Genomic DNA, 57,671 nt, shown 5'->3' on the forward strand with positions numbered 1-57,671 from the left:
ATACCTGTAAATTAGCTCGCAAACAGTAAATCTTTCTTCATCTCTCTTAAGCTGAAGTACGTGGAGGCGGACATCGGAAGTCGCTAGTCAATAGTCCGGAGGAAACATTAATCATTCACCATTTACCATTCACCATTTACCATTCTCTTTACTCTCTTCTCCATAATCTTACGAAGTGTGATCCCTCACCACCAGCCACTTCCCGTTTATTTTTTTCATCAACAACGTAAAATAGCCACCCACATCACCCACGGTCGGTCTTGTCAAATGCCAGCGGCCTAATACCCAGGCAGTCTTTCCTTCTGTCACATCTACTTCTTGAATGTCAAAATCCAAAGTTCCCATTGTCTCGCGATTAGGATACGATTTTAAATAGCGTTGAAGAGTCGCATCCCAACCTGAAACCACGCCAGCCTTTCCAACGAATTTTAGATTAGGGGATTTCTCGTAGTATTCCATAAAACCCTCAATATCGCCCTTGTTCCACAGTTTAATCTGAGTTTGCAGGACAGACTTGATATCGTTTTCGTCTTTATTTGTTTGAGCGAAAAGGAGGGAGGGGAAGAATAGGAGTAGGTAGAGGAGTGTTTTCATATTAGAGTAGAGATTATAGAGTAAAGATAATAGAGAATGGTAAATGGTGAATGGTAAATGCTTCCTCCGGACTCATTCCCTCCGGACTTTCGACTAGCGACTGTCTACTGGCCACTGTCCACTGACTACTGATTTTGGCATTTCGTCTCATTTTCCACTCAACAATTTTAAAAATCCAATTATTGTATCATTTTTGTAGAATACTAATTTAAACCTATGATTAAGAAAATTACGCTAGCCATTTTACTGGCTTTTCCTGTGCTTTCTTCGCTTGCACAGGCCCCCGATGAAAATCGTTTTGTGAAGTCTGTTTTGGTGGACAAATTGGATGAACCTATGGAGTTTACCTTTTTGCCAGATGGACGAATCCTATTTGTAGAACGTAAAGGGGATGTGAAGTCTTATGATACGAAGACTAAAGAGACGAAGACGATCGCTCACTTAAATGTCAACACGAAATACAAAAACCGTTTGGGTCAAGAGCGTGTGGCAGAAGAGGGATTAATGGGTATTGTTTTGGACCCTAACTTCAGTAAAAATCACTGGTTATACCTTTATTATGCGCATCCAACGGAGACGAAGCACATTCTAGCTCGTATGGAATTGCGTGGCGATGAGTTATTGGTAGAGCAACAAAAAGTGCTTTTGGAGGTTCCTACACAGCGGGAGGAATGCTGCCATACGGGTGGTGGAATGGTTTTTGACAAATCAGGAAACTTATTCTTAACCGTGGGAAACAATACAAGTAACAGTAATTCAGATGGTTATGCGCCTATCGATGAGCGTCCGGGTCAAGCGTATTGGGATGATCAACGTGGTGCGTCTAATACGAATGATTTACGCGGAAAGATTTTACGCATTCACCCAGAGGCGAATGGCACGTATACGATTCCAAAAGGCAATTTATTTGCACCAGGTACGCCTAAGACGAAGCCAGAAATTTATACGATGGGTCACCGCAATCCTTGGAGACCTAGTATTGACTCAAAAACGGGTTTCTTATATTGGGGTGAAGTAGGTCCGGATGCGTCAGTAGATTCAGAAAAAGGTCCACGCGGTTATGATGAATTTAATCAGGCCAAAGGTCCAGGCTATTATGGCTGGCCTTATTTCATCGGAAACAACCAAGCTTATGCGGATGTGAACTTTGAGACGATGGCGATTGGACCTAAATTCAATCCAGCTGCTCCAGTGAACGAATCTCCCAATAACACCGGTTTACGTGAATTGCCACCAGCAACGAAAGCGATGATTTGGTATCCATACGGTACTTCAGATGAGTTCCCATTAGTGGGTTCATCAGGTCGTTCAGCGACGGGTGGTCCGGTCTTTAGAAAGGCGAATTTTGCAGGTGCAAAGCGTGCTTTCCCATCGTATTATGAAGGAAAATGGTTGATCGTGGAGTTTATGCGTGGTTGGATTATGGCTGTTACCATGGATGAAAATGGGAATTATAAATCTATGGAGCGCTTTATGCCTTCTACGACTTTTGGTTCGGCGATTGATATGGACTTCAGCCCTGAGGGAGATTTATATGTATTAGAATATGGTTCGGCTTGGTTCCGCGGAAATGAAAACGCACGCTTAGTGAAGATTGAATACCAAGGTGGTAACCGCAAACCATATGTGGAAGCCTCTTCAGCTAAAAAAGCGGGAGCAGCACCATTCACAACGACTTTATCTGCAGAAGGAACGAAAGATTTCGACGGAGATAAGTTGACCTATACATGGACAGTGAAAAAGGCAGGCAAATTTGTGAAGAATTTAGCTGGCGCTAATCCAACCTTGCAACTGAGAGACGCAGGTAAATACGAGGTGATCCTAAAGGCATCCGATCCGAAAGGATTGTCGAATACGGCTTCTTTGGAAATCTTAGTAGGTAACGAAGCGCCAGTAGTGGACATCGCGGTGGAAGGAAATAAATCGTTCTATTTCGAAGGTCAACCTGTGAAATACGAAGTAAAAGTAGAAGATAAAGAAGACGGAACGCTCGGTAAAGGTATCGCCAAAGAGGCAGTTGCTACAACTGTTGATTACGTAGCATCAGGTTACGACCCGATCGAGATGGCCCAGTCACACCGCAAGGCAGATAGCGATTTATTCGCTTCGGCAGGTCTTCGTTTGATCAATGCGAGTGATTGTAAATCTTGTCACCAAATGTCTGTACGCTCTGTAGGGCCATCTTACAAAGAAGTGGCTGAGAAGTACAAAGGTCAAGATATGGTGGAGAAACTTTCTGACAAGGTAATTGCTGGTGGAATGGGCGTTTGGGGAGAACACGCGATGTCTGCTCATCCGAATATCTCGAAAGCAGATGCGAAAGCGATGGTGAACTATATCTTGAGTTTAGGAGATTCCAAAGCAAGTAATGCTATTGCTACTTCAGGAACCTTAGGTTTGAAAAAGCCAGCGGATCAATCGTCTTCGAAAGGGGTGTTCGTGGTTCGTGCGACATATTTAGATAAAGGAAACAAGAAAATGGCTCCAGTTCAATCGGAGAAATGGTTGTTCTTGCGTCACCCAGCCTTGAACGTGGAGAAAGCAGATATGACGAAAGGCATTTTGCAGTTAATCACGCCAGGTCGTTCGACGAACATGGTGGGTCAAAATCCTCACTTAGGCTACAAAGATTTAGATTTAACTGGAATCTCAACAATTGAAATTTCGGCTTCAGCACAAGCGCGTTCTAACGCAGCGGGTGGTGTGATTGAAATTCGTTTGGATTCACCTACCGGAACGGTCATTGGTCAAACAGCGCCGATCGAAGTGTCACAAGGTGGATTTGGTGGACCTCCTCCAGCAGCGGCAACGCCAGGAAAGGGTGCTCCACTAGGAACGGGAGTTGCGGCTCCAGCTTCAGCGCCTGCAGCTACAACAGCCCCTGCACCGTCAGCAGCTCCAGCGGCACCTGCGGGTCAAAGAAGAATGTCTGGTCCAACTGCTCAAAAAGTAGCCATCCAAGCCACTTCAGGTTCTCATGATCTGTATTTTGTGGCGGTAAACCCGAAAGCAACCGAGCAACAAATCGTCGTGCAGATCTCGGGTATTGAAATGAAAAAATAGTCTTTTGATTATAGTAATTCTGGGGTCCTCTCTGCTTTAATAGAGAGGACCCCTTTTTTATGCGCTATACCTTAATTTTGTTGTTAATTTCTGGCTCCTTATTTGGCCAAAAAAATATCACCACCGCTTCGGACGCTACGGCGCCTCTGCATGCATTACAACCAGATTATCCTACACCTTACGGTGCGCCTACAGTTGAAAATATCCAAAAAACCATCGACCGTGTCTTCGCTTATTTAGAAACGGCGACGCCTGATCGTTTTGTGGATAAGACGAGCGGCGCAGAAGTGAAAACCTATAACGCAAATACCCTATTTAGCAAGGGGGATTTTCGTCCGATTTCCTACGAATGGGGCGTGACTTATTCCGGAATGCTCGCTTTAACAGAAGTCACCGGGGATGTGAAATACAAGAACTATGTGTTTATTCGCCTCAATCTGATAAATTCGGCTGTTCCAGAGGCCATAAAGATTCCCGCAGATCAATCTCATGTGTTGAAAGGCTTAGTGCATCCTCGCGCATTAGACGACATCGGAGCGATGGGAATGGCCGTGGTCAAGGCGAAGAAAGCAGGCTTCACGACCGATATGTCTTACATTACGAAACGTGCCTCTGACTTTATTTTAAAGGAAGAGCATCGCTTACCGGATCGCACTTTGGTGCGGATTCGACCATTACACCACACGATGTGGCTGGACGATGTCTATATGGCTATTCCGGCTTTATTGCAGTTAGGGGAATATGAGGAGGCGGTTTTTCAGTTCAATGCCTACCGCAAACGGATGTTCAATCCGAACCAAAATATTTATATGCACGGTTATTTAGTGGACGCCACGGAGCACCCGGAATTTCATTGGGGGCGTGCGAATGGCTGGGCCTTGTTGACCAACTGCGAATTATTGGAGTATTTGCCGGCGAATCACCCGGCGCGTCCGGAGATTTTGGCCCAATTGAATAATCACTTGAAAGGGCTGATGGCTTTGCAGGATGGGACGGGATTTTGGCATCAATTACTGGATAAAAATGATTCCTATTTAGAGACATCTTGCACGGCGATTTATACCTATGTTCTTGCCAAAGGCATAAACAAAGGCTGGCTCGACCCTAAAACCTATGGTCCTGCAGCGATATTAGGCTGGAATGCAGTGAATACGAAAGTGAATGAAAAAGGCCAGGTGGAAGGGACATGCGTAGGAACAGGTTTAGCCTGGGATCCTGCTTTCTACTATCACCGCCCAATTTCACCATTTGCGGCACACGGCTATGGTCCCGTTTTATTAGCTGGAGCAGCCATGATGGATTTAGTGAAACATCACACTTACCAAATCAATGATTCTGCCGTACATTTGAAATAATTATGAAAAACACGTTTGATTTAACAGGAAAAATAGCGCTAGTCACGGGTTGTAAGCGTGGAATCGGAATGGCGATGGCGCTCGGTTTAGCGGAGGCAGGTGCGGATATCATTGGAGTTTCGGCTAATTTAGAATTGGCCGGTTCTCAGGTTTCTGCCACTGTGGAGGCTTTAGGTCGCAAATTCAAAGCTTACCAAGCTGACTTCTCAAATCGAGATTCGCTCTATGCGTTCATCAAACAGTTGAAAGCTGACTATCCCCGCATCGATATATTAGTAAACAACGCAGGAACGATTTTGCGTAATCCGGCAGCGGAACATTCAGATGAGTTTTGGGACGAAGTATTGGAAGTCAATCTGTCATCTCAGTTTATTTTGAGCCGCGAAATCGGTTCTCGGATGATTACTGAAGGTAGTGGAAAAATTATTTTTACTGCTTCTCTATTAAGCTTTCAAGGTGGCATTAATGTGCCGGGTTATGCTGCCAGTAAAGGCGGTATCGCCCGTTTAACAATGGCTTTAGCGAACGAGTGGGCTGGGAAAGGAGTAAATGTGAACGCGATTGCTCCGGGTTATATTTCCACTGATAATACGACGGCATTGCGCGAAGATAAAGAGCGCAGCGCTTCTATTTTAGGTCGAATTCCGGCGGGAAGATGGGGGGAACCAGAAGACTTTAAGGGTCCGGTGGTATTCTTAGCTTCTGAAGCCTCTAATTATGTACACGGAACCATTTTGACCGTTGATGGCGGCTGGATGGGAAGGTAAAAGTGTAGAGATAATAGAGTAGAGATAAGAGATATGAATCTCGACTCTATTATCACTTATCTCTACTCTATACTCTATTATCTCTTATCTAATAATTATGAAAAAACTAACTCTAATCCTCACCCTACTCTCTACCTCCCTTTTCGCGCAGAAAATTGATGTGGATAAACAAATCGCTTTAGCTGGACAGCAATACCAATTGATGCTAGCGGCACAGCCAGATACTAGCACGACGGTGCACTCAGCTAAACAAGATGGAACCTACCGAAATATGCCATCTAAGTGGTGGTGTTCAGGTTTCTTCCCAGGTGGACTTTGGTTCTTGTATGAGAAAACTAAGGACCCGAAATGGGAAGCAGCAGCTCGTTTATGGACGGCGGCTGTAAAGAAGGAGCAGTTTAATACGGGGACGCATGATTTGGGATTCATGATGTTTGACTCTTTTGGGAATGGTTTGCGTCTGACGAAGGATCCGGAATATAAGAAAGTGTTGATTCAATCGGCGAAGTCTTTAGCGACGCGTTTCGATCCTAAGATTGGCTTGATTAAGTCATGGAATGGTTTCAAAGGAGGGTATCAATATCCGGTGATCATCGATAACATGATGAACCTAGAATTGTTGTTTTGGGCTTCGCGCGAGACGGGGGATCCGCGTTTTAAGGAGATTGCGATTATTCACGCGGATAACACGATGAAGAACCATTTTAGACCGGATTATTCGAGTTATCACGTGATTTGCTATGATGTAGATGGCAAGGTTTTGGCCAAAAAACAACACCAAGGCTACCAAGACGAGTCTACCTGGACGCGCGGACATGCTTGGGCAATGTACGGCTACGTGGAAATGTATCGTAATACGAAGGACAAAAAATACCTTGACTTCGCCCAAAAAATCTCTGATTTCTATTTAAATCACCCGAATATGCCGGCTGACAAGATTCCGTATTGGGATTTCTATGCGCCTAACATTCCTACAGAGGAGCGCGATGCATCTGCAGGAGCGATTGCGGCTTCTGCCTTGCTCGAATTGAGTACGTATTCAGGAGAAAAAGGCAAACGTTACTATGCAGATGCGGTGAAGATGTTGGAATCGCTTTCGTCTCCAGCGTACCGTGCGGCCTTGGGAGAAAATAATCACTTCTTGATCAAGCATTGCGTGGGAGCGAAATCGCTGAATTCGGAGATTGATGTGCCCCTAATCTATGCGGATTACTATTATTTAGAAGGCTTGTTGCGCTACCAAAAAATGGCTAAAAAATAGACGGCTTTTTGGGCTGAATTTCGTACCTTTGAGGCTTCATTTTTATCAAGCCCTATGTCAGTTAAGAAAATTCAATCAGCCTTAATTTCGGTTTATTACAAGGACGGTTTAGCGCCTATCATTCAAGAACTTCATAAAAACGGAGTGACACTTTATTCTACGGGAGGGACGCAGTCTTTCATCGAAGAATTAGGTATTCCCGTGATTGCAGTAGAAGATTTAACGGGTTATCCGTCGATCTTTGGTGGTCGTGTGAAGACGTTGCACCCGAAGGTTTTTGGAGGAATCTTACACCGTCGTGACTTAGCGTCTGATGTGGAGGTGGCCAAACAATACGATATTCCTGCATTAGATTTAGTAATGGTGGATTTGTATCCATTCGAGGAAACTGTAGCATCTGGAGCTTCTGATGAAGATATTATTGAGAAAATTGACATTGGTGGTATTTCTTTAATCCGCGGTGGAGCGAAGAACTTTAACGATGTATTAATCGTTTCGTCTCGTGATCAATACGCGGAGGTTGCGGCAATTTTTGCAGCACATGGCTCTACTTCGACGACATTAGAAGAACGTAGACGTTTTGCTGGAAAGGCTTTCCAGGTTTCATCTCATTATGATGGAGCGATTCAACGTTATTTCGCGGGCCAATCTGCAGATTTGGCAAATTACACGACCTTGCCAGCACACGGCTTACGTTATGGAGAGAATCCACACCAACAAGGTAAATTCTACGGAGATTTAGCGGCGCTATTTGATAAATTACACGGTAAGGAATTGTCTTACAATAACTTAGTAGACGTAGATGCTTGTTTGTCTTTATTAGACGAATTTGCTGAAACGGCTTTCGTGATTATTAAGCACATGAATGCGTGCGGTGTGGCGACGGGAACAACGGTGAAAGAGGCCTACGATAAGGCACTTTCTTGCGATCCTATTTCGGCTTTTGGTGGTGTTTTAGCCACCAATAATACGGTGGACAAAGCAGCGGCTGAATCGATCAATCCTTTGTTCTGTGAGATTTTAATTGCGCCAGACTTTACGGAGGAGGCTTTGGAGATCTTAAAGACAAAGAAAAACCGTATTCTATTGAAGCGTAACCAAGTTGCTTTCCCTAAAGTAATGTTCAAGACCTTGTTAAATGGTGTTTTAGAACAAGATAAGGACTTAGTGATGGAAGGCGTAGAAGATTTCAAGACAGTGACGAAACGTGTTCCTACAGACGAGCAAAAGCGTGCTTTAGCGTTTGCGTTAAAGATCTGTAAGCACACAAAGTCGAATACGATCATTTTAGCGAATGATGGACAGCTATTGGCTTCAGGAGTGGGTCAAACTTCTCGCGTAGATGCCTTAAAGCAAGCAATCGATAAAGCAAAGGAATTTGGATTTGACTTAAACGGTGCTGTGATGGCTTCGGATGCGTTCTTCCCATTCCCTGACTGCGTAGAAATTGCTGGAAATGCGGGTATTGTGGCTGTTACGCAACCTGGTGGATCGATTAAGGATCAAGATTCAATCGATTATTGCGATGCGAACGATTTAGCCATGGTCATGACGGGAATTCGTCACTTCAAACATTAGGATTATTCAGTTAAAATTTATATTTTTAAGGTTACTAATCAACAGTATTTCCGGGCGATTAAAAAGCTCGTTTTAACACACATTAAATTACATTATGTCAGAAGCACAAGATACATCAGCTCAGGATCGGGCAAATTATGGTGCAGATAATATTCAAGTATTAGAGGGTTTAGAGGCGGTTCGTAAGCGTCCATCCATGTACATTGGTGATACCGGTTTTAAAGGTCTTCACCACTTGATTTGGGAGGTCGTTGATAACTCAATTGATGAGGCGTTAGCTGGTCATTGCGATATGATCAAAGTGACGATCAACACGGACAATTCCATTTTAGTAGAAGATAATGGTCGTGGTATTCCTACAGGAATGCACACGAAAGAAAAGCGTTCTGCCCTAGAGGTAGTAATGACGGTGCTTCACGCCGGTGGTAAATTCGATAAAGATACCTACAAGGTTTCTGGTGGTTTACACGGAGTGGGTGTTTCTTGTGTGAATGCCTTATCGACAGATTTAAAAGTAACAGTATATAGCCGTGATGGTAAAATTTACCAACAAGAATATAAAATCGGGGTTCCGCAATACCCAGTAAAAGAGGTAGGGACAACAGATCGTACAGGTACATCGGTTTTATTTAAGCCAGATGAGACGATTTTCACTGTAACCGAATACAAATACGAAACGGTGGCGGGTCGTTTACGTGAATTATCTTTCTTGAATGCGGGTATTCGTATTCAATTAACGGATATGCGTGAATTAGATGAGAATGGCGTGGCGAAAACGGAAGAATTCTTCTCTGAAGGAGGTCTTCGCGAATTCGTTATGTTTTTGGATTCTACGCGCGAGCCATTACTTTCTGAGCCTATCTATATGGAAGGCGATAAGAATGGGGTTCCAGTTCAAGTGGCGATGGTGTATAATACCTCTTACACGGAGAATGTGGTTTCGTATGTCAATAATATCAATACGATTGAAGGTGGTACGCACGTAGCGGGTTTCCGTGGTGCTTTGACTCGTACGTTGAAAAACTACGCAGATAAGTCAGGTGCCTTAGATAAATTAAAGATTGATATCGCTGGGGATGACTTCCGTGAAGGTTTGACAGCGGTAATTTCAGTGAAAGTGGCGGAACCTCAATTTGAGGGCCAAACAAAAACCAAATTAGGTAACGGTGAGGTATCTGGTGCAGTTTCTGCAGCGATGTCTGATATGTTAGAGTCTTGGTTAGAAGAGCATCCGAAAGAGGCTCGTCAAATTGTAGCTAAAGTTATCTTAGCCGCTCAAGCGCGTCACGCTGCTCGTAAGGCGCGTGAAATGGTACAACGTAAGACTGTTTTAGGTTCGAACTCGTTGCCAGGTAAATTAGCCGATTGCTCGGATTCAGATCCAGAAACATGTGAAATCTACCTTGTCGAAGGGGATTCAGCGGGTGGTACGGCGAAACAAGGCCGTAACCGTGCATTCCAAGCGATCTTGCCTTTACGTGGTAAGATTTTGAACGTAGAGAAAGCACAAGAATACCGTATCTACGAAAACGAAGAGATTAAGAATATGATTACGGCGCTAGGCGTTTCTTTTGGAAAAGATGGAGATGAGCGTGCGTTGAATATGGATAAATTGCGTTATCACAAGGTGATCATCATGACCGATGCGGACGTTGACGGTAGTCACATTCGTACCTTGATTTTAACGTTCTTCTTCCGTTATATGCGTGAACTAGTGGATCGTGGTTGTATTTACATCGCACAACCTCCGTTGTACCAAGTGAAAAAGGGACAGCAGGTGCGTTACGTTTGGACAGAAGATCAACGTGCCCAAGCGATTCAAGAATTAGCGGGTGGCGGAAAAGAAGACAATGTAGGCGTACAACGTTATAAGGGTCTAGGAGAGATGAACGCGGAGCAATTGTGGGAAACGACGATGAACCCAGAGTCTCGTACCTTGAAACAAGTGACGGTTGAATCTGCGATCGAAGCTGATTTATTGTTCTCCATGTTAATGGGAGATGAAGTGGCGCCACGCCGTGACTTTATTGAAAAGAATGCTAAATACGCTAAAGTAGACGTTTAGAATGAATTTTGATTTTAAGTCGTATCATTTGCGTGGCATTCACGCGGAGACGCTGGAGGAAAAGCAAAAGATCAATCAGGAATTGAAAGACTTTTACAATTCCTTAATAGAGGAGGACAAACGCTTGTTTAATTTAGAACTTCAGAAATTCTTGGCAACAGAAATGGGGCGTTTGGGTTCTGATTATCAAGCCATCAAAAATCAAGTTCCTACGGAATAATATGAGTGAATTAGATAAAATACTGAAACACGATGAGTCAAAAGATTCCCTTGCCGGGAATCTTTTGTCATTACTTACGCCTACGAACTGGAAGATTAATCTGATGGCTCCGCGTGAGCAAAATCGGAAGGTAGATAAGTCGACCCAAAAGTCGAACGATACCATCGCGAAATCAAAATTCATCTCGCGTGATTTGTCGTGGTTAAAGTTTGACGAGCGGGTTTTGGATCAGGCGCGTGATACGTCTAAGTCACTTTTTGATCGCTTAAAATTCTTAGCGATTACGGCCTCTAATTTGGATGAGTTCTTTACCATCCGAATGGGCTCCTTGTATAATTACATCGATTTAGGGAAAGAAAGGACGGATTATTGTGGTTTGCGTGAGGTGCCTTTTAAGCAGGCAATTATTAACGATGCACAGGAATTTACACAAGAAAAGCACCGCCTTTTCATGGAGGAAATCTTGCCCTTATTTCCGGAAAACGGGCTTTTATTAGCTTGTTTAGATGATTTAGACGAAGACGAAAAGGAAGAGGTAGCGACCTATTTCCAGCGGACCATCTATCCGATGTTAACACCGATGGTGTTCGATCATACGCACACGTTCCCTAGTTTGTTAGCTAAAACCTTGATTTTTGGAGTGGTTACGGTGGGACTTTCAGATAAGAAAAAGACGCGAAACGAGCGGGAGCAAAAGATCTCTTTTGTTCAGATTCCGTTGAATTTAAAACGTTTTTACGTGATTGAAAGAGAGGATAAAGTATTGTTTATCCCGATTGAAGAAATTATACGCCATCATTTGCAGGTCTTATACCGCAATGTGGAAATTGAATCGACGACTTTATTCCGCATCACACGTAACGGGGATTTCGATTTAGTGGAGCACGAGGATTCGGATACGGATTTCGTGGATGAGGTGAAGAAGAAGATTAAGGACCGTCGTTTGGGTCGTGTGACGCGTGTGGAGGTGGAGAAATTCCATTCGGATTTCTTGTTGACAGAGATGTTAAAGCGTTGGAATTTAGAGCGTTCAGATATCTTTGTCAAGAATTCAATTTTGGATTTTACGTGTTTTTGGCAAATCTTAAAACACACTGAATTTAAGACCCAAATGGCTGTAAATCCTGCTGTGGTTCCGGCCTTAGGTCTGAAATCAGTGGTGATTGATGACATTTTCGATACGATCAAACGTGGTGATATTTTACTGCATCATCCCTACAATAATTTTGAGCCCGTTATTCAATTATTGGAACAAGCGGCAGACGATCCGAAAGTCTTAGCGATTAAGATTACTTTATATCGTATTTCTAAAAACTCTCGTATTTCAAGTGCTTTATTGCGCGCAGCGGAGCAGGGGAAACACGTTTCGGTCTTGTTTGAGGTGAAGGCTCGCTTCGATGAGGAGAACAATATCAAGGAGGCGACGAAACTGCAGAAAGCGGGTTGCTTCGTGATCTACGGTATTCCGGGGTTGAAAACGCATACAAAATTATTGCAAGTAATTCGTAATGAAGGGAATCATGTGGTCAGTTATGCCCACCTTTCCTCTGGAAATTACAACGAGGATACGGCTAAATTATATACGGATATTGGTCTATTAACAACGGATACACGTATTACCCAAGATATATCAGAGTTCTTCAATGTAATTACAGGGCATTCCATGCCCACGCATTACGAGCATTTGATAACGGCGCCACGCGATATGCGGAACCGTTTAATCGAGATGATTGAGAATGAAGTGAAAAATCACAAAGAAGGTTTGCCAGCGGGTATTTGCTGGAAAATTAATTCCTTGCAGGATTTGAAGACTATGGAAGCACTTTATAAGGCTTCGCAAGCGGGTTTGCCCGTGCTTTTAATCGTGAGAGGTATCTGCTGTATTCGTCCTCAACGCAATGGTTTGTCTGAGAATATCTTTATTAAATCGATTGTAGGGGAGTATTTAGAGCATACGCGTTTGTATTATTTCCATAATGCCGGCGATCCTAAAATCTATGGGGGAAGCGCGGATGTGATGGTGCGCAGCTTTGACCGACGTATTGAATCCTTATTTGAATTAGTGAATACACGCGCGAAGAATCTGGCTATTACTATCTTAGACTGGAATCTTCAGGATACGAAAAATTCGTATGAGATGCAGGAGGATGGGACCTATTGGAAAATCGAAAGCGATGTACCTTTTGATATCCATACGAAATTTTACGAAATCAAAGACGAGGATTTGGTTGCCGAACTAGCTTTTGATAAATTTACAGTTAGCCTAGATACGAAACTAGAATCAAAATAGGCGAATTACACCAATAAACAACACATGGAAAGATTTACAGGATTGCTCGGTATCGTATTGATTTTGGGCGTATCATTTTTGATGTCGAATAACCGAAAAGCGATCAATTACCGGACGGTAGGCGTAGGTCTTTTAATGCAAGTGTTGTTAGCGGTGTTTATTTTAAAGACAGAGACAGGCCAAAACCTCTTCCAATGGTTAGGTGATTCCATCAATACCTTATTAGGTCAAGCGGATAAAGGAGCACAATTCGTGTTCGGTTCTTTAGTGAATCGTGACTTGATGATTAAGGCATTTGGTCCCGGAAATGATTATATCTTCTTCTTTAAAGTAGTTCCTACGATCATCTTTGTGTCTGTTTTAGTGAATATGTTCTACCATTTAGGCGTTCTTCAGCGGGTGGTTTCCTTTATCGGGAAAGGCGTTCACTGGTTAATGGGTGTGAGTGGGGCAGAGGCGCTTTCAAATGTGGCATCCACGTTTGTAGGCCAGGTAGAGGCTCAAATTATGATCAAGCCTTATTTAAAAAACATGACGAATTCGGAGCTGATGGCTTCGATGACGGGTTCATTTGCCTGCATCGCGGGTGGTGTAATGGCCGTTTATATCTCCTTGGGAGTTCCAGCAGCGTATTTATTAGCGGCAAGTTTGATGGCTGCGCCGGGTGCGCTTGTGATTTCTAAAATCATGTTCCCAGAAACGGAGAAGTCGGAGACGGAAGGGGAAGTTAAATTAGAATTGTCTAAGACTCACGCGAATTTAGTCGATGCCATCGCGGCAGGTGCGAGTGAGGGTTTGAAAGTGGGGATGAATGTGATCGCGATGTTGATCGGTTTTATTGCTTTGATCGCTTTAGTGGATTTAGGGTTAGGACATATTGGTGCTTGGATTAACTATCCAGAATTATCGATGAACACGATTTTAGGAAAAGTATTCTCTGTATTTGCTTTTGCGATGGGCGTTCCCGCGCAGGATATTGAAGTGGCAGGAGCCTTGATGGGTAAGAAAATGGTGGTGAACGAATTCGTCGCTTATTTAGATATGGTGCATTTGAAAGCAACGTTAGATCCGAAAACAATTGCGATTACGAGTTTTGCCTTGTGTGGTTTTGCGAACTTTTCATCGGTAGCTATCCAAATCGGGGGTATCGGAGAATTAGCTCCATCACGTCGTTCCGATTTAGCGAAATTAGGCTTTAAAGCCTTGATCGCAGGTACTTTGGCCTCTTATTTATCAGCAACGCTAGCCGGCTTATTATTGTAATATGCGCATTGATCCCGAAACCGTCGAGCGAATAAAGCAAACGGCTGCGGTGGCAGACGTGATCGGGGATTATGTGACAATTAAGAAGAAAGGCGCGAACTATTGGGCTTGCTGTCCTTTCCACGGAGAAAAGACGCCGTCTTTTTCTATTTCCCCAGCGAAGGGAATTTACAAATGTTTTGGTTGTGGAAAAGCCGGTGATTCTGTGCGTTTCATTATGGATATGGAAGGCCTGGGTTACGGAGAGGCCTTACGTCATTTGGCCAAAAAATACGGTATCGACATCCAAGAAGAGGAAATGACCGACGACCAGCTCGTTCGTCAAAACGAGCGCGAAAGTCTTTTAATCATCCTCGAATACGCGAAAGAATACTTCAAAAAACAATTATACGATACAGACGAAGGAAAATCGATTGCCCTGCCTTATTTCAAGGAACGCGGTTTTTCCGATGCCACGCTTCAATCATTCGATTTAGGCTACAGCCCAGAAGCCTGGGATGCTTTCTTGAAAGCGGCCCTCAAACAGGGTTTTTCTCAGGAAATCATTGAAAAAGCAGGTTTAGTCACTCAAAAGAATGACGACGGAAAGGTCTACGATCGATTCCGTAACCGTGTTATCTTCCCGATTCACAATGTGTCGGGGAAAATCATCGCTTTTGGTGCACGTATCCTACGAAACGACGCTAAGAATCAGGCAAAGTACCTGAACTCTCCGGAAACGGAAGTTTACCATAAGTCAGCCACCTTATATGGTATCTCACAAGCAAAAAATGAGATCCGAACGAAAGACGTTTGTTACTTAGTTGAGGGTTATACCGATGTTATTTCCTTGCACCAAGCGGGAATTAAAAACGTGGTAGCCTCTTCAGGTACGTCTTTGACTATCGAGCAGATTAAATTAATTGGTCGTTTTACCCAGCATGTGACGGTATTATACGATGGTGATTCAGCGGGTATAAAGGCCGCCTTGCGCGGGATGGATTTGATTTTGGAAGAAGGCTTGCAAGTAAATTTAGTGGTGTTCCCGGAAGGAAATGATCCCGATTCCTTTGTGCGCAAAATCGGTTCTGAGGCCTTTATTGACTACATTAAGAAAGAAGCGAAGGATGTGATTTCGTTCCAAGCGAATCTCTTTAAAGAAGAAGCAGGGGACGATCCTTTTAAGAAAGCCGAAATGATTAAGGAAATGGTTCAATCCATTTCAAAGATACCGGATGCCATTCAACGGAGTCTTTTCATTCAAAAGACCGCGACGATGATGCGGATGGATGAAGATGTCCTTTTAGCGGAATTGAATAAGATTCAGCTGAAAAAGATGAAAGGGGCTAGCCAAGATCCTCAGCAAATATCTGCACAGCAATATGCGGAGGTGCGTCAATTGATTGAGCCCACTTTCGCTGATGAGGACGAGCCGGCGCAAGTTCAGAATTTAGCTTATTACCAAGAATTGGAATGTGTGCGTCTATTGATTAATTATGGGCATTTGGAAATCAATCCAGAAAAGGCTCCAGGATTAACGGTAGTACATTATTTAATAGATGAGTTAGAAGGAACCATTTTCCAAACTCCATTATTTGTGCGCATTCTTGATTTATGTAAACAGGAATTTGCTGCTCAGCGTGCTCCTAAACCTGATTTCTTCTTGCACCATACGGACGAAGAGATTCAATCATTCTCGATTAATATCTCTTCTGATAAGCATTCTGTTTCTTCTGAATGGAAGGATAAACATGAGATTCGCGTGAATACAGACGAAGAAATGTTAGAGGATTTAGCCTACAAGAATGTATTGCGCCTTAGAAAGGTTTATAATGATCAGCATTTGCAGGAGATCTTGAGCAAATTAGATTCATTAAAGGCTGATGCGTCAGAAATGGATGAGGTTTTGCTTGAATTCATCCGTTTGAAGGAAATTCAAAAAAATATTTCTCAAGAATTAGGCACTGTGATCGAAAAATAGCCTATTTTTGCTCTTGAATGAAAAAAATACTTGCCATAATGCTATTCTCTGTGCTGCTTTACCAAGCAGGCGGTTTTGCGTTGCAGTATTTATCAGAAGGCAACACCGTTGCGATTGATCCGGAAACGGAAGAGACGGTAATCGTTAAAATTCCAATCAATTTACCTTATCAAACAGACTGGGTTTCTTCAGAAGAAGTAGAGGGGTCTGTTCGTCAAGGCGATGAATTCTACGAAATGAAGGAGCGCAAGGTGGAAAATGACACCTTGGTGACGGTGATGGTGAAAGACCGTAATGCCCGTGAAAACTTCTTTGATTTAGCGGAGCAGGTAAATGAACACCTGACCGATGAGCCTGGTTCTACACCTTCGAAAACGAAATTAATTAATACCCTTGTTAAAGAATATTGTGCTCAGGCTTCTGGCTGGGTTCTCTATATTATGGAATGGCCTGCTTCAATCGAAGCTCCCGTTCATCCTATTTTACCAACAAAAGACTTCTCGTCTGATTTTTTCTCGCCGCCACGGCACGCTTAGTTTTTCTTTGATTCCCTTTTTAGCCTAGGACAAATCTGTCCCAGGAAATCGTGTATTATTTTAAAAATTAAGCAAAATGAAAAAAATCTTTTTAGCACTCCTATGTGTAGGAGTATTTACGTCTAGTTCTTTAGGTCAAGGTTGTGTAGCCGTTCGTCACATGAGCTGCTCAGTGGGAACGGGTACAAACTCGAATTCGATGATGCACCCGGGCCAATGGCAAGTTTCATTAGGATTTAGAAGCCTTCATTCTTATAAACATTATGTAGGGGCTGATTACCAGCCAGCACGTGAAGCGGCAGGTACCAATGTGATTAATGATTCCCAAAGTTTTGATTTAGGGGTTACGTATTCAGTAACAGATCGTCTTTTGTTAGCGGTTAATTTACCGCTGAACTTTAATTACAGAACCTCACTTTATGAGCACTATGGTAATGCATTGAATGTAAATCCCGCTCAAAAGCGTTTTGGTACCATGGCGAACGGTATCGGAGATGCGCGTCTGACTGCTTCTTACTGGTTGTTGGATCCGTTGAAACATATGAAAGGGAACCTTTCTGTGGGTCTTGGTCTGAAGTTGCCTACAGGTGATTCGAAAGCGATGGATAAATTCCATAGAAGAGCCAGTGATGGATCGGACTATACGATTGAAAAGCCAGTGGATCAGTCGATTCAATTAGGCGATGGCGGTGTGGGAATTAACTTGGAGATTCAAGGTTACCAGCAATTGTTCAGTCGTACGTCTCTTTACTATAATGGATTCTATATGTCGAATCCTAGGAATGTGAATGATGCTGCGAATGTGGCACCAGATAAAGTGGTAACAGATGAAATGGTCCGCTATATGTCAGTGGCAGATCAATACGCAGGTCGTGTAGGTTTAAATTATGCTTTGGCCCCCAAAGCAGGTATCGGCGCTACCCTAGGTGCTCGTATCGAAGGTGTTCCAGCTTATGATTTAATCGGAGGTTCTGATGGTTTCCGCCGTCCAGGTTATATCTTCTCGATCGAACCAGGCATCAGTTATTCCACAGCGAAGAATACGTTTTTCGTATCATTGCCTATCGCCACACAGCGTAATCGAATCAAAAGTGCAAGTGATTGGGTAAATAATAAGCATGGGGATGCCGCTTTTGCAGACTATTTTATTTCAGCGACAGTGACACATCGTTTTTAATTTTTATGACATGGTAACTATTAGCAAATCACGTCTCCAAGCCCTCGTAACGGCAGCTTGGTTAAACCGCGCGATGATCGCGGTGGTGTATATTTGGTTTGGATTCTTGAAAGTTTTAGGTACGTCTCCCGCAGAAGGATTAGTGACTAAGCTTTTTAATATCACGTTAGAGCCCTTTATGGGCATACAGACGTTTCTGTTGATTTTAGGAATAGGGGAGTGTGCGATCGGAATGTTATGGTTGTCTCCTCGTTTGACTAAAATTGCGTTTTGGGTGATGCTTGGGCATTTGTTTACGACTTTTTTACCGGTATTGTTTTTGGTAGAAGATACGTGGCAATCCTTTTTCTCATTGACCCTGACAGGGCAATACATTATCAAGAATGTGGTGGTGTTATCCTCGGCATGGTTTATTTATGTCTTTCGAGAAGAAGCATAAATGGATAAAAAAAAGCCCCTGACTCGTCAGGGGCTTTTTACTTATAGACCTAAGATCTTTTTGTTGAACTCTTCATCAGCTCCGGTTCCTGCGAAATCATCGAAGACCTTTTCAGTTGCTTTGATGATGTGGCTCGCGATGAACGGCGCACCCTCCGTAGCTCCCTGAACAGGATCTTTGATACAGCATTCCCATTCTAACACTGCCCATCCGTCGTATCCGTATTGGGTTAATTTAGAGAAGATGCTTTTGAAATCTACCTGTCCGTCACCTAATGAACGGAAACGGCCTGCGCGGTTAATCCAAGATTGGTAGCCACCGTACACCCCTTGCTTGCCTGTTGGGTTGAACTCAGCGTCTTTTACGTGGAACATCTTGATGCGCTCGTGGTAGAAGTCAATGTATTGTTTGTAGTCCAAAGCCTGTAACACAAAGTGCGATGGATCATACAATAAATTTGCGCGTTTGTGACCTTTTACTTCGTCTAAGAACATTTCGAATGTCACGCCATCGTGCAAATCTTCACCTGGGTGAATCTCGTAGCATAAATCAACGCCACATTCATCGAAGGTATTCAAGATAGGTAACCACCGGCGACCTAATTCTTTGAAACCTTGCTCTACTAATCCGGCTGGACGTTGTGGCCAAGGATAAACCGTGTGCCACATCAATGCGCCAGAGAAAGTCGCGTGTGCGTTTAAACCTAAGTTTTGGGACGCTTTCGCCGCATACTTTAATTGTTGGATCGCCCATTCGGTGCGTGCTTTTGGATTTCCTTTCACGGAATCTGGAGCGAATGCATCGAAACCAAGGTCGTAGGCTGGGTTAACTGCCACTAATTGACCTTGAAGGTGGGTAGATAATTCGGTGATTTGTAAGCCTTTGGCAGCTAACATTCCTACGATTTCATCGCAATAAGTCTTCGACTCAGCTGCTTTTTGTAAATCAATGCAACGTGAATCCCAAGACGGAATCTGCACCCCTTTGTAACCTAAAGAGGCTACCCAAGTTGTGATACTATCTAAGGAATTAAATGGGGCTTCGTCGCCCATAAATTGTGCCAAAAATATCGCTGGCCCTTGAATCGTTTTCATATGTTCTAAAGGTTTAGATTTTTACCCATTTTTGAGAACGCGTCGAATCTAAGATGCGCTCGCAAATTAATAATTCGCGGTATCCGTCAGCAAAAGTAGGATATTTTGGGTTTTCTGGTTGTTTTCCAGCTTCTACAGCCGCATATACTTCTTTGAATAATTGCTTCGACGTATCAGAGAAACCTTCGTTATGTCCTCCAGGGAAGGTCATCAAGGCAGTTGCTTCTGGGTAGGCCAAAGAAGGATCACGCATCAACACCTGATTCGCTTGATCACGGTTACCAATCCACATTTCGTTAGGCGACTCTGAGTTAAACGCAAAAGTCTTGTTCGAACCAGAAATCTCTAATTTCAATTGGTTCTTACGACCCGCTGAAACTTGAGATACCGTTACACAACCACGGTTGCCATTGTCAAAACGCAATAAAACGTTCGCATGGTCTTCCGTATTAATGTGTACATCCGCATAGTCTTCTGGTTGCAACATTTTGCCTGAATAAGTCTCTACCGGCTTCAAAGGCTTCTTGCGCACTTTGTGAACCGTGTTGAAATCAGCCATTACTTCAACTGTTTTCAATCCTGTGATGTATTCAATGACGTCTAATAAGTGAGAACCGATATCTGCGATAGCGCGGGAATCACCTGATTTGTCCGGCTCTAAACGCCAGTTATAATCCGTATTGTAGAATAACCAATCTTGCAAATAGCTACCGATGATCGAATAGATTTCGCCTAAATCGCCTTTTTCTCGCATCGTCTTCATTTGACGAACTAAAGGATAGTAGCGAAGGTTAAAGTGAACCGCATTCACTAAGCCCGTTTTAGCCGCTAATTCGACTAATTCCTCTGCTTCGTGTAGGTCTTTTGCCAAAGGCTTCTCGCAAACCACGTGTTTCCCGGCTAATAAGGCCGCTTTCGACTGCGAATAGTGTAAGAAGTTAGGTGTACAAATGTGCACACATTGAATATCCTCTTGCTTCAATAAATCTTCAAACGTATACCAACGGCCAATGCCTAATTGCTTTGCTTTCGCTTCTGCTAATTCGATGGTCACTTCGCAAAGCGCAGCTACATCAATGTTAGGTAAACGGCGTAATGCTTCGATATGTGCGGGTCCGATAAAACCGGTTCCTACGATTCCAACTTTGATTTTCGTCATGGTTATATTATAGTTCAAATTTTGTCCACTTGTTTGTATTGTCTTGGGATGATCTCACCACATTTTCGATGAAAGCCATTCCCATGATTCCCTCGTCGATTCCTGGGAAATCGTACAAAGGATCCTGCGCTTTTCCTTCCCATCTCGCTCTTAGTGCAAAAGCAAAATTACGGTAGATGTTCGCAAAAGTCTCCACATAGCCTTCTGGGTGACCCGCTGGCTGACGTGTATGCGCATTCGCGGCAGGAGATAGCTGGCCTACGGCCGTACGAATAATCCGCGCTCCTTCGTCGCGCGTCCTAAATACCATCGTATTCGGCTCCATTTGGTGCCAAGTAATGCCCGCCTTGCTTCCATAGATACGGAAGTTGAAGTCGTTTTCTTCGCCGTTGCAGATTTGTGAGCAATGTAAAATACCTTTGGCCCCATTATCATAATGGATTAAGATATTGCCATCGTCATCCAGCATTCTGCCCTCCACGAAGATCGTCAGATCCGCGCAAAGCTCTTTAATATGTAATCCAGTGATGTATTCTATCAAATTCTCGCAGTGCGTTCCAATGTCACCAATGGCACCTGCGGCACCGCAACGCGCTGGATCTGTTCTCCACGCCGCTTGCTTTTGGCCTGTCGCCTCTACTAGGTCGATTAACCAACCCTGTGGATATTCTACGATGATCTTACGAATTTCGCCTAGCTGACCTGAGTCCACTAAGTGTTTCGCCTCCTTCACCATCGGATAAGCCGTATAGTTGTGAGTCAAAGCAAAAATCAAGCCTGATTTTTCAATGATTTTCTTCAATTCTTTCGCTTCTGCTAGATTCAAAGTCGCTGGCTTATCGCAAACGACATGGAATCCATTCTCCAACGCCATTTTAGCGGCAGGGAAGTGCACGTGATTAGGCGTTACGATGGAAACGAAGTCCATTCGCTCGCCTTCAGGTAATTCCTTTTCTTTCAAAATCATCTCCTCATACGAACCGTAAACGCGGTTTTCTGGAAGATAAAGGGCTTCGCCAGTGGCTTTTGATTTTTCTGCGCTGGAACTAAATGCGCCGCAAACTAATTCGATTTCTCCGTCTAATTGGGAACCGCGACGGTGAACTGCACCGATGAAAGCCTCTTGACTTCCACCAATCATTCCCATTCTGATTTTCCTACTTTGGCGTGATTTTGCCTGTGTAGCAGAACCTCCTTGAATCATAATTTTTATAGATTTAGATATGTTACAAAAATAGAGCAAAATTTGGTTTTCTAGCCTCTAAATCCCTCTTTTTTTAGAATAATTCTAAAAATATTTGCCTTTAGATGCCATTATCCGAAAAACTTTTTGTTTTTTTGTTACGATTTTTCCAATGAAGAATTTAATTTTTTTAAGAATTACCAATCTAAACTATTTATCTAAACTCAAACAATTATGAATCAAACGGTTAATGCCAATCGATTATTTTTGGCGTCTTGTTTTGCACTCATCACCACTTCTATGGCCTTCGGGATCCGTGCAGGTGTTTTAACTCAGCTTGGTGTTAGTTTCCAATTGGATAACGAACAATTAGGTTATGTAAACCAAATGGCTTTCCTAGGTTTTCCTATCGCGATGATCATCGGTGGCCCTTTGTACAATGTGTTAGGACCTAAAAAAATCATTTGGGTGGCGTTCTTTACGCACGTGATTGGTCTTATTATGACGATTTTCTCAGGTGGTTTTTGGACTCTATTATTATCAACTTTCTTTGTAGGATTCGGTAATGGTACAGTAGAAGCTGCTTGTAACCCGATGATTTCGGATATGTTCGAAGGAAAGGACAAGACTAAAATGTTAAACCGTTTCCACATGTGGTTCCCAGGCGGTATCGTTATTGCGACTTTATTGTCTCAATTTATGACGGACAACAACATGGGCTGGCAATTGCAAATCGCAGCTATCTTAGTTCCAGCGGTTATTTATGCGTATTTATTCTACGGTCAAGCATTCCCAGTAGCGAAAGTAGAAGGTGGAGCTTCGACAGGTGAAAACTTCAAAGCGATGTTATCTCCTATTTACTTGTTTATGTTAGCTTGTATGGCTTTAACAGCGATCTCGGAATTCGGTCCGGAACAATGGATTGGGCCAATTATGGGTCAAGCGGGAGCAAGTCCAATGATCATTTTGGCTATCGTAACAGGTTTAATGGCCGTAGGTCGTTACTTCGCAGGTCCTATTGTTCACAAATTAGATGCTGGCGGCGTGTTATTAGTTTCAGCTATTTTAACCGCAGTAGGCGTTTACTTAATGAGTGGAGCTACAGGTAATATGGTCTACGTTTCAGCGATTATCTTCGCCTTAGGTGTATGCTATTTCTGGCCAACTATGATCGGTTATGTAGCAGAAAACATTCCATTAACAGGTGCTTTTGGCCTTTCGATTATGGGTGGTATGGGTATGTTTGCTACATCAATCTTCCAACCTATCATCGGTTCTTGGTTAGATGCAAATACAGCTGAGGCTGCTAAGACAATGACGGGTGATGCAGTCGCATTAGCTGCAGGTCAAGCAACAATGGCTCAAATGGTATTATTCCCTTCGATCTTAATCGTGGCATTTGCAGGTCTTTATTTCTTCGGAAAGAAAGCATCTCACGCTTAGTCTAGAATTTTAGTTAATTTAGGGGGCTCGAAAGGCCCCCTTTTTTTATGCGTTACCTGATCTTATTCGCTTTCTTGATTTTTGCGTGCAAGCCTAATTGGCGGATTGATCCTGCCAAAGTCAAGGAGGAATTGCAGGCCCAGGCAGCACAAAACACAGAGCGCAAGATAAAGATAGAAACCCGTTTAGGGGACTTTGAACTTGAGTTAGATGACCGAACACCCTTGCATTCTGTGAACTTTATACGCCTCGTCAAAATGGGCTATTTCAGCGATCGCTATTTCTACCGTAATGTGTATGAAATCGGAATTCAGGGTGGAGGAGAGTATTTTGATCGCTTGAACTACCTGGTTCCGGCGGAGTATCTGGACGAGCTGCGACCTGTGCGTGGAACCATTGCGATGGCCCGATATGATGAGGGGAATCCACTTCAATCCTCGTCACCCACCGAGTTTTTCATTGTGACAGATTCAGAACAAGCCCGTCGTTTTTATCGGAAATACGTGGTTTTTGGCAAAGTCACCAAAGGTATGGCCGTGGTTGATTCCATCAAAAAGGAGCGTTCTTATGATGAAAAGCCGGTTATTCCGGTGAGGTTTTCGATGTCTGTTTTGGACCCCAAATAAGACTTAACAGAAGGGCGATTGCCATTACCATTAAGCAGCCTAATACGTTTAGCCAAAGAAAGGCCATCCATTCTACTTTCCAAGCATAAATTACAAAAGCCTCAGCAATCAATGCGGCGATGAAAACCTGCGTCCCCGTCGTTCTTGGAAGGTAAAAGGCACACAAGAAAATGCCTAAAATGGTACCATAAAACCAAGATCCTAGAATATTAACCACTTCTATCAGGCTTCCCATATTTACCGCAAAAGTCGCGACGACTAAACAAAGTGCCCCCCAGCCTAAGGTGATGAGTTTCGATATCCACCAATAATGTTGGTTTCCACGATCAGGCGCGATAAATCGTTCATAAATATCGACCATCGAAGTAGAAGTCAAGGACCCAAAAGCAGAGGCCATCGATCCCATCGATGAGAGTAAAATCATCGCAATGAGGAAACCTACAATCCCGATAGGTAATTGATTGATAATATAATGTAAGAAGATGTAGTTCGTGTCTTGGGTTTCCGTCTCTGGTTTTGCTGTTTTTAAAAGGGCTACCGCTTTTTCTTGAGTGGCCGCGGCTTGCTTGTTTAAGTCATTTAGGCGAGAATAATCTTTCTGTAAAATGGCGGATTTTTTTGCTTCGAAAATTGCCCCTTTCTCCTGATCAATGACCTGATGCCCCGGTACTGATGCCCAAACGGCCTCCGTATTCTTATTAAAGAACGTAGGCGGGGCATTAAATTGGTAATAGGTGAATACTAAAATACCCACTAACAAGATGAAGAACTGCATCGGAATCTTGAGGAAACCGTTCATTAATAAACCTTTTTTGATCTCGCCAGCAGAAACGCCGGATAAGTAGCGGCCTACTTGGCTTTGGTCCGTACCGAAATACGACAACTGTAAAAAGAAGCCACCAATGATCCCAGACCAAATGTTATAGCGGTTATTCAAATCGAATTTCCAATCGATCAAATTCACTTTACCCATCTTGCCCGCAATCTGTAGGGATTCTTTGACGCCGATTTCGTCTGGAAGCTGAGCAATGATATAGACGCCGACGAAAACCATCCCGACGAGAACAACGGCCATTTGCAACATTTGAGTGTAGGAAATGGCTTTAGATCCACCCAGCATACAATAGGTAGTGACGATGGCGGCGGTTACGGCATTTGTCCAAGTTAAATCCCAACCTAATAGGGTAGAAAGAATAATGGATGGAGCAGCGATGGTCACACCAGTGGATAAGGCACGCGGGATTAGGAAGAGGAGGGAAGTCAGCACCCGGGTTTTGGCATCAAATCGATTCTCTAAAAATTCGTAAGCCGTATATACTTTTAAGGAAAAATAATGTGGGATGAAGGTCACCGAAAGGATAATCATCGCAATAGGTAGACCTAAGTAGAACTGCACAAAACGCATTCCATCGTGGTAAGCTTGGCCTGGAACGGATAAGAAGGTAATCGCTGAAGCCTGCGTGGCCATCACGGAAAGTAAAATATGGTACCAGGGAAGTTCTCGATCTGCTAACAGAAAACCCTGTAAGGAATGCTTTGTTTGCTTTCCTTTCCAGCTGCCATACGCCACAATTCCACCAATTGTAGCTAACAAAACGATCCAATCGAGTGCTTGCATAGCTACTTAAAGGTTTCAGTTAAATAAATGAATGTCGCAATAACTCCGATGAGGAAAGCCATTAAAGCGACATACCAGCGACTGAATTTCATAGGAGGTTTATTTTAGCCCAAAGTTAATCCAATATTTATATTTAAAAGCTTTTGAATTTTTAAAATTGCTGACTACCTTTGCACTCCAAATTCGCGGGTGTGGTGGAATTGGTAGACATACCAGACTTAGGATCTGGCGCCGCGAGGCATGGGGGTTCGAGTCCCTTCACCCGTACCAATGGCAAGCCCTCAACACCAAAAAGGTTTTGAGGGTTTTATTTTAAAGGCTAATTATAAATAAAAACAAATGAACATTTCACTTAACAAGGCAGGAGATTTAGAAGGTCGTTTGACCGTGGCAGTTTCACCAGCAGACTATGCGGAAAAAGTAGAGGCTAAATTGAAGGATTATCGCAAAAAAGCATCTATCAAAGGATTCCGTCCGGGGATGGTTCCTGCGGCGCTTGTGAAGAAATTATATGGTCAATCTGCGCTAGTAGATGAAATCAATCATTTGTTAGGTCACGCAGTTTCTGATTATATCAAAGAAAATAAATTGAACCTAGTAGGTGAGCCTTTGCCAGCTGTAGAAGAGGCAGATGCAATCGACTGGGAAAAAGATACGGAATTTACGTTCCACTATGATTTAGGTTTCCACGGAGATTTTACGGTGGATTTGGCCAAAATCAAAGCTATCAACTCGTACGAAATCAAAGCAGACAAGAAAGAAATCGAAGAAACGATTGAAAACTTGAAGAAGCAATTTGGCGATCAAACACATCCAGATGCTGTTGAAGACCGTGATTTAGTTTTCGGAACCTTCACTCAAGGTGACTGGGTAGAGAAATCTGCGATCCCAATGCACGCCATCAACGATAAGTCGAAGAAAGTGTTCATCGGTGCGAAAAAAGACGATACCTTGAAATTTGCGATAGATAAAGTATTCGTAGATGCGAAAGCTTTAGCTTTAGCGACAGGAAAGAAAGAAGACGAAGTAGCTGACTTAACAGGTGAAGTTTCATTCGTAGTGGAAGATATCACACGTCAAGTTCCTTCGGAATTAAACGTATCGTTTTTTGACAAAGTTTTAGGGGCTGGAAAAGCGACAGATGAGAAATCATTCCGCGAGCAAGTAGAAACAATCGTTACAGAGAACTACAAGCGTGAGGCTGAATACTTATTGCGTATTGACGCCGAGAAAGCTATTTTAGACGCGGTTAAGATTGACTTACCAGAGAAATTCTTACGCACTTGGTTAATCCGTATTAACGAAGGAAAATTCACAGCAGAGCAAATCGATCAAGATTTTGATAATGTGAAGAAAGATATGCGTTGGAACTTAATCAAGAACGAAATCGCTGAGAAATTCGACGTAAAAGTGGAATATCCAGAGGTAGTAGAGAAAGCAAAAGATATGGTACGTGCGCAGTTTGGCGGTTATTTATCGTCTAACGAGCCAGGTATCGAAGAAATGATTGAGAAAATCGCGATGGGTTACTTGAGCGATAAGTCGAAGTCAGACAACTTCATGAACTTATACAACCAAGCTTTCGCAGACAAAGTATCTGCTGCAATCGTAGCGAATGTTCCTCACAAAGTGACGAAAATCGACGTAGACAAGTTTAAAGAAATCGCAGCAGCGCTTTAATTTTAAAATTGTCCTGCTATTTTTTGGAAGCCCCGCACATTGCGGGGTTTTCTGTGAACAAAGGTTCTTATATTTGTGTTCTAGGTAGTATAAATTCTAAAAAAGTCTAAATTTGATTTTTAAACATTGAAATCTATGTATCCAAAGGAGTTATCATCAGAAGAGTTTCGTAAGTACGCGGTTCACCACAGAGGTTTGAACGGTCTTGCGGTTGATCAATATATGAATAACATCGGCAGTCGCCCGATGCACCAAATCGAAGATATGACACAATACATCATTGAGGAACGCCCGATGCGTTTTGCTCAAATCGATGTATTCTCTCGTCTAATCATGGATCGTATCATCTTTATGGGTGTTCCGGTAGATGATTATATGGCCAATATCATTGTGGCACAATTGTTGTTTATGGAATCTACGGATGCCAAAAAAGACATTGTGATGTATATCAATAGCCCAGGCGGATCTGTTTACGCTGGTTTAGGTATCTACGATACGATGAATTACATCCGTCCAGAAGTTGCGACAGTTTGTACTTCTTTAGCAGCTTCGATGGGTGCCGTTTTATTAGCGGGTGGTGCAGCCGGAAAGCGTTCTGCTTTAGAGCATGCACGTGTGATGATTCACCAACCATCCGGTGGTGCGCAAGGTCAATCACGTGATATCGAAATTACAGCGCGTGAAATCGTGAAAATTCGCCAAGAATTATACGAAATCTTAGCAAAACACTCAGGTAAATCTTTCGAAGATATCGAACGTGATTCAGATCGCGATTATTGGATGAAGGCAGCAGAGGCGAAAGAATATGGTTTAATTGATGAGATTTTAACGAGAACTGTCTAGTGGCTAGTAAAAAAACGAGTTGTTCTTTCTGCGGTCGTCCTAAAAACGAGGTGGGTTTATTGCTTTCTGGTATCGATGGCCACATTTGTAATAATTGCTTAACGCAAGGTTATGAGGTGGTGAAAGAGGAGATGGGTGTGGCTGCTGCAGCGAAAGCGGGTACAAAACATTCCTTCGAATTAGTGAAACCGAAGGATTTAAAAGAATACCTTGATGGCTACATCATTGGTCAAGAGGAAGCAAAAAAGCATTTGTCTGTAGCGGTTTATAATCACTACAAGCGTTTGATGCAAGTTCCATCTACTGATGACGTGAAGATCGAAAAGTCCAATATTTTGATGGTAGGGGAGACCGGAACGGGAAAAACGTATTTGGCTCGGACGCTAGCCCAAAAATTACAAGTTCCTTTCTGTATCGCCGATGCGACCGTTATTACGGAAGCAGGTTATGTAGGAGAGGATGTAGAGACGATTTTAACCCGTCTATTGCAAGCTGCAAACTATGACGTGGAGAAGGCGGAGTGTGGCATCGTTTTCATCGATGAAATTGATAAAATTGCACGTAAATCAGATAATCCGTCCATCACACGTGATGTTTCAGGTGAAGGGGTTCAGCAAGCGCTTTTAAAATTATTAGAAGGATCCATTGTGAATGTACCGCCGCAAGGGGGACGTAAGCATCCGGACCAAAAAATGATTGCCGTCAACACCGAGAACATCTTGTTCATTTGCGGTGGTGCTTTTGATGGCATTGATCGCCACATTGCGAAGCGTTTGAACTCTCGTCCAATCGGTTTCTCTGGCGATGACACCTTCCACGAATCGTTCGAGAAGGACCAAATCATGAAGTATGTGACGGCCCAAGATTTGAAATCGTTTGGCTTAATCCCTGAATTATTAGGTCGTCTTCCAGTGGTGACGTATTTGAATCCGTTAGATACAACAGCTTTGCTATCAATTTTAACAGAGCCTAAAAATGCGTTAGTGAAGCAATACGAGAAGCTTTTCGAGATGGAAGGGGTTAAATTATCCTTCCAGCCTGATGCCCTGGTATACATGGTCGAGCAGGCCATGCAGTACAAATTAGGGGCTCGTGGTTTGCGTTCCATCATGGAAGCAGTCATGACGGATGCGATGTACGAGATTCCTTCTCAGACAGAAATGAAGACCTTTGAGGTGGATTTAGCTTACGCGAAATCCAAGTTCGAAAGAACAGTATTCCATCAAATGAAAGTGGTCGCTTAATATGCCAGCTACTCAGCTTGTATTTTTGCACGGTTTTGGAGAAGATGAAAGAGTATGGGAAGACTTTTTGCCTTTTCATACTTTTTCATTTCCTGTTATTTGTCCCGATTATGCGGAATGGACGGATTGTGCCACGTTAGCAGATTACGCCCGTAAAATACTTTCTTCTCTGCCCTCTGATAGTCATTTTATACTAGTAGGCCATTCGATGGGCGGTTATATCGCCTTAGAAATGGCGTCTCAATTTCCAGAGCGAATCCAGAAAGTGGTGATGTTACATTCCACTTTTGTGGCAGATACGGAAGAAAAGAAAATCAACCGAGATCGAACAGCAGATTTGCTGGAAAAAAAGGGGACGGGGTTCTTTATAGGTCCATTTTTGCCTAATTTATTTGCTTCGGCATCCCCAGATCTCCTAGCAACTTTAGCAGAACGATACCGAAATTTGCCCGCAGCCGGCTTAATTGCAGCTACTAAAGCGATGAGGGATCGTAGCGATTTTACGATTTTTGTTCAAACAACAGGTATCCCATTCCTTTTTATCTTGGGAGAAAAAGACGCCTTGATCTCTCCAGAGTCAATTACTCGTTTTGTAACGAAATCGGTTGTAATTTTGCCAAACGTAGGTCACCAAGGAACTTACGAAGCGCCAAAAGCGGTTGCCGAGGCCATTAATCAATTTGTGAATGTCTGATATTATCATTGCCTTAGATGGCTTCTCTTCTTGTGGAAAAAGTACGACAGCACGCCACGTCGCTGCTTCATTGCATTACGCTTTCTTAGATACAGGAGCGATGTACCGCGCAGTGGCCCTATATTTCCATCGCCAGCAAGTAGATTTAGCTAATTTACAAGCCGTAAAAGAAGCGTTGAAACACGTTGAGATCACCTTTCAATTCAATCCTTCGAAACAAGCTTCAGATACGATTTTGAATGGAGAGAATGTAGAAGCGGAGATTCGCAAAATGTACATTTCAGATTTAGTGAGCCAAGTGGCCGCTATCCCAGATGTGAGACACGCAATGGTTGCTCAACAACAGCGAATGGGAGAGAAGAAAGGCATTGTGATGGATGGTCGTGACATAGGAACGGTTGTTTTTCCGCAAGCTGAATTGAAGATATTTATGACGGCTGAGCCGCATATTCGTGCTCAACGCCGCAAATTAGAGCTTTTACAAAAAGGCGAAGATCTTCCTTTAGAAGAGATTATAGAAAACTTGCGCAAACGGGATGAAATTGATTCAAATCGCAGCGAAGGCCCATTGAAGCGTGCGGCTGATGCTATCGATTTAGATACTTCATATCGTACGATGGATGAGCAAGTAGAATTCGTATTAGATCACGTTCGTCGCGTGCAAGGTGAAAAACGATAAACCCCTCATCATTGTAGGTCAGGGTTTAGCTGGCACCATTTTAGCACACCATTTTCTGGAGGCTGGAATTTCCTTTGAGATTTGGGATTCCCCTGCCACTCATTTTAATTCCTCTCTAGCAGCCGGTGGAATTTTCAATCCAGTAACGGGTCGGAAATTAGAACAGACGTGGCTTGCGGATGAATTATTCCCTTATCTATTTGATTTTTATCCACGATTAGAGGCTACGCTAGGAGCGCGGTTTTTCTTTCCGATGCCCCTTTTTCGTCCTTTTGCCAATGAGGAAATGAAGAGCTGGTTGGTTGAGAGAAAAGACCAAATACATCATGATTTTTTACGTTGGGAGTCGGAGGGTGTTTGGGTGGAACAAGCAGGTTGGGTGGATGTTGCTACATTATTACGCATTTCTCGCGACTATTTTGCTTCGAAGGGTTTGCTTAAGGAGGCGCAATACATGGGTAGTCAGGCGATCTTTTGTGAGGGATTTCATGGGCAGAAAAATCCGCTCTGGTCATGTTTGCCTTTTTTACCAGCGAAGGGGGAGTTGATGGAAATTGCTTCGAATGAGCCATCGGAGGAGTATATTTTGAACAAAAATGGATTTGTGGTACCCTTGGGTTCTCGGTATTTCAAGGTGGGGGCCACCTATGGTTGGAAGGAGTTTACGAACGAGACGACTCCGGAGGCATTGGAGGAATTGACAAAGAAGTTAGCCTTAATGGGGGTGGAGAATTTTGAATTGGTTCAGCAAAAAACGGGTATTAGGCCTGCCACTCAGGATCGAAGACCTTTTGTGGGATTTCATTCGCAGGAGGAAGCAGGTATTTTCAATGGATTTGGTTCTAAAGGAGTTTCTTTGAGCCCTTATTTTGCCAAACAGTGGACCGACGAAATCCTCGGAAAATCCGCTGTACATCCGGAAGCATCAATTCGTCGATTTTATCATTTATTTTCCGTTTAAATCTGTAAATTTGGTTTTAAAGTCTTTTGACCTAATGCGCAATTTTACCTCTTTTATCGCGGTAGTGTTTGTCTTGATCTTTGGCAGTATAGAGCTCAAAGCACAAGGGTCGCAATGGATTTCAGAAAATCACCGCATTCAATACCAGAAATTTGCTTGGAAATACGTAGGCAGCTCTAATTTCGAGGTCTATTATTTAGATAAAAATGAGGCGTTGGCTAAATCAACTTTGGCCTATTTAGAATCCGATTTTGTTCGCGTTACAGAACTAATTTCCTATTCGCCTGTTCAAAAAATCAAGTTATTTATTTACCCGAATCACGAAACCTGGTTGCAAAGCAATGGTGGAATTTCCTTAGCGAATGCAAAAGAGGTGGAACAGGAGAATCTGTCTAAGTTTCGCATTGAAATTGCTTTTAAAGAAAATTTAGCCTCCTTTAAGCAAGAATTAACGAAGCAAGTTGCCTCTATTTATTTACATGATTTATTGTACGGAGGCTCAGTGAAGGACGTTTTACAGAGTTCCTTGTTATTAAATGTATCCGATTGGTATGTGCAGGGGATGGCAGCCTATATCGCCAGAGGTGATTCCCCTGAAATGCGTCGCTTTACCTATCAAATCATCAGCGAAAACAAGATCCGAAAACTTCCTTTGGCAAAAGGCAAAGAAGCTGAATTGCTTGGGCAATCGATCTGGGCTTACATTGCTACGACCTATGGAAAGCAATCGATTGGCAATATTTTGAATTTAACGCGTATCATTCGCAGTGAGCAATCGAGTATTTCGAGTACCATTCGCAAGCCCTTTTCGAAGTTCTTAAAGGATTGGTTTGACTATTATTTGAACGATGCGAAGCAGCTAGAGGTGAATTCGCTAAAGGTATTCTCAACGGAAGAATATACCACCTCTGCACCTACGATGAATTCCTATCGATTAAGCCCGGATGGATTACACGAGGTGTGGGTGAGTGATGAGTCCGGTCGCTACAGTGTTCATTTTCACACGTTGGGCGCTAAAAAATCCCAAATTATCCTTCAGTCAGGTTTGAAAGATGTGAATCGTATTTCCGAAGGCAAGGGTCCACTCGTTTCTTGGTATGGTAAAAATTCGCTTGCGGTCTTATTCTCTGATCAAGGCTATACCTGGTACCAGTCCTTCACGATGGAAAAGTCAGGGAAGCTAAAGGGAGACGATAAAAAGAAGATTGCTAATCTGTCTTATCTAGACATGAAGATGGCTGCGAATGGAACTAAAATGCTTGTTCGCATCATGGAAAAAGGCCAGGTGGATGTGGGGATTTATGATTTAAAACGGAATCGATTAAATCCGGTGACGAAGGATGCATTCGATGAGACGGAGGCTCACTGGTTACCTGATAACCGTATTTTGTATTTGACAGATCGTTACATTGATTCTTTGCCAGCTCCTGCAGCTCCTTTTACCTCCGCATTTATTTGGAATCCAGATGAACCGGAAAATCCATCTCGCTTGTTTTCTACCTCCGGTAAAGTCTTTAATTTTCAATTCCGTTCGGACTCGGTTGCTTATTTTTTACAAGCCCAAAACACTGGAAATCGACTCATTCGCTTCCAATGGAGTGACTCTACCTTTCAACAAATGGCCGTTCGATCCGTGGCTTGGGAAAATTTTGAAATTGGGCCAGCGGGAATTTCAAGTAAAGAGAGTAATATTCTTTCGGATAAAATTGCACGATACACTTGGGCAAGTTTGGATGAATTGACCAATTCTTCTTGGATACCGACCATCATAGATCCTGTCATCCTACATGCGGTAGAACCTGTAAACGCCGAATCAACGGATCTAGCAAAGAAAACGAGACGTGCTCGATTAGAGCGTCAACAAAGTATTCGCTTAAAAAGGGAGCCGGGTAAATTAGTAGGGCCTTTAGATTATGAGAATACCTTTGTGATGAATAGTTCTGAAGGGCAGTTCAGATCTGATCCCATTCGGGGCTTGGGTTATGGGTATGAATTAAAGGCCAATGATTTATTAGAAAATCATCTGTTTAAAGCGGGTGCTTTTTTAACCGCTAATTTGCGCAACACGGATATTTGGGGTGAATACAGTTATTTAGCCAATAAGTTAGATTGGACTTTCCGTTACGACCGCAAGGTACTAGGTCAGGATACCGAATCTGAATCCCAAAAGATTCGATTTAATCGATTTGCCCTAACGGCGACGTATCCTTTTAATTTATTGAGCCGTTTGTCCGTTACGGGGATGTATTCGACAAACCGTTTATTTTCTCAGCTTTCTTTGACTAATCCAGAAGATTATTCAGGCTATGCGGGGACTTCGGTTAATTATGTGTTTGATAATACGGTATCTGCTGGAGAAAATCTGCGTACAGGTTTCCGGTTTAGTTTGCTCGCTGAAGCGCATAAAGAGGTGGTTAATACGGGTGATTTTGTGCGATTAGGCTTAGATGCACGCTATTATAAAAAACTGTCTAATTCCTTTTATTTTGCCACTCGTTTATCAGCCTCCCATCAAATGGGATCTCAGACGCAAGCCTCCATGCTAGGTGGGATGGAGAATTGGTTATTTAATAAGCAAGAAACGCGTACGCAGGAATCCCCTTTAGGATTAGCTAATTTAGCCCAACGGGATGTCTTCATGAGTAATTTTATTGCTCCTTTGCGTGGCTTTGCCTTGAATAAATTGAGCGGTAATAGTCATTTGCTCTTGAATATGGAACTGAGATTGCCTGTTAAATCGTTAATGGCCATCGAATCCTCATCTGTACTTAATTCTGTGCAGTTAGTGGGTTTTACGGACATAGGAACCGCTTGGTCTGGCTCCAGTCCATTTGCAAAAACGAATGGCTTTAATACGAATGTGTATGGAGGTAAGACCAATCCATTTCAAGCAACGGTTACTGATTTTCGTAATCCATTCTTAATGGGCTATGGTTTTGGGGCTCGAGCGACAGTTTTTGGGTATTTTGTGAAATTCGATTATGCCTTTGGTTTAGAAAATAAGGAAGTGAAATCTCCAGTTACCTACTTAACTTTAGGATACGATTTTTAGATGAAAAGACTCCTGATTTTCTTCCTGCTATTGTTGCCCTCTCTTTTTTATGGCCAAAGTCTAAGCGTTTCTAATCTCCCTATTGTTCGATTTAATACGAAAACACGTGTCATCCAGGATGAGCCTAAAATCCCGGTTCAAATGGAGGTTTTTGACAATGGTCCTGGGCAATTAAATCAAGTATCTTCTACGCCCACTATCTCCACTGTGGCAGGGGTCGAATTCCGAGGATCTACCTCGCAAGCCGATTTCTACTTCCTGCCGGGTTTAGTAAAAAAGCCTTATGGTATAGAATTGTGGATTGATTCCACTGGCGTTAAAGCAAAGAAATTATCGCTTGTTCAAATGCCGGAGGAAACGGATTGGGTATTGAACGCCTCTTACAATGACCGCTCTTTTATGCGCGATTTTATTGCCCAAAAATTAGCGGGTCGTTTAGGTTTATTACATAGTGATGCGAAATTCGTGGAGCTCATCATAAACGATGAATACCGTGGGGTATATGTCTTAATGGAGAAAGTCAAACAAGGTAAGAATCGGGTGCCTATCTCGGATTTATATCCCACCGAAAATTCAGGTGATGATGTAACTGGTGGTTATTTGCTTAAAATTGATAAAACCAGCGGTTCCCCGTCTACCACTTGGAAAAGTAATTATACTTCTGGTATAACGGCTACGCAAAAATGTGAATTCCAAATTGAATATCCCCAATACGGCATCATCACACAGCAGCAATTGATTTATATCCGTGATTACATTAATAATTGGGAAAAGAAATTAATGACGGAAGATATGAATGACCCGAAGGCAAGCTTTCGGGACTATATGGACGTTTCCTCCTTCGTGAATTATTTTATTTTAAATGAAGCCACTAGAAACGTAGATGGATATCGTTTGAGTACTTATCTATATAAAGACAAAGAATCTTTAGGCGGAAAAATCAAGATGGGTCCAGCCTGGGATTTTAATATTGCCTTAGGAAATGCAGATTATTTGAATGGTTGGAAGACAGATGGCTTTGTGTACAAGGCGATGGAGAATGATGGGGGTAAAAATGATTATTGGCAAGTGCCTTTTTGGTGGAATAAATTGATTCAAGATGCAAGTTTCCGCAAAGCCTTAGCAACGCGCTGGAAGTCAGTTCGCTCTAGTTTTTTGAATACGAATACCCTTTTTGCGACCATCGATTCGGCGCAGGTTGTTTTGAAGGATCCTCTGATAAGAAATTTTCAAAAATACCCTTTAATGGGTAAGAAGATCTGGCCAAATTATTATGTAGGGGCAACCTTGAGTGATGAAGTGAATTGGTTGAAAAATTGGATACAGGGCCGTCTAGTTTGGTTAGATGCTCAAATGGCTGTCTTTGATAGTCCTATTTTGGCCGTTCGCGAGGAAAACACCTCAGCCATCGTGTATCCTAATCCATCCACGACAGGAATCTTTCAATGGAAATTTAGTTTAGACAAACCTTCTTTAGTGACCTATTTTATATCTGATGCGATGGGACGGATGATTATGTCCCCTAAAAACGCTAATTTTGGGTCAGGAGAGCAGATTCAACCTTTGGATTTATCTGCATTTCAAGCCGGAACCTACTTGTTATCTTGGAAAACAGAAGACAGTGCCGTCCAGCAAATTAAAATTTCACGTTAATGTCATCTATTCTAGCTCAATTTCAACGTACCCGTTTTGCAGCGTCCTCTTTAGCGATGGCTAGTGGGGAATCTCGGAATAGGGTTTTGGCTAGTATTGCTGAGTTGATTCGTGTGAATTCTTCGGAAATTTTACGAGAAAATCAACAGGATTTAGATCAAATGGCGATCGATCATCCCATGCGAGATCGACTTCTATTAACCCAAGATCGATTAGATGCTTTAGCTTTAAGCGTCCTTTCTGTGATGCAATTACCAGATCCAACTGGTCAGGTTTTATCGAAGAAAATGCTTCCGAATGGACTTGACTTGTCTAAAATAACGGTGCCGCTTGGAGTGGTGGGTGTTATATTTGAATCACGGCCGAATGTAACCATCGACGTGGCTTCACTATGCATTCGCTCTGGGAATGCGGTGGTATTACGGGGTGGATCGGATGCTTTTCACACGAATACCATTTTAGTTAAATTGATTCATCTAGCGCTTGAAAAACACGGATTTTCGACGGATTTGGTTTATTTGATGCCCACGGATCGTGTGCACGTAACGACTCTTTTGACAGCGGTTAAGTACATTGACGTGATTATCCCACGAGGTTCTGAAGCCTTAATTCAGCGGGTTCGCAAAGAATCTTTGGTGCCTACGATTGAAACAGGCGCTGGCGTTTGCCATACCTATGTGGCAGCCTCGGCTGATCTAGCAATGGCAGTTAACATTGTTGTGAATGCCAAAGTTTCACGTCCCTCTGTTTGTAATTCATTAGACACCATCGTAGTGCATCAGTCGATAGCGGCTGAATTTCTTCCATTAGTGGCTGAACCTTTAAAAGCCCACTTGGTGAAGATTTATGCTGATTCAGCAGCTTATCGCACGTTAGAGGAAGTGGCCTATCCCTTTTTAGAAAAGGCAACGGAATCGGATTTTGGTCGTGAATTCTTAGACTTTGCTTGCTCTATTAAGGTGGTGCAGGATTTGCCTGAAGCCATTGAACATATTTCGTCTTATTCATCTAGACACTCAGAGGCAATCGTTTCAAGTGATGAAAAAGAAGCGCAGTTTTTCTTATCAACCGTGGATGCTGCGGCCGTTTATTGGAACGCCTCGACGCGTTTTACGGATGGAGGAGAATTTGGATTAGGAACTGAAATAGGTATTTCTACTCAAAAATTACATGCGCGTGGCCCCTTCGCGTTAGAGAAATTAGTGACCGAAAAATGGATTGGAATCGGTCAGGGCCAAATCCGCTAAAACTCGTGATCTAATCCCATTCGTTGCTTCATTTCGACTAGAATAGGGTGCTTTTTAGATAAGAAATCGTATTTATCTGATTGCGTATAAATCATCTTTTTGTCCGAAACCTCACCTGCTATCAAATCCAAGCTGATATCGATAGTATCATTCTTCAGTTTTTCACGCAAAGTGCCTACTAATTCTAGCTTCAGCGAGTCATTAAACTGTTGCATTTGGACTTCACCTTCTACCTTGGTATGGATGATAGAATCGATGAGACTAATCTCACGGTTCATCATCACATATTTGTTGATGAAATTGCCCTGTTTGAATCCTTGTGCGATTTGAGTCCACACAAAATGAAGTTCTTCGTAGGTGAACGGCTCATTTTGAACTTTTCCCTGCGCAATTACCTCAGCCGCATGTTCGGCTTGACCAGTACTAACTACTTTTTTGGCGCTACGTAATCCGTGACTCGTAGGTCTAGGGGATGTTTCAGCAGATACAACTTGAACGGGGGCTGCTTGAACGGGAGCGATCTCCTGAACGGGAGCCGCTTGAACTGGAGTCTCCTGAACTGGTGTCGAAGCCACTGGCGCCGCTTCGGTAGAAACTACTTGAATAACGGGTTCAGCCGGAGCTACTGGAGCAGCCGAAACCGCAGCCGCAGCTATCGGTTTAGGCTCAGACTTTTTTCCGGCGCCACCCTCCACCGCAGGTTGAGATGCGGTAGGTTGGTAAACCGACGGCAAATAGTTGATTTTCAATAAGGTCAATTCGACGTGTAAACGGGCGTTCTTCGCTGCTTTGTAATGAATCTCGCATTGAGAGCAAAGGTTCATAGCAGATAATAAGAAGGAGGCAGACGTTTTCGCGGACTGCGCTTGAAATTTCGCCCGATTCTCTTCGCTTAATTCCATTAAGGCAAGCGTCTTCGGATCTTTGGCAAATAACAAATTACGGAAATGCTCCGATAGGCCGGCAATAAACTGCTGACCATCAAAACCCTTGCGCATAATCTCATCTAATAAAACGAGTGCGTCTGTGTGGTTTTGATTCACGAAGAAATCCGTTAATTGGAAGTAATAATCGCTGTCCAGTATGTGTAAATTTTCCAATACATCCGCGTGTCTCAGCGCATTGTCCGTGGAGAAAGTCACATTTAAGTCAAACATCGAAAGTGCATCGCGCAGACCACCATCGGCTTTGATGGAAATCAATTCCAAAGCTGCCGGTTCCGCTGTAATCCCTTCTTTTTCCGCGATCGAAGAAAGGTGAGACGCCATATCTTTCCATTGAATGCGGTTGAAGTCAAAGATTTGGCAACGCGATAGAATCGTAGGCAAAATCTTGTGCTTTTCCGTCGTCGCTAGAATAAAAATAGCATAGGAAGGTGGCTCCTCTAAGGTCTTTAAAAAGGCATTGAAGGCTGCTGCCGAAAGCATGTGAACCTCATCAATGATGTAAATTTTGTATTTACCGTTTTGAGGAGGATAGCGAACTTGATCGATTAGGTTCCGAATATCTTCTACCGAGTTATTCGAAGCGGCATCTAATTCGTGAATCGTTAAGGAAGTATTTTCTTGGAAAGAATGACAAGAAGTACATTTGCCACACGCTTCACCATCCGCACCTAAATCTTGGCAATTAATTGTCTTGGCTAAAATACGGGCGCAAGTCGTTTTACCGACCCCTCTCGGGCCACAAAAAAGGAATGCTTGCGCCAGGTGATTGGACTTGATAGCATTTTTTAAGGTGGTGGTAATGTGACTTTGGCCTACCACAGAATCGAAAAGGGTAGGGCGGTATTTACGCGCTGAAACAATAAAATTTTCCATAATCAAATTTACCTTTTTAAGGGATAATTCCCAAATGCTTTAGGGGATTCTAATGACAGCGCTTACGGGAAAATGATCCGTTGGATAGTTGTTTTCCCAAGTCTCACTATGGGTAGTATGTTGTAAAACGGAAGGACCATTTTTGACAAAAATATAATCAATATGTCTTCCTTCTTGTTCTTTAGTGAAGCCATTAAAGGAGCTGTATGGGCCATAGTGGCCATTTTGGCTAATTTTCTCCGCATCGATGACATGCGCTGGATTTTTTGCATCCACTAAAATTTGAATCGGTTCATCATCTGGCGTAGCATTGAAATCACCTGTTAATATCACCGGAGATTTACCCGCGATTTCAGCTATTTTACGCAATACGAGCTTCGCACTTTCTCTGCGCGCCACCTTGCCTAAATGATCGAAATGGGTATTGAATACGAAGAATTTTTTGCCAGTTTTAATCTCTTGAAATTGTCCCCAAGTCACCACGCGACGGCAAGCGGCATCCCAGCCAAAACCTACCTTGTCACATGAGTCTGACAACCAAAACGTTTTCTCTTGGAGCAATTTGAATTTCGATTTGCGGTACATTAAGGCAGAAAATTCTCCTTCTGCTTTCCCATCATCCCGGCCTTTCCCAAACCAGCCAAAACCCGGCAATTCCTTTTCTAAATCTGTAATTTGATGCAAGAATGCTTCTTGTAATCCAATTATATCTGCCTGATGGTAGCGAATCAATTCCCCACAATGTTTTGCGCGGTATTTCCATTGGTTTGTGCCATCCGATTCGGTGTCTAATCGCACATTGAAAGTCATCGCCTTGATTTGCGCTGAGGTGGTAGAAAATTGCGCTGAGGCCGCTGGGCCCGCTAATAAAAGCACAAAACAGGTGAATGCTTTTAAGATATTCATCACCTGTGGAAATACGCGGTCGTTCTTCCCATTTTGAATGACAAAATCAGCTCCCCAAAGGTAGTTTTTAGGTTGCGGTTGCAAATCGATTATTTGCATGGTTTCCATATAACTCATACGACTTCTTTTTTGGACGTTTTGAATGCGTTCAGGTAAGGGGCAATCCACCGTGATCATCTGTGAGATGTGTTCCGGTTTTGTACGCGGTGTGATGAGGGCGGATTCGTATAGACAAAAAGGGGCTTCAGGCGTATTTGTAATCCATTCTGCTGCCTGTGAACGAACGGCGGGATGGATAATGGCATTAAGGTGAGCGACATCACCTGGGTATTTTTGTAGGAGGCCTTTTATCCAAGCCCGGTTGTAAGATCCATCTGGAAGATAGGATTTAGGGCCAAATTCTGCGATAATAGCTTCCTTCACCGCCTCATCCTTCTCACAAATTTCTCGCGCCACTTTGTCCGCTTCGAAAATGGGAATTCCCAGACATGAAAAAATCCGGCAAATGGTCGATTTGCCGGATCCTATTCCGCCTGTAATTCCGATGAAAGGTTTCAGGCCTGTATCCATTGAATTACTCTTCTAAGCGAGATGAAGCATCTTTAGAGATTGCTGTTTTTTCGAAAACCATGCGAACACCTTTGCTTGAATCAACTTCAACAACGATTGTTTTTTCGCGAATCGTCACCACAGTTCCGTGGGCACCACCAATGGTTACCACTTTGTCACCTGTCTTCAATTCTTCAATAAATTTCTTCGCTTCTTTTGCCTTCGTTTGTTGTGGACGAATCATGAAGAAATAAAATACGACGAAAATACCTCCGAAAAGGATGATTTGCATGTACGCTGGACTCTGTGCTTGTAATAATAACATGTGTTTATTTTTTAGGTACTACTTCTACTTTAAATGCCATTCTGTTTTCCGCGGGTAGCGTATTACAATAGGCGGTAATGGTTTTTTGCAATTTGCCTTCTTTCCCTTTCGAATCAAACTTCACGCGAATGAACCCTTTTTTACCTGGTTGAATCACATCGGTGCTCCATTTAGGGGTCGTGCATCCGCAAGACGCATTCACTGAGATGATTTTCAAAGGTAAATTCCCCGTATTCTTAAAATTAAAGGTGTGAAAAACACTATCTCCTTCCACTAAGCGTCCTAAGGAAACATAGGGTTTATCCACTTTCAGGATGGGGTGTTTTTCTGCACTCGGTTTTAAAGCTGCCGGAATGGCATTTTCGGTGGCATTGTTCGCCTCTTTTTGCTGGTTCGTACAGGATAATATCCCAAAGAAACAGAATAAAAGGAGAGTAGTGCGCATCTTATTTGGCCTTAATCTGAGTCATCATTTTTTCCACGTCCTCTAGCAATTTCTCTGCTTTGATTTTCGCGTCTTGAACCACTTTTTTGCCTTCTGATTTCGCGGAAGTTTCGATAACCTCTTTGCCCTCAACGATATCATTGATCAATTGCTTTAATTGATCACGGTATTTGTTCAATTGGAAATACAATTTACTGCGGGTATTTTCTCCTTTATCTGGAGCGTATAAGATACCTACCACAGCTCCAGCTGCAGCGCCTACTACGAAGGCCCAAAAAGATCTAGATGATTTGCTCATGTTATTTGTTAGCTATGTCGATTAATCCTCGACCTGATTTAGTAATCACTTTTTCGTGAACTAAGCGATTCGAAACTACGTCTAAAATTCCGTTTATAAACTGGCCAGACTTAGGTGTCGAATAGTTTTTTGCTAGTTCGATGTACTCGTTAATGCTCACTTTTACTGGAATACTAGAGAATTTCACCATCTCGGCTAATGCCATTTTAAGAATGATAAAATCCGCTACCGCTAAGCGATCTGATTCCCAGTTTTTCGTTTGGTCCCCAATCCAAGCACTTAATTGCTTGTCTTCCGAAACGCTATAATCGAATAATTCCTCAAAGAATAACTTATCGTCTTCCCATTGGATGGCGAGTGGTTGTAAACTTAGGTCTTCCAAAGCCTCTATCTTAAAGGTCTTGTTCGCCATACTCTTCACCACGTCTTTATTCAAAGACCAATTTAAATCTTTTTCCTCAAAATACTCCGTCATGGACTCGTGTTTTAAAAGGAAATTTTTCAATACATATACGACGAAGGCCAAATCATCTTCAAACTTCTTGCCCGCCGTAGGAAGGTAAGTTAAGAAGGTTTCATCCGTCAAGATGTTTTCGATAAATAATTTCTTGATTAAATTTTCTTCATCTTCAGACCAGCCGATGTGGTTCTTATCGAAGGCACGTTGTAAATCACCCCATTTGGAAAGAATATACAATACCTTGTTTTTTGCCAAAAGAGAAGTCTTCGTGTTGTTCTCTAATAAACGTCTATTTTCATCCCAAAGCGCGATTAAGGGCAATTGCTGCAAATAATACAAGATTTTCAGGTATTGCTTATTGATCGATTCGACCTCTGTTACCATATCTTGCTTGAGCTTCTTCGCGATTTGCTTCACGTTCGCTTGATACAATTTATAGACTGATTGAGCCGCATCTTGCGCTTCTGCAGGAATCGTTTCTTCGGAAGTAATTTCTTGGAAATACTCTTTTAATTGAATTTCGGCAAGTTGTCGCAGGCCCTCTAAACGAGGCATTTGGTCCTCTTTTGCCACCATTAAAGATAAATCAGGCTGAAAAATGGTCGCTAAACCATCAAAAGCTAATTGATATTGGGCACGTTCTTGTGTATAAAAAGCATACAATTGTTGAAATGCTTTGACACGTAGTAATCTCCTGTTAACCATCCGAAATAAAAGAGCGTCTTGTTTTGAATCCCAAAATTAAGAATTTTAATTGATAAAGGTCCTATCTTTGTAGTCAATTAATCTTTAGATTCTTCCTTACGTGGGCGCATTAAGTCACATCAATCAGTATTTCTGGAAATATAAGTCGCTACTCATTTTGGGGATTATATTTACCTTATTTTCGAATTTTTTTGGTGTATTCCCCGCGCAATTAGTGCGTTATGCACTCGATTTAGTGACGGAAACCATCAACATTTATTTCCTTTTCAAAGGATTTAGCCTCCAAAAAGCCTTCTACGAAATCTTCGGTTTTACCCTCTTTTTCTACGGAGGTTTAATCATTCTGATGGCTATTTTAAAAGGCGTTTTCCTCTTTTTAGTTCGTCAGACTCTCATTGTGATGTCCCGTCACATCGAATTTGAATTGAAAAATGAAATTTATACTCACTACCAAACCTTGCCTTTGTCCTTCTATCGCCAACAAAATACAGGCGATTTAATGGCCCGCATTTCGGAAGATGTGGGAAAAGTGCGGATGTATGTGGGACCTAGTATTATGTACGGATTGAATTTGATCACGGTGTTTATTTTGGTGATTTATTCGATGTGGCAGGTGAACCAAAAATTGATGTGGTATGTCTTAATGCCGCTGCCCATTTTGTCAATTAGTATCTATTATGTGAATTCGGTGATCATTCGTAAGTCAGAAGAGATTCAGGCAGCATTATCGCAAATTTCGACTTTTGCGCAGGAGGCGTTTTCGGGGATTCGGGTGTTGAAGTCCTTTGTCAGGGAGAAGAAATCGCTTGATGCTTTTACGGAGGCGTCCTCAGCCTACCGAACTAAATCGCTCGGTTTAGTCAAGGTGGATTCCCTTTTTACGCCTTTGATTGCCCTTTTAGTAGGCTTTTCCACCATTTTAGTGGTCTATATCGGTTCGCAGGAAGTGATTGCTGGTAGAATGACGGTGGGTAATATCACAGAATTCATCATGTATGTCTTTATGTTAACCTGGCCGGTGACTGCTTTGGGTTGGACCAGTTCGCAGATTCAACGGGCGGCTGCTTCGCAGAAGCGGATTAATGAGTTTTTAGAGGCCAAATCCGAATTGACCACTGGCAAGCAAATTCGCCAAGAGATCATTGGTAACTGGGAATTCAAAGGCGTAAGTTTTGCCTATCCAGGTTCTGATCGCTTGGTATTAAACAACGTGAATTTGACGATCGGGGCAGGGGAGTCGGTGGCACTTTTAGGCCAAACGGGTTCCGGTAAATCGACCGTCGCCTTGTTGATGGCGCGCTTTTATGATCCAAGTGCTGGAGAAATTTTATTGGATGGAATCTCCTTGAAGGATTGGGATATGGCTTGGGTGCGTTCTTTTGTGGGATTTGTGCCACAGGATGTGTTCTTGTTCTCGACGAGTATCTCTGAAAATATTCGCTTTGGTAACGATGCCTTAACGCAAGAGTCGATCGAAGTCGCGGCTAAGCAAGCGGATGTGTATGACAATATAATGGAGTTCCCTGATCAATTCGAAACGATTTTGGGTGAGAGAGGGATCACGCTTTCAGGTGGTCAAAAACAGCGGGTGTCGATTGCCAGAGCTTTGGCTAAAAACCCCAAGATGCTCATTCTAGATGACTGTTTATCTGCGGTAGATACGCATACGGAACATACGATTTTGGAAAATTTAAAGCAGGTGACGGTAGGAAAGTCGTCACTGATTATTTCTCACCGCGTTTCTTCTGCACGATTAGCGAATCGCATCTTTGTCTTGTCAGACGGGTCGATTGTGGAAAGTGGATCTCACGATCAATTGATGGCGGATAAATCGCTTTACTTCGAACTGTACCAGCAGCAACTCAACGAAGAATTACAACAGGTTTCCGCTCAATCGAATTAATTCAATTTCGGCTGCTTTCGCTGCGTATTTTGCCTCAATTAAACGCGTCTCCGCTGCTACCGCATTTCGTTGCACCTCACGTAATTCATAGGACGTAGCGATACCTACTTTGAAACGATCAAAAGCAATGTCGATGTTTTGCTTCGCAATCGTATAATTCTCCGTCTCTAATTGAATCAGATTCATTGAATTCTCGTAGGTCACGTAGGTCTTTTCTAAAGCTGATAACAAGGCATTCTTCAAATCCTCAATTTGCAACGCAGCAATCTCTGCGTTGATTTTCGCATTCTGAATTCTACGCTTTTGGTTGTAGCCATCAAAGATGTTGATGGTTGCTCTTAAACCGTAATTGAACACATCACTACTTCCTTTCTCCACCCCAAAACCCGCGCCATTCGCTACACTATTCAAGTTATAGCCGGCTAATAAATCGATTTGAGGCTTTTGTTGACTCTGTAAATTCTTGGTGTCTAAATCGCTAATCTTCTTACTTAAGATTGCCCCGATTAAGGTAGGGTTCTGTGATAAAGCGCTCATTTTCAATTCGCTCAATTTTAATTTAGGGAGTAAATCGATGGTGTTCACGATTTGGAAATCGGCTTTGTAGTCTTTCACTAAAAGCGTGTTAAATCCGATTTTTGTGTTCGTAAAAGATTGCTCTTGTGCGATTAAAAGTGCTTTGTCTTCATTGTAATCCACCTGTGCAGAATAGTAATCTACTTTAGATCCTTGACCTACTTCGTAACGGTCCTTTGCTAATTTGAGTCGGTCGTTGGAGATTTCTAGCCCTTTTTTGAAGTTATTTACGCGTAAGTTTTGGCGAATAATATCATAATAAGTAGAAGAGATCAAGGCGATCAAGTTCTCAATCGATGACTCCGTTTGTTTTGCCCCTAAGTTTTGTAATTCTTTATAGCGGTCACGTAAGACGAACATCCCTTTTCCATCATATAATGTCCAGGCCATCGCCATACCTACATTTCCTGAATTAGAGTTGACTCCAGATTGAACTAATGGAGGGCGCAAACCGCCAAAAAACGATTGGTCAATTCCGGAAATCGTATAGTTTTTATTCGCTGATCCCGTAATAGTCGGTAGAAAACCTGCATTTCCTAAGCTATTTTCATTCGCTGCAATACGCTCCCTTTGTCTTGAAATTTGGATGGAATATTGCTTTGTGATGCCCTGTTGAATCGCGTCTTCCAACGTCAACATTTGTTGAGCTTGTGCCGCAATAGGGGACAAAAGAGCGAATAAGGCTAGGCGAAATAGTTTCATAGGTATAGGTTACAGACAATCAATATAACAAACTTAAGAAAATCAAGTCACAATAGGAAGCCCAAAGCCTATAAGCACCCATAAGGCTTTTTGAACAGAAAAGTTTACATTTGTTTTATGGTCACGCATCTCTATATCTACCCTATTAAGTCCTTAGGCGCTGTTTCACTAAGCGAAACAGTGATGGAGAAGGAAGGATTGCGTGGCGATCGTCGTTTTATGTTAGTGGATGCAACCGGTAAATTCATTACCCAGCGTACTCGACCAGAATTGACACGTTTTGTTTTATGCGAGTCCGCTCAGGGCTTTATCGTCAAAGACACAGCCTCTGGTTTAGAGAAGGAATTGACCTGGGAACCTACATTGGGAGAATGGATTCCAGTTGAAATTTGGGAGGATCAATTGCCAGCTCAAGAGGTATTGGAAGGTTGGTCTGAGTGGTTTTCAACTGCTTTATCTGAAGAGGTAAGGCTCGTACGGATTTCGTCAGAAAAACCGCGGGTAATGAAGGCGAAATACCAAACCGAAATTGCAAAAAACACCTCTTTTGCGGATTCATTGCCATTGCTTTTAGTCAGTGCGGGTTCTTATGCTGCTTTGCAAGCGCATGTAGAAGAACCCATAAATCAGCTACGTTTTAGGCCGAATATCATTGTATCATCTCCAGAGCCCTTTGTGGAAGATACCTGGGTTGAATTAAATATTGGAGAGGTTTCTCTTTCAGGTGCCAAACCCTGTGCCCGTTGTTCCCTGGTAAATGTGGATCCATTGACTGGAGAATCCGATAAAGTAACCTTGAAAGCCCTGGCTTCGTTCCGGACGCTAAATCACAAAGTTTATTTTGGTCAGCAATTTGTTCCCATGTCTGTAGGGAAAATTCAGGTGGGGATGGAAGTCCAAGTTATTCAATCGAAAGATGCGTTTTATTAGGAATCTATCTTTAGAAGTGGTGATTGGTGCGATTTTATACCAATGCTTCCTGTATCAAGTATATTTTCACACTTTTCCGCTAGTTCAAGAAGGTGTTATTTTAGCCTTGGTCGTTTGGTTCTTGTATTTGCTAGATAGGCAAATTGATAATCTTTTTCAGCCCGTTCAAGATGAACGTCATCGAATCCATCTAGATAAAAGTCCTCAGATACGCATCCTATTGGTAATCTTAGGAGTGTCCATTCTTTGTCTGCTGCCTTTTCTTCGTTTAGAAGTGTTATTCGCAGGATTTTCGCTACTTCTTCTCGTTATTCTGTACGGATATGCTTGGCATAAAGGCTGGTTGCGGCTTGAAAAGGAGTTGTTTACAGCTCTTCTATATGCTTTAGGTGTAGGATTAGTGGTGTGGGTACGCGAACCTAGAGCTGTTCTTCTCGTTTTACCACTTGTCGCCTTAGCCTATCATAACCTGTGTTTTTTTAACTTAATCGACTCATCGAGTGTTTTCTATGCGCAAAGATTACGGAAAACGGAATGGATTCTCGTGGGTCTCTTGAGCGGTATTTATGCTGCGACCCAGGAAATCTTCCTCGTCTTGCCTTTTTTGGTTACATTTGGGATAACGTTTGTATTATCCCGCTTGCCTTTTTCAGAAGAGAAGCGTTTGCTGGGTGATATAGCGTTTTGGAGTCCTCTTATCTACTTATTCTATGGGATTTTTTCAGCATAAAGACGCGTACAAAGCCTTAGCTTTTCCGGAATTTAGGGCTTATGTAACCGGGAATACGCTTTTTACGATTGCCTTGTTGATTCAGGAAGTAGTTTTAGCTTATGAAATTTATAAGATAACGCATAATCCGCTGGCCTTGGGTTTGATTGGCTTGGCAGAAGCGGTGCCATTTATTTCGTTGGTGCTTTTTGGGGGTCATTTTGCGGACAATCGGGATAAGAAAACGATTATGCAGGTGACGCTATCCTTGATTATTGCCTCTTCGATCTTCCTTTTGTATTCGAGTACGCAATTGCAATCTGCTGATCAAGATTTCCATATCTATTCGATCTATGCGGTTATTTTCATTATAGGTCTTTCCAAAGGCTTTTTCAGCCCCGCCGCCTCTTCCTTAAACCCTTTCTTGGTACCGAAAGAAGTTTTTGCCAATGCTGCCACTTGGAATAGTTCTTTCTGGCAATTGGGCTCCATTTTAGGGCCAGGTGTGGCAGGTTTTTTATATGCTTACGCCGGATTATCAGGATCCTTAATCACGGTGATCGCGCTATTACTAGGTGTGATGTTTTGTATTTTTCAAATTGAAAATCGCCCTGTTCCTGTCAAAACCGTGCAGCACGAATCCATTTGGCACAGTTTGCGAGAGGGAATTGCGTATGTATTCAAGACGAAAATTATTCTTTATTCCATTTCATTGGATTTGTTTTCGGTTCTTTTCGGTGGCGTAATCGCCATTTTGCCCATCTTCGCTGAAGATATTTTGAAAGTAGGAGCGGAGGGTTTAGGGATTTTGCGTGCCGCACCTTCGGTAGGAGCTGTGGTGACGATGGTTACGTTAGTCTATTTTCCTCCACTAAAACACGCTTGGAGGAATCTGATTTTAGCGATTGCTGGTTTTGGATTAGCCACTTTTGTTTTTGGCTTATCCACGAATTTTTGGCTTTCCGTAACGGCGCTTTTCTTTACGGGCGCTTTCGATTCGATCTCAGTAGTGATTCGACAAACGGTTCTACGTTTCTATACTCCTGATGAAATGAGAGGCCGAGTTTCGTCTGTTAACGGCGTTTTTGTGAGTACCTCGAACGAAATGGGAGCCTTTGAATCAGGCGTGGCCGCCAAGGTTTTTGGGACCGTTCCTTCCGTTTTGATAGGAGCGGGCGTGACGATGGTTTTGGTTAGCCTAGTCGCCATAACCTCGAAAGAGCTGTTTGACTTAAAAGTGGATGAAAAAGTCTCTGAATAACTAAGCTTTCGCTTCCTCTTTTTGTTTCGCAATTTGTGCTGGCCAGCCTTTCAAGATTTCTGTCAACACCTTCTTAGATTCTTGCGCCCACTGAATGCTTTGAATCGCTTGAACGTTGCTTGCGTTTTCACCTAATAAGCAAGGGAGAATTTTGATGTGGTGGTCTTCCATTTTTTTGGCAGAAACAATCACCGTTGCATCGCAAGACAAGTGGTGGATGATTCCATCCTGTGTTTGGCCTTCTGATACATAAAAATGATCTAATTGGGCTAATTGGATTGTTTTCTCAGCGATTAAACTCTCCCCTTGAAAATGCAATTGTGTGATAAAGTCATCCCCCACAGCTACATAGGAAACACGTTGTTTGCCTGATTTCTCTGCAAAAAAATCACCGATGGATTGGAAGAAATTACGCTTCGAAAGCGTAGTAATTCCGAGGCCTTTCGTGTTAGCAGGTAGATGTGACTGTATAAATTGGAATGTGCTGGGCAGGTGAAGAGGCATAGTAAAACAGATTATATTTCGATTCTAATTTTAGGCTTAGGGAATTCAAAGTAAGAAGAGAACGTTTTAAACCAGGCGTGAATGACTTCAAATCCAGTTTTGTCTAGCTTGTATTCGATGAATTGCCCCTTTTTATCCGCTTGAATCAGTTTGGCCTGCTTTAATAGATCCAAATGATGCGAAATACTCGGTTTACTCATATCAAACTGACTGGCAATTTGTCCGGCGTTCTGAGGGCCATTGACTAAGAATTGCAAGATCTCTCTCCGGGTCGGATCGTTGATTGCTTTGAATTTTGCGTCCATCTTAATTAGATAATTAAGCGAATGTCTAAATTAATATTCAGAAATGCAAATTTTAGACGTCGGATTTGCGATATGCATCGATTAAAGCGAGTTCTCCTTCCTTTCCCGGCTTAGAATTTCCGTGTTCCATCCCCAAAACGCCCGAATATCCTTTTTGTTTTAAGTGTCTGAAAATAGTTTGGTAATTCACCTCTCCCGTAGTAGGTTCTTTTCGACCTGGATTATCGCCTATTTGTAAATAGGCAATTTCATCCCAGCATTTGTCCATATTGGCGATCAGATTACCCTCATTTCGCTGCATATGGTACATATCGAACAGGATCTTGCAGGAAGGGGAGCTCACCGCACGGCAAATGCTGTAAGTTTGATCTGAATAGCGCAAAAATAAGTCTGAATTGTCGCTCAATGGTTCTAAAACCATGGTTAAGCCAGCAGGTTCTAGGATTTCAACCGCGCGTTTCAGGTTGTCGATCACATTGCCCGTTTGAATTCCCATCGGAAGATCACGAGTGAAATTACCAGGAACCACCGTCGCCCATTTTGCATTCACTCGCTTCGAAGTTTCTACCGCTTTTCTGCAAGAAGCCAGGAATAAATCGGTCCATTCCTTTTTGCCTGTTGTCATGGTCTGCTTATCAAAGAAGCCATCGAATTTGATGACGAAAACGCCCATTTTCATGTTGAGCTTGGCTAATTTTTCCCCGATTTTCTCTTGTAAAGCCACCGGTCTCTCCATTAGTTCGTTATCCTCTAAAGCTGTGAACCCTTGGTCATACATAAACTGCAGTTGATCCAGTTCATTAGGTCCAGCGTGGTTTTTGAACATCCCAAAATGGGGGGCATAGTTCAGTTCAAATGGCTTTTCGAGAGCCAATGTAGATCCTTTTGAAAAGGAGGGAATCATTAAACTAGCTCCCAAGATGGAGGCAAAATCACGGCGATTCATCTTATTTCTTCTTTAATGTGGATAAATATTCGACTAGATCTACTAATTCTGGGGTACTCATTCCATCGGCTAATCCTTCCGGCATCAATGACTCTGGTAATTGCTTGTATGATTTTAAAGCGGACGTTTTAAAGCTTTTCACAATTCCACCTGGAATGCGCAACACGATATCCGTTTCGTTCTTCGAGACAATGATCCCTTGATACGTATCTCCAGATTTTGTTTTTATTTCAAAGGTTTCATATCCAAAACCAATCCCCGCATTCGGGTGTAAAATGGACATGTACATTCCTTCTTTCGATAATTTCGTACCTATTTCACTTAGTTTTGGTCCAAAATCAATCCCTTCATTATTTACCACGTGACACATCGTGCACGAATTCGTAAATACCACTTTTCCTTTCACTGCATCTCCTGACATTTTGATTAATTCTGCCATTGCTGGATGCGCTTTCTTGGTTTCAGTTTGATGTTTGTCTAAATAACTATTTGCTTTCATTCGAATGGACTTTCTCCATGCTTTTTGAAGGCTTTCCACCACTAAAGGAATGTATGCAGTTGCGATTTTCTTTTTCTCTAGCAAGTCCAAGACAAATTCTTCCGTGGGATAGGCATTTCCAATCACGCGTGCTGCTTGCATTTGAACTGCTTTGCTCAATTTGGGATTCGATGTGGCTTCATACAATAATTGTGCTGATTCCGTTTTTCCTTGCCAACGCAATGTTTCGATTAACGCAAGCTGTTCCGCTTCTTTACCCGCAAAGAATTTCGAGCGGATTAATGCAGCGCCACCAGGCAAATTATACAATACCTGACCCGATTTGGATGCTTCTGTACCGGCTAAAATCATCCCTAACACACGTGGGCTTTCTTCTGTTAGTTGGTAGTAATCCACTAATTCTAGATAAGGTTTTCCATTGATTTGCTTCAGTAGAGTAGAAAGCATCGACTTCACTTCCGTATTTGAAGTAATGTAAGCCGGTTTCATATGTCGTAATGCTTCTAATTGTGCGGTGACATCGGTAGCAAACTTACCTTTGATAAGCCCAAATAGAGCCTCAGATTTCTGTTCACCTGGCATGAAATCCAAGGCACGGAAATAGGCTAGGGACTTTGTGTTTCCAATCAATTCGATTAAAGCAGGAAGCGCTTTCTCTGTTCTTGCTCTCCAAACGACATCCGAATATCCCTTCGAATTCTCGGGCTTTAAGGCTGCATAAGCTGTAAAACGCTCGTCCCAGTTTCCGTCCGCTCCAATTCCTAAAGCTTCAAGATACCAACGGTCAGTGCCATTATGGCGCATCGCTAGACTCGCCCATAATTTATTCACTTCCTCTCCCGAAAGATGGCGCAAAGCAATCGCTAATTCGCGTCTAACAGAGGCATGTTGATCTTTTGCCGCTTTAGCCGCCAGACTAGCCCATTCCGCGAAGGGTTTTTGTTTCGCTGCCCGAATGGCCATTGCTTTCAGGTTAGGGTTTGCTTGATCGAACGCTTTTAGAATGAACTCATTCGAACGTGATCCTTGATTCAATACCCAAAATGCACGCGCTCTAAATCGCGGATTTTCATTCGTATTGAATTCATTTTCCAATACGGATTCAGCCTTAGTTCCCATTTTTTTCAAAGCCTGAAAGGCTAGAAAGCGGATTTCTAAGTTAGGATTCTCTAATGCTTTAAAAGCTAGTTCGGGCGTACTTAAATCAAAGTTTGTTTTTTTATACGCGTGTCCTTTAGGCGCGATTCGGTAGATACGACCTTTGGCCTGATCACCCGCCTGATGTCCACCTACACCTGGATCGTACCAGTCAGCAATAAAAAGAGATCCATCTGGTGCAGCCGCCACATCCGCTGGTCTAAACCATTGGTCGCGCGAAGTAATCAGATTGTTTATTCTTGCCTCATAACCAGCTCCCCAAGGAGTAGTAGCATAAGAACGAACCACGTTAGGGCCCGCATCCGTATGAATCATTTGATTTTGGAAGATAGACGGCAATAAATTACCCTCGTAAATGATCATCCCAGTAGGAGAACCCGCACCCGTTTGCAATAAATTAGGTACCACGCCCGGGTCATTCAAATGCCAGTGACGTAATGGAATCTCTTTTTCGATGTTCGTCCGATTTACTGACCAGCCTTCACCCGTCATTTCATCTACATAACCGTAGTTTCCGTGCTCGAAAACGGCATTAATCCGCACCCCTTTGTTCCCATCGTCATCATTATCTGATTGCCAAAGTGCCCCATAAGAATCCACCGCCACTTCGTAATTATTTCTAAAATTATGCCCTAAAACCTCTACTTGGCTTCCATCTAAATTACAACGGAATACCATTCCTTGACGGTATTTCTTCGGTCCAATCGGATCTCCATCTTGATCTAAGACCGGATTTCCTTTGGCATCCAACAACTGTTTCCCTTCGTTTCCGATATTAAAATACAATTTTCCATCCGGCCCAAATGTAAACGCGTGCGCCCCGTGATCATGTTGATCGCCACCAATTCCGGAGAACATCACTTCCTTACGGTCCGCCTTGCCATCTCGGTTATCATCAAACATTTTCCAGATATAAGGGCTCTGGGATACAATCACCATTGAATCCAAGACCGCGATACCTAATGGCGCATTTAGCTCAGGCGATTGGTAAAACACTTTTCGGCTATCTGCCTGGCCATCCCCATTCGTGTCTTCTAAAATGATGATGCGATCTCCCTCGGGATTCGTCGGATTACCATTAATTCCTGGTCGGTAGTTATAGGCCTCTAAGACCCAAACCCGACCTTTCGAATCTACATCGATATTCGTCGGATTAATCAACATCGGTTCTGCTGCGAAGGGTTTTACTTCTAGTCCTTCTGGGACCTGTAGCGTAGATAACTTTGTTTGAACCGAATCAACCACTATTTTTTTCGGCTGAACCAATTTAGGGATGCCTAAGCTAACAAGGCTAATCATCCCACCTAGGAATAGGAGTGGTGCGTTTTTAGCGATTTTCATTGTTTTAACGAATTGTAGAGAAGGAAGTCGGGGTCATAAAAATGGACTCGATTTTTTCAATAATCTTGCCATCTTTTTCTGAATCAGTCGATACTTGTTTCCATTTAGGATCATTTACAAAAGCCGACCAATTCGCTTTTGCTGTCTCTTCTGATGGATGTGCCACTAGATAGACCAATTTACTTTGGACAGCTGGATCCTTTTCGATGGTCGTAAAATAGGCAATATTTTTAATGTCATGCGATTTGAAAATCTTCATCGTGTGATTTTTAAATCGTTCCAAAATAGCCGGATTTCTACCAGGTAATTGAGAATAGGTACGTAATTCAAATACTTGGTCAACAGGGCCACCAGAAGGTTTAATTTTAGGACTAAAATCAGTGGCATTCATAAATATGCTTGTCACTTTAGCAACGATTTTACCCGTTTCTTCAGACTTTTTTGAGACTGTTTTCCACTCAGGATCACTGCTAAAATGCTTCCATGAAGAATCGCGTTCAGCCTTAGATGGATAAGCTAGGATATAATAAAGAGCGTTTTCTGTATTGTTGGTAGGAATCCAATAGCCCACGTTCGTCATTCCATGTTTCTCGAAAATTTTAGTCGTGTGATTCGTAAAACGTTGAATTAAAGCGTCTAGTCTGCCTGGATGGCAATAGTAGATGCGCATTTCGAAATAACGATTATCTGCTTTTTTCGCGTTTACAGTAAAAGAGAATAGACCTGCACACAGCAAGGTCAAAAGGAATAATTTTTTCATGAGGTATAATAGGTTTGTACGAATTTACGGATTTAATCGTCTTTTCAATAGTTTGTCAATCATAAAAAAGATCATCTCCGGTTTTAGAGTTCTCCAGTTCGGAATTTGGAGGTTTCCGCCAAAATTCAGGTAATAATCAATCTTATATTTGGCCCATTCTTCCTCCACAAATGGCGCAAAATGCATCGCCGCAATCCATCCATCTTCCACATCCTCAAACCATTCCGCATAATAATCATCCTCAAAAGAACCATGAAAATTCAATACATTTTCACCCACTAAAATGAAGTGCTTAATCCCCGCATCAACGAAATGATCGACCACCGTACGCTTCAAATGCATCACATCATTATGGAGGGTATCATTCCATTCCCCAAACAATTCAATGATTGTATATTTTGCCGCGTAATCCGTGTAAAGAATCTTGCAAAATAGTGTTTCTGAGCCTATATCATCCCAAAGCGGATGAATATAGTAGCCATAAATATCATTTTCGTAAGTCGTTTCAGAATAATGTCTTCCAAAGAAGGGTGATTTTTTATCGCGCGCCGCAACGTAAATGGATTCCCATTGGAAAGAGGGTTCAATGTTTTGCATACTCTAAGAACATAAAAAAGGCTTGCATTTGCAAGCCTTTTTTGAACAAGTTATGTATTGAATTTACAGGGCTACAGCCTTTTTAAATGCGCCATTTCTATCAAACTCAAGCATGTATTTCTTCGTAACTACTTCGATCACAACGTGGTAATCTTTTACCACATTGTCTACTGATGCACTTGCTCCTTTGACAAATACCCATCCTGCATAATTAGCATCCAAATAAGTTTTTACTGCACTAGGTAGGTCTGTAGACTTTAATTCCTTTATGTTTAGTGCTGGAGGGTTATGACCACCTTTTGCCGGATGATTAGGTAATAACTGGAATGAGGCATCTAAATGAAACTCTTTTTTAACAGTGGCTATCGTCACTCCTACATGGTATTCTACTACGACTGAGTCTTTTAAAATAGCGACTGCATAATCCAGCGTAAATCCAGCTGCATTTGTATTTAAATAGGCTGCTAAGCCTGCTGGAAGTGTTTTTAATTCAATTTTGGTAAAATCTGGTCCCTTTGTATTAACCTCTCTTGTTTTTATTATTTTGCCAGTTGCATCCACAACTAAGTCATACGGAACTCCCAGTTTTTCTATTCGGATATGGTATACTTCCATCCCAGCGGCATCTTTCACTAAAATAGCTCGCTTAAATGTATAGCCTGCTAAAGTGGATTTCACTGCAGCCGGTAAGTCGGCTAAGGCAATTTCTGTGGCCGCTGGAGCAGGGCCTTTCTTACCAGGTTTTCCCTGTAAACCGGTTACTTGGCTTAAAAAGGCACCAGTTTGATCAAAGAATATAGAATAATGTTCTTTGTTGAAAATTAATTCTACTCTGAAACCTAATTTATCTCCTTTTGTCTTTTTAGAGGCATGCTCGAAAGTGGCCCCCGGAAAATTAGTTTCTAAATAAGATAGCACCGCAGCTGGTAAATCTGTTTTAGCAATTTTCACAGCCACTTCTTTGATAATTCCTTTATTAGAAACGACTACTTGTGCCTCCGTAGTAGGCGCCGTAACATTTGCCACATAAAGAGAATTTGTTTGAAGAGAGGAGTAATCAACCCCCGTTACTTTCGGATACACAGTGGCTACAGCTTGAGTGACTAGAACAGGGACCTCTTGTGGAGCCAAAGTTGAAGCACTCTGCGGGTCTACATTTTGATCTTTAGTACACGCATTTAATGCTATTAAGGATACAAACGCAATTAATGAAATTTTTGTCTTCATGATCTTAAAAGTTGATTTGGTTTATCAAACGGTAAATCTGAAACAATAATATAATTCTATTTTGAAAAAAGGAAGAAGTGGAGCAACCAATCGACGAACGGGCGCATCTAGTCTACTAAATTATCAGTTAATTGATAATTTATAGTACCTTGTATTGCAAAGTACCTTTTATTTTATATCTTTGTAAAAGATTCAGCAAGCAATAATGAAAAAACGCCAATTACTTCTTTTATTACTCGTTTTTTGTAGTTTTCAAGCCATGTCTTTAGGCTTCCCTCATCGCTTATATCCCGCGAAATTTATTAAAAAGACTATCCAAGTTTTTGTAAAGAACTCAAAGAAATAATGTTTAATTTTGGTCGAAAGACTAGAATACTATGAGCTTATTATTTATTGAGTGGAACGCTGATCCGACTATTATCAACCTTTTAGGATTCCCTATCCGTTGGTACGGATTATGTTTTGCTTTAGCCTTTTTGGCTGGATTTCAGGTCGTAAGTTATATGTTCAAAAAGGAGGGTAGACCTGTCGAACAAGCCGATCAACTATTATTATACACGATGGTAGGAACGGTAGCAGGAGCTAGAATGGGACATTATTTCTTCTATGAATTTCCCTTGCTTTTAGCAGATCCTGTTCGGTTTTTTATCCAAATGATTACGCCACCTTTTTCTGGTTTAGCTTCCCACGGAGCTGCTATTGGTCTTTTTACTGCCTTTTATTTATACACTAGAAAAAATAAGGGGCAATCGTATTTGTATGTGACCGATCGGATTGTTATTGCGGCGGCGTTAGCTGGTTTCTTTATCCGTTTCGGGAATTTGATGAATTCTGAGATCATTGGGAAACCTACTGATTTGCCTTGGGGATTCAAATTTTTACGGGATTATGAGTTCAATCCGAGTGGCTTAGCGGCCTTTGTTGTACCTCGCCATCCCTCTCAATTGTATGAGGCCTTATCTTGTCTACTATTGTTTTTTATATTACTGTATTTGTGGAAT

The 57,671-nt window shown here is 42.4% G+C and carries 48 protein-coding genes and 1 tRNA gene (1 of these 49 only partly in view); 30 read left to right on the forward strand and 19 right to left on the reverse strand.

All coding sequences use genetic code 11. The annotated features are described in order from the left end of the window. Window positions 1–168 precede the first annotated feature (168 nt). Window positions 169–594 (reverse strand): YybH family protein, encoded by a 426-nt coding sequence (locus G9X62_RS08250; protein WP_223130253.1) that lies wholly within the window; start codon window positions 592–594, stop codon window positions 169–171. 216 nt (window positions 595–810) lie between these two features. Here G9X62_RS08250 and G9X62_RS08255 point away from each other — a divergent pair, with 216 nt between their 5' ends. The 13 genes from G9X62_RS08255 (at window position 811) to G9X62_RS08315 (ending at window position 18,568) form a co-directional block, all read left to right on the forward strand. Further along, a complete protein-coding gene (locus tag G9X62_RS08255; RefSeq protein ID WP_223130254.1) occupies window positions 811–3,657 on the forward strand; it encodes a PQQ-dependent sugar dehydrogenase in 2,847 nt (948 codons plus the stop codon). A 59-nt stretch (window positions 3,658–3,716) separates the two neighbouring features. Next, entirely contained in the window at window positions 3,717–5,012 is a 1,296-nt protein-coding gene (locus G9X62_RS08260) for a glycoside hydrolase family 88/105 protein (protein WP_223130255.1), read from the forward strand. Between the two features lie 2 nt (window positions 5,013–5,014). Beyond that, complete coding sequence (locus G9X62_RS08265) at window positions 5,015–5,779, forward strand: SDR family oxidoreductase (RefSeq protein ID WP_223130256.1); 765 nt, start codon at window positions 5,015–5,017, stop codon at window positions 5,777–5,779. A gap of 97 nt (window positions 5,780–5,876) precedes the next feature. Beyond that, complete coding sequence (locus tag G9X62_RS08270) at window positions 5,877–7,040, forward strand: glycoside hydrolase family 88 protein (protein WP_223130257.1); 1,164 nt, start codon at window positions 5,877–5,879, stop codon at window positions 7,038–7,040. A 54-nt stretch (window positions 7,041–7,094) separates the two neighbouring features. Then, the gene (gene purH, locus G9X62_RS08275) at window positions 7,095–8,618 is read left to right on the forward strand and encodes a bifunctional phosphoribosylaminoimidazolecarboxamide formyltransferase/IMP cyclohydrolase (RefSeq protein WP_223130258.1); all 1,524 of its coding nucleotides are present in this window, start codon (window positions 7,095–7,097) and stop codon (window positions 8,616–8,618) included. Between the two features lie 94 nt (window positions 8,619–8,712). After that, window positions 8,713–10,683, forward strand: coding sequence for a DNA topoisomerase (ATP-hydrolyzing) subunit B (gene gyrB / locus G9X62_RS08280; protein ID WP_223130259.1), 1,971 nt, complete (start codon window positions 8,713–8,715; stop codon window positions 10,681–10,683). A 1-nt stretch (window position 10,684) separates the two neighbouring features. Beyond that, complete coding sequence (locus tag G9X62_RS08285; RefSeq protein WP_223130260.1) at window positions 10,685–10,903, forward strand: hypothetical protein; 219 nt, start codon at window positions 10,685–10,687, stop codon at window positions 10,901–10,903. Window position 10,904: 1 nt separating this feature from the next. Continuing rightward, on the forward strand, window positions 10,905–13,193 hold the full coding sequence (gene ppk1 / locus G9X62_RS08290) for a polyphosphate kinase 1 (RefSeq protein WP_315857608.1): 2,289 nt from the start codon (window positions 10,905–10,907) through the stop codon (window positions 13,191–13,193). A 24-nt stretch (window positions 13,194–13,217) separates the two neighbouring features. After that, window positions 13,218–14,456: a NupC/NupG family nucleoside CNT transporter gene (locus G9X62_RS08295; RefSeq protein WP_223130261.1), complete on the forward strand. Its 1,239-nt coding sequence runs from the start codon at window positions 13,218–13,220 to the stop codon at window positions 14,454–14,456. Between the two features lies 1 nt (window position 14,457). Further along, window positions 14,458–16,416: a DNA primase gene (dnaG, locus tag G9X62_RS08300; RefSeq protein ID WP_223130262.1), complete on the forward strand. Its 1,959-nt coding sequence runs from the start codon at window positions 14,458–14,460 to the stop codon at window positions 16,414–16,416. A gap of 17 nt (window positions 16,417–16,433) precedes the next feature. Beyond that, window positions 16,434–16,952, forward strand: a complete 519-nt coding sequence (locus G9X62_RS08305) for a hypothetical protein (RefSeq protein WP_223130263.1) — start codon at window positions 16,434–16,436, stop codon at window positions 16,950–16,952. Window positions 16,953–17,028: 76 nt separating this feature from the next. Then, window positions 17,029–18,129 (forward strand): hypothetical protein, encoded by a 1,101-nt coding sequence (locus tag G9X62_RS08310; protein ID WP_223130264.1) that lies wholly within the window; start codon window positions 17,029–17,031, stop codon window positions 18,127–18,129. A gap of 10 nt (window positions 18,130–18,139) precedes the next feature. Then, complete coding sequence (locus tag G9X62_RS08315) at window positions 18,140–18,568, forward strand: hypothetical protein (protein ID WP_223130265.1); 429 nt, start codon at window positions 18,140–18,142, stop codon at window positions 18,566–18,568. A 41-nt stretch (window positions 18,569–18,609) separates the two neighbouring features. Here the strand turns inward: G9X62_RS08315 and G9X62_RS08320 are convergent, their stop codons facing one another. Genes G9X62_RS08320 through G9X62_RS08330 form a run of 3 tightly spaced genes read right to left on the reverse strand, consistent with a single transcriptional unit; the run spans window position 18,610 to window position 21,968 of the window. Next, entirely contained in the window at window positions 18,610–19,662 is a 1,053-nt protein-coding gene (locus G9X62_RS08320; protein ID WP_223130266.1) for a sugar phosphate isomerase/epimerase family protein, read from the reverse strand. Window positions 19,663–19,675: 13 nt separating this feature from the next. Further along, complete coding sequence (locus G9X62_RS08325) at window positions 19,676–20,821, reverse strand: Gfo/Idh/MocA family protein (RefSeq protein ID WP_223130267.1); 1,146 nt, start codon at window positions 20,819–20,821, stop codon at window positions 19,676–19,678. 7 nt (window positions 20,822–20,828) lie between these two features. Further along, window positions 20,829–21,968, reverse strand: a complete 1,140-nt coding sequence (locus tag G9X62_RS08330; protein ID WP_223131839.1) for a Gfo/Idh/MocA family protein — start codon at window positions 21,966–21,968, stop codon at window positions 20,829–20,831. A gap of 270 nt (window positions 21,969–22,238) precedes the next feature. Between G9X62_RS08330 and G9X62_RS08335 the strand changes: the two genes are divergently transcribed. Then, window positions 22,239–23,447 carry an MFS transporter gene (locus G9X62_RS08335; protein ID WP_130896140.1) on the forward strand — a complete coding sequence of 403 codons (1,209 nt, stop codon included), beginning with the start codon at window positions 22,239–22,241 and terminating at the stop codon, window positions 23,445–23,447. 47 nt (window positions 23,448–23,494) lie between these two features. Beyond that, window positions 23,495–24,073 carry a peptidylprolyl isomerase gene (locus G9X62_RS08340; protein WP_223130268.1) on the forward strand — a complete coding sequence of 193 codons (579 nt, stop codon included), beginning with the start codon at window positions 23,495–23,497 and terminating at the stop codon, window positions 24,071–24,073. Here G9X62_RS08340 and G9X62_RS08345 read toward each other — a convergent pair. After that, window positions 24,030–25,691, reverse strand: a complete 1,662-nt coding sequence (locus G9X62_RS08345; RefSeq protein ID WP_223130269.1) for a sodium:solute symporter — start codon at window positions 25,689–25,691, stop codon at window positions 24,030–24,032. The genes G9X62_RS08340 and G9X62_RS08345 overlap by 44 nt on opposite strands. A 185-nt stretch (window positions 25,692–25,876) precedes the next feature. On the opposite strand from G9X62_RS08345, the gene G9X62_RS08350 reads away from it, so the two are divergent. The 10 genes from G9X62_RS08350 to G9X62_RS08395 all read left to right on the forward strand — a co-directional run bounded on the left by G9X62_RS08350 (window position 25,877) and on the right by G9X62_RS08395 (window position 37,744). Continuing rightward, a tRNA-Leu gene (locus G9X62_RS08350) sits at window positions 25,877–25,961 on the forward strand. Between the two features lie 69 nt (window positions 25,962–26,030). After that, window positions 26,031–27,371 carry a trigger factor gene (locus G9X62_RS08355; protein WP_223130270.1) on the forward strand — a complete coding sequence of 447 codons (1,341 nt, stop codon included), beginning with the start codon at window positions 26,031–26,033 and terminating at the stop codon, window positions 27,369–27,371. A 135-nt stretch (window positions 27,372–27,506) separates the two neighbouring features. Next, window positions 27,507–28,214 (forward strand): ClpP family protease, encoded by a 708-nt coding sequence (locus tag G9X62_RS08360; protein WP_130896144.1) that lies wholly within the window; start codon window positions 27,507–27,509, stop codon window positions 28,212–28,214. Then, window positions 28,214–29,458, forward strand: coding sequence for an ATP-dependent Clp protease ATP-binding subunit ClpX (gene clpX / locus G9X62_RS08365; protein WP_223130271.1), 1,245 nt, complete (start codon window positions 28,214–28,216; stop codon window positions 29,456–29,458). Before G9X62_RS08360 ends, clpX begins: the two co-directional genes overlap by 1 nt. A 1-nt stretch (window position 29,459) precedes the next feature. Next, window positions 29,460–30,152, forward strand: a complete 693-nt coding sequence (locus tag G9X62_RS08370; RefSeq protein ID WP_223130272.1) for an alpha/beta fold hydrolase — start codon at window positions 29,460–29,462, stop codon at window positions 30,150–30,152. Further along, window positions 30,145–30,831 (forward strand): (d)CMP kinase, encoded by a 687-nt coding sequence (gene cmk / locus G9X62_RS08375; protein ID WP_223130273.1) that lies wholly within the window; start codon window positions 30,145–30,147, stop codon window positions 30,829–30,831. Before G9X62_RS08370 ends, cmk begins: the two co-directional genes overlap by 8 nt. Continuing rightward, window positions 30,818–31,792, forward strand: coding sequence for an NAD(P)/FAD-dependent oxidoreductase (locus tag G9X62_RS08380; protein ID WP_223130274.1), 975 nt, complete (start codon window positions 30,818–30,820; stop codon window positions 31,790–31,792). The genes cmk and G9X62_RS08380 overlap by 14 nt, the downstream gene beginning before the upstream one ends. A gap of 34 nt (window positions 31,793–31,826) precedes the next feature. After that, on the forward strand, window positions 31,827–34,844 hold the full coding sequence (locus G9X62_RS08385; protein ID WP_223130275.1) for a BamA/TamA family outer membrane protein: 3,018 nt from the start codon (window positions 31,827–31,829) through the stop codon (window positions 34,842–34,844). After that, on the forward strand, window positions 34,845–36,497 hold the full coding sequence (locus tag G9X62_RS08390) for a CotH kinase family protein (RefSeq protein WP_223130276.1): 1,653 nt from the start codon (window positions 34,845–34,847) through the stop codon (window positions 36,495–36,497). After that, window positions 36,497–37,744, forward strand: coding sequence for a glutamate-5-semialdehyde dehydrogenase (locus tag G9X62_RS08395; RefSeq protein ID WP_223130277.1), 1,248 nt, complete (start codon window positions 36,497–36,499; stop codon window positions 37,742–37,744). Before G9X62_RS08390 ends, G9X62_RS08395 begins: the two co-directional genes overlap by 1 nt. Here the strand turns inward: G9X62_RS08395 and G9X62_RS08400 are convergent. From G9X62_RS08400 to nusB, 6 genes are read right to left on the reverse strand one after another with little or no spacing between them, the layout of a single operon-like run. Continuing rightward, window positions 37,741–39,564, reverse strand: coding sequence for a DNA polymerase III subunit gamma/tau (locus G9X62_RS08400; RefSeq protein WP_223130278.1), 1,824 nt, complete (start codon window positions 39,562–39,564; stop codon window positions 37,741–37,743). The two genes, G9X62_RS08395 and G9X62_RS08400, sit on opposite strands and share 4 nt — an antisense overlap. Window positions 39,565–39,603: 39 nt before the next feature. After that, the gene (gene coaE, locus G9X62_RS08405) at window positions 39,604–41,040 is read right to left on the reverse strand and encodes a dephospho-CoA kinase (protein WP_223130279.1); all 1,437 of its coding nucleotides are present in this window, start codon (window positions 41,038–41,040) and stop codon (window positions 39,604–39,606) included. 4 nt (window positions 41,041–41,044) lie between these two features. Continuing rightward, window positions 41,045–41,344 (reverse strand): preprotein translocase subunit YajC, encoded by a 300-nt coding sequence (gene yajC, locus G9X62_RS08410; protein ID WP_223130280.1) that lies wholly within the window; start codon window positions 41,342–41,344, stop codon window positions 41,045–41,047. A gap of 4 nt (window positions 41,345–41,348) precedes the next feature. Beyond that, a complete protein-coding gene (locus G9X62_RS08415; RefSeq protein ID WP_223130281.1) occupies window positions 41,349–41,789 on the reverse strand; it encodes a DUF1573 domain-containing protein in 441 nt (146 codons plus the stop codon). A 1-nt stretch (window position 41,790) separates the two neighbouring features. Continuing rightward, window positions 41,791–42,087 (reverse strand): YtxH domain-containing protein, encoded by a 297-nt coding sequence (locus tag G9X62_RS08420; RefSeq protein ID WP_223130282.1) that lies wholly within the window; start codon window positions 42,085–42,087, stop codon window positions 41,791–41,793. A gap of 1 nt (window position 42,088) precedes the next feature. Further along, complete coding sequence (gene nusB / locus G9X62_RS08425) at window positions 42,089–43,252, reverse strand: transcription antitermination factor NusB (RefSeq protein WP_130896157.1); 1,164 nt, start codon at window positions 43,250–43,252, stop codon at window positions 42,089–42,091. Window positions 43,253–43,352: 100 nt separating this feature from the next. Between nusB and G9X62_RS08430 the strand changes: the two genes are divergently transcribed. Next, window positions 43,353–45,155, forward strand: coding sequence for an ABC transporter ATP-binding protein (locus G9X62_RS08430; protein ID WP_223130283.1), 1,803 nt, complete (start codon window positions 43,353–43,355; stop codon window positions 45,153–45,155). On the opposite strand, the gene G9X62_RS08435 is transcribed toward G9X62_RS08430, so the two are convergent. Beyond that, a complete protein-coding gene (locus tag G9X62_RS08435) occupies window positions 45,126–46,433 on the reverse strand; it encodes a TolC family protein (protein ID WP_223130284.1) in 1,308 nt (435 codons plus the stop codon). The genes G9X62_RS08430 and G9X62_RS08435 overlap by 30 nt on opposite strands. Before the next feature lie 117 nt (window positions 46,434–46,550). Here G9X62_RS08435 and G9X62_RS08440 point away from each other — a divergent pair, with 117 nt between their 5' ends. The 3 genes from G9X62_RS08440 to G9X62_RS08450 are packed head-to-tail and all read left to right on the forward strand — an operon-like array spanning window position 46,551 to window position 49,333. Continuing rightward, a complete protein-coding gene (locus G9X62_RS08440; RefSeq protein ID WP_223130285.1) occupies window positions 46,551–47,363 on the forward strand; it encodes an MOSC domain-containing protein in 813 nt (270 codons plus the stop codon). Further along, window positions 47,350–48,093, forward strand: coding sequence for a hypothetical protein (locus tag G9X62_RS08445; protein WP_223130286.1), 744 nt, complete (start codon window positions 47,350–47,352; stop codon window positions 48,091–48,093). Before G9X62_RS08440 ends, G9X62_RS08445 begins: the two co-directional genes overlap by 14 nt. Next, window positions 48,074–49,333, forward strand: a complete 1,260-nt coding sequence (locus tag G9X62_RS08450) for an MFS transporter (protein ID WP_223130287.1) — start codon at window positions 48,074–48,076, stop codon at window positions 49,331–49,333. Before G9X62_RS08445 ends, G9X62_RS08450 begins: the two co-directional genes overlap by 20 nt. On the opposite strand, the gene G9X62_RS08455 is transcribed toward G9X62_RS08450, so the two are convergent. The 7 genes from G9X62_RS08455 to G9X62_RS08485 form a co-directional block, all read right to left on the reverse strand. After that, window positions 49,334–49,837, reverse strand: a complete 504-nt coding sequence (locus G9X62_RS08455; RefSeq protein WP_223130288.1) for a hypothetical protein — start codon at window positions 49,835–49,837, stop codon at window positions 49,334–49,336. An 11-nt stretch (window positions 49,838–49,848) separates the two neighbouring features. Beyond that, window positions 49,849–50,142: an autorepressor SdpR family transcription factor gene (locus G9X62_RS08460; RefSeq protein ID WP_223130289.1), complete on the reverse strand. Its 294-nt coding sequence runs from the start codon at window positions 50,140–50,142 to the stop codon at window positions 49,849–49,851. A gap of 52 nt (window positions 50,143–50,194) precedes the next feature. Next, window positions 50,195–51,088, reverse strand: a complete 894-nt coding sequence (locus G9X62_RS08465) for a hydroxypyruvate isomerase family protein (protein WP_223130290.1) — start codon at window positions 51,086–51,088, stop codon at window positions 50,195–50,197. A gap of 1 nt (window position 51,089) precedes the next feature. Then, window positions 51,090–54,086: a PVC-type heme-binding CxxCH protein gene (locus G9X62_RS08470; RefSeq protein WP_223130291.1), complete on the reverse strand. Its 2,997-nt coding sequence runs from the start codon at window positions 54,084–54,086 to the stop codon at window positions 51,090–51,092. Window positions 54,087–54,090: 4 nt separating this feature from the next. Further along, on the reverse strand, window positions 54,091–54,846 hold the full coding sequence (locus G9X62_RS08475; RefSeq protein ID WP_223130292.1) for an NIPSNAP family protein: 756 nt from the start codon (window positions 54,844–54,846) through the stop codon (window positions 54,091–54,093). Window positions 54,847–54,870: 24 nt separating this feature from the next. Beyond that, a complete protein-coding gene (locus G9X62_RS08480) occupies window positions 54,871–55,443 on the reverse strand; it encodes a hypothetical protein (RefSeq protein ID WP_223130293.1) in 573 nt (190 codons plus the stop codon). 63 nt (window positions 55,444–55,506) lie between these two features. Then, window positions 55,507–56,670, reverse strand: a complete 1,164-nt coding sequence (locus G9X62_RS08485; protein WP_223130294.1) for a PepSY-like domain-containing protein — start codon at window positions 56,668–56,670, stop codon at window positions 55,507–55,509. 377 nt (window positions 56,671–57,047) lie between these two features. Here G9X62_RS08485 and lgt point away from each other — a divergent pair, with 377 nt between their 5' ends. After that, window positions 57,048–57,671 carry the 5' portion of a prolipoprotein diacylglyceryl transferase gene (gene lgt / locus G9X62_RS08490; RefSeq protein WP_223130295.1) on the forward strand. 204 nt of this gene lie beyond the right edge of the window, so 624 of the gene's 828 nt are visible here — the first part of the coding sequence; it begins with the start codon at window positions 57,048–57,050; its stop codon lies beyond the right edge, outside the window.

It is taken from the genome of Aquirufa lenticrescens, from assembly GCF_019916085.1.
Lineage (GTDB): Bacteria > Bacteroidota > Bacteroidia > Cytophagales > Spirosomataceae > Aquirufa > Aquirufa lenticrescens.

Excerpts from the sequence above, each read along its gene's own strand:
- G9X62_RS08370 (WP_223130272.1), top strand. The coding sequence starts at position 29,460 with ATGCCAGCTACTCAGCTTGTATTTTTGCACGGTTTTGGAGAAGATGAA.
- G9X62_RS08435 (WP_223130284.1), bottom strand. The coding sequence starts at position 46,433 with ATGAAACTATTTCGCCTAGCCTTATTCGCTCTTTTGTCCCCTATTGCG.
- G9X62_RS08340 (WP_223130268.1), top strand. The coding sequence starts at position 23,495 with ATGCGTTACCTGATCTTATTCGCTTTCTTGATTTTTGCGTGCAAGCCT.
- G9X62_RS08440 (WP_223130285.1), top strand. The coding sequence starts at position 46,551 with ATGGTCACGCATCTCTATATCTACCCTATTAAGTCCTTAGGCGCTGTT.
- G9X62_RS08415 (WP_223130281.1), bottom strand. The coding sequence starts at position 41,789 with ATGCGCACTACTCTCCTTTTATTCTGTTTCTTTGGGATATTATCCTGT.
- G9X62_RS08420 (WP_223130282.1), bottom strand. The coding sequence starts at position 42,087 with ATGAGCAAATCATCTAGATCTTTTTGGGCCTTCGTAGTAGGCGCTGCA.
- G9X62_RS08455 (WP_223130288.1), bottom strand. The coding sequence starts at position 49,837 with ATGCCTCTTCACCTGCCCAGCACATTCCAATTTATACAGTCACATCTA.
- G9X62_RS08395 (WP_223130277.1), top strand. The coding sequence starts at position 36,497 with ATGTCATCTATTCTAGCTCAATTTCAACGTACCCGTTTTGCAGCGTCC.
- G9X62_RS08470 (WP_223130291.1), bottom strand. The coding sequence starts at position 54,086 with ATGAAAATCGCTAAAAACGCACCACTCCTATTCCTAGGTGGGATGATT.
- coaE (WP_223130279.1), bottom strand. The coding sequence starts at position 41,040 with ATGGATACAGGCCTGAAACCTTTCATCGGAATTACAGGCGGAATAGGA.
- gyrB (WP_223130259.1), top strand. The coding sequence starts at position 8,713 with ATGTCAGAAGCACAAGATACATCAGCTCAGGATCGGGCAAATTATGGT.
- G9X62_RS08310 (WP_223130264.1), top strand. The coding sequence starts at position 17,029 with ATGAAAAAAATCTTTTTAGCACTCCTATGTGTAGGAGTATTTACGTCT.
- G9X62_RS08385 (WP_223130275.1), top strand. The coding sequence starts at position 31,827 with ATGCGCAATTTTACCTCTTTTATCGCGGTAGTGTTTGTCTTGATCTTT.
- G9X62_RS08390 (WP_223130276.1), top strand. The coding sequence starts at position 34,845 with ATGAAAAGACTCCTGATTTTCTTCCTGCTATTGTTGCCCTCTCTTTTT.
- G9X62_RS08485 (WP_223130294.1), bottom strand. The coding sequence starts at position 56,670 with ATGAAGACAAAAATTTCATTAATTGCGTTTGTATCCTTAATAGCATTA.
- G9X62_RS08250 (WP_223130253.1), bottom strand. The coding sequence starts at position 594 with ATGAAAACACTCCTCTACCTACTCCTATTCTTCCCCTCCCTCCTTTTC.
- ppk1 (WP_315857608.1), top strand. The coding sequence starts at position 10,905 with ATGAGTGAATTAGATAAAATACTGAAACACGATGAGTCAAAAGATTCC.
- G9X62_RS08360 (WP_130896144.1), top strand. The coding sequence starts at position 27,507 with ATGTATCCAAAGGAGTTATCATCAGAAGAGTTTCGTAAGTACGCGGTT.
- cmk (WP_223130273.1), top strand. The coding sequence starts at position 30,145 with ATGTCTGATATTATCATTGCCTTAGATGGCTTCTCTTCTTGTGGAAAA.
- G9X62_RS08265 (WP_223130256.1), top strand. The coding sequence starts at position 5,015 with ATGAAAAACACGTTTGATTTAACAGGAAAAATAGCGCTAGTCACGGGT.
- G9X62_RS08270 (WP_223130257.1), top strand. The coding sequence starts at position 5,877 with ATGAAAAAACTAACTCTAATCCTCACCCTACTCTCTACCTCCCTTTTC.
- G9X62_RS08255 (WP_223130254.1), top strand. The coding sequence starts at position 811 with ATGATTAAGAAAATTACGCTAGCCATTTTACTGGCTTTTCCTGTGCTT.
- G9X62_RS08475 (WP_223130292.1), bottom strand. The coding sequence starts at position 54,846 with ATGAAAAAATTATTCCTTTTGACCTTGCTGTGTGCAGGTCTATTCTCT.
- nusB (WP_130896157.1), bottom strand. The coding sequence starts at position 43,252 with ATGGTTAACAGGAGATTACTACGTGTCAAAGCATTTCAACAATTGTAT.
- G9X62_RS08400 (WP_223130278.1), bottom strand. The coding sequence starts at position 39,564 with ATGGAAAATTTTATTGTTTCAGCGCGTAAATACCGCCCTACCCTTTTC.
- G9X62_RS08480 (WP_223130293.1), bottom strand. The coding sequence starts at position 55,443 with ATGCAAAACATTGAACCCTCTTTCCAATGGGAATCCATTTACGTTGCG.
- yajC (WP_223130280.1), bottom strand. The coding sequence starts at position 41,344 with ATGTTATTATTACAAGCACAGAGTCCAGCGTACATGCAAATCATCCTT.
- G9X62_RS08445 (WP_223130286.1), top strand. The coding sequence starts at position 47,350 with ATGCGTTTTATTAGGAATCTATCTTTAGAAGTGGTGATTGGTGCGATT.
- G9X62_RS08325 (WP_223130267.1), bottom strand. The coding sequence starts at position 20,821 with ATGACGAAAATCAAAGTTGGAATCGTAGGAACCGGTTTTATCGGACCC.
- G9X62_RS08450 (WP_223130287.1), top strand. The coding sequence starts at position 48,074 with ATGGGATTTTTTCAGCATAAAGACGCGTACAAAGCCTTAGCTTTTCCG.
- G9X62_RS08465 (WP_223130290.1), bottom strand. The coding sequence starts at position 51,088 with ATGAATCGCCGTGATTTTGCCTCCATCTTGGGAGCTAGTTTAATGATT.
- G9X62_RS08355 (WP_223130270.1), top strand. The coding sequence starts at position 26,031 with ATGAACATTTCACTTAACAAGGCAGGAGATTTAGAAGGTCGTTTGACC.
- G9X62_RS08345 (WP_223130269.1), bottom strand. The coding sequence starts at position 25,691 with ATGCAAGCACTCGATTGGATCGTTTTGTTAGCTACAATTGGTGGAATT.
- G9X62_RS08320 (WP_223130266.1), bottom strand. The coding sequence starts at position 19,662 with ATGAAAACGATTCAAGGGCCAGCGATATTTTTGGCACAATTTATGGGC.
- purH (WP_223130258.1), top strand. The coding sequence starts at position 7,095 with ATGTCAGTTAAGAAAATTCAATCAGCCTTAATTTCGGTTTATTACAAG.
- G9X62_RS08315 (WP_223130265.1), top strand. The coding sequence starts at position 18,140 with ATGGTAACTATTAGCAAATCACGTCTCCAAGCCCTCGTAACGGCAGCT.
- G9X62_RS08305 (WP_223130263.1), top strand. The coding sequence starts at position 16,434 with ATGAAAAAAATACTTGCCATAATGCTATTCTCTGTGCTGCTTTACCAA.
- G9X62_RS08330 (WP_223131839.1), bottom strand. The coding sequence starts at position 21,968 with ATGGGAATGATTGGTGGAAGTCAAGAGGCTTTCATCGGTGCAGTTCAC.
- G9X62_RS08460 (WP_223130289.1), bottom strand. The coding sequence starts at position 50,142 with ATGGACGCAAAATTCAAAGCAATCAACGATCCGACCCGGAGAGAGATC.
- G9X62_RS08335 (WP_130896140.1), top strand. The coding sequence starts at position 22,239 with ATGAATCAAACGGTTAATGCCAATCGATTATTTTTGGCGTCTTGTTTT.
- G9X62_RS08295 (WP_223130261.1), top strand. The coding sequence starts at position 13,218 with ATGGAAAGATTTACAGGATTGCTCGGTATCGTATTGATTTTGGGCGTA.
- dnaG (WP_223130262.1), top strand. The coding sequence starts at position 14,458 with ATGCGCATTGATCCCGAAACCGTCGAGCGAATAAAGCAAACGGCTGCG.
- G9X62_RS08260 (WP_223130255.1), top strand. The coding sequence starts at position 3,717 with ATGCGCTATACCTTAATTTTGTTGTTAATTTCTGGCTCCTTATTTGGC.
- G9X62_RS08285 (WP_223130260.1), top strand. The coding sequence starts at position 10,685 with ATGAATTTTGATTTTAAGTCGTATCATTTGCGTGGCATTCACGCGGAG.